The organism is Sphingomonas sp. M1A8_2b (genome assembly GCF_053345535.1).
Window position 1 is genome coordinate 749,731 of sequence record NZ_JBKFAH010000002.1, and the last position, 56,788, is coordinate 806,518.

Sequence of the window (56,788 nt, forward strand, 5' to 3'; positions counted from 1 at the left end):
ATTTCCCGAACGATCGGAGCACGATCACCCGGTCCTCGGGCACCAGATGCGGGACGATGCTGGTCCCCGGCACAGCATCGGCAAACGCTTCGTCGACGATCAGCGACGCCCCCCGGCGCGCGATCGACAGGAGGCGGTCCGCCGGGTCGAGAAGGCCATCGGGATTGTTGGGGTTGGCGAGGATGAGCGTCCCGGTCGCGACGACGTCGATCGCGTCGCGTGCGATCCCGGACGCGCCCTCCAAGGCCTCCGCATGCGTACCGTAACCGGGCGTGACGAACCGCAGGGGGCCGGGCAGGTCGAGCGTCCGCAGCAATCGCAACCCGAGTTCGCTGCCCGGGAGCGCGACGACGCGGTCCGGGCTGGTACCGAACGCGTCGGCCGCCACGGCTTCAAGCTCGATCAGCATGGCAGGCGAGGGCAGCGCGGTGATATCCACCGCGATCGGCGATCGCGGCGCCCACGGCCGCGGATTGATTCCGGTCGATAGATCCAGCCACGGCCGCGGCGCATCGGGGTACAGCTGCGCAGCGACATCGATCCTTCCCCCGTGAAAGCGCAGTGCCGACATATCATCTTTCACATGATCAAACGGGCTTTCGCTTGATCTTCCCGGCGTCATCGTCATTCCGCTCCCGAGCCGCAAGCGTGAAGGACCTGTAATATGTATTCGGTGGACGCGTCGTTCGGCAAAACCCTGTTCGTGCTGGGGGGTGCGCGATCGGGCAAGAGCCGTCACGCCCAGGCGATCGCCGAGCGTGCTGTCTCGAACGGGGGAGATCTGATCTACATCGCGACGGCACAGGCATTCGACGACGAGATGGCGGATCGCATCGCCCGCCACCGCTCGGATCGCGACGATCGCTGGCGAACTATCGATGCGCCGGTCGCGCTCGCCGATGCGCTGATAGCTACCGATGCGGCGGCCAACGTCATGCTGGTCGACTGCCTGACACTCTGGATGTCGAACCTTTTGCTCGGCGAGCAGGACATTGAGGTACGATCCGCCGAACTGCTCACCGTAGTAAGAGGCCTCAAAGGGCGCGCGATCTTCGTGTCGAACGAAGTGGGGTTGGGAATCGTCCCCGACAACGCGCTTGCCCGCCGATTTCGGGATGAGGCCGGGCGTTTGCATCAGCGTCTCGCGGCGCAGGTCGACTCGGTCGATATGGTCTTCGCGGGACTGATCCAGCGGTGGAAAAGCCCGCAGTCCACCAATCATTCCACCAATAATCCATAGTCGCAACGTCATCCGATTGAACGGATATCCTACTCTCGTTCTTCGAAATTGGCCGAATATCAGCGCCTTCTGCTGTGAAATAGAATCACGATAAGTCAGTATCTCTACGAATAAAGTGGAAGTGAATTCGCGATAATATACTATTTATCAATTATCAATTCAGTCGATCTCTCAGGCCATTATTAGCGTTATTTTTTTATTTCGTAACAAATATGTGAATAGTAAACTCCGGTTTATGTTATTCGACGTTATCGTCAGCCGATGCTTGGGCTCTGACGACCGAGAGTGGCTTGTGCTCCCGCCCCGATATCTGCGGGAATTCACTGATGAGTGTCATGTCCGGGCCGCTGTCCCTGTTGGTCCGCAAACTCGAAACGCACGCCGTGCTCGATGCCGAGGATCGCGCGGCGCTGTTGGCCCTTCCGCATACCTGCCGGACGTATGAAGCGTCGTCCTATCTGGTCCGTGAGGGCGATGCGCCCGAGCAATGCGCGGTGTTGCTGACCGGATTCGCCTATCGTCAGAAGCTGACCGGGTCGGGCATGCGGCAGATCGTGTCTATGCATATTCCGGGCGAGGCGCTCGATTTCCAACATTTGTTTCTCGATGTCGCCGACCATAACGTCCAAACACTGACCCGCGCCGATATCGCGACGATTCCCCGCAACGCGCTCCGCGAACTGGCGCGGTCGCGCGCGGGGATCGGCAATGCGATCTTCGTGAACACGCTGGTCGAAGCATCGATCTTTCGCGAATGGATCCTCAACATCGGCCGGCGCGATGCGCGGTCACGACTTGCCCACTTCCTATGTGAGTTCGCCATCCGACTCGATATGCAGGGGCTGACGGGTCCCGAAGGCTATGAACTGCCGATGAGCCAGGAGCAGCTGGGCGATGCGCTGGGTCTTACCGCAGTGCATGTCAACAGGACGATCAAGTCGCTCGAATCCGACGGACTGATCACGCGAAACCGACGTCGGATCAGCTTCCCGCGCTGGGATGCGCTGCGCGAACTGGCGGACTTCTCGACGCGCTATCTCCATCTCGCGCAGCAGCACGGCTAGCGATCGCGCGACTGGTCCACCGAGTCGATCAACCGACCGCCGGCCATGAAGACCGCGATCGGGCACGCGGCGAACAGCATCCAACCTCCGTAGCCCGGATATTGCTGAAGATAGTGCATGCCGCGTTCGACGGCGCCGAGCCCCAGGCCATAGATGACGAGGAACGCTTCGAACTTGGTCTTGACGATGAAGAGTCGAGCAAATCGTGTCCACATGCCCGGACAGCAGCAAGAGCCGTACCAAGCCCGGAATTGCGCCGTTTCAGCCCTTCTCCAAATGGTTAACTGTAAATTAACCCGACGGATTTGAGGTCAGCCCGTCATACGCGATCGACATGGAGGACCGTGTCACCCTCGGCGATCTGCAGGGCGTCGGCGCAATCCTTTGCCAGCATGATCCCGTCCTCGGCATCCCGGACATCGCCGAATGCCGCGCGGAACGATGCAAGCTCACCGGTCGCGACAAGTGCTTGCGTACCGGCGTCGCAGCCGATCGCGGCGACACGGCTTTCGCGCGCTTCGGCGATCGTGCGGACGCGGTCGGTGCGCGCGGTCATGGTCGGGCCGCCGTCGAAGATGTCGACATAGTTCTCGAATGCGAAGCCTTCGTTCTCGAGCATGCGCATCGCGGCGCGACCCGAGGGGTGGGGCAGGCCGATCGCGGCGCGCGCGGTCTCGGTAAGCATCGCGGTGTAGATCGGGTGCTTCGGCATCAGGTCGGCGATGAACTGGTGACCGTTGATCGCATTGAACTGATCCGCGTCCTGGAAATTCATCCCGAAGAACCGCCCGGCGAGGCCGTCCCAGAACGGCGAGCCGCCCGCTTCGTCGATCACACCGCGCAGTTCGGCGAGAATGCGGTCGGCGAAGCGCGCTCGGTGCATCTTGATGAAGAGATAGCGGCTGCGCGCGAGCAACAGGCCGAGACCACCGGCGCGTTCGCCGGGGTGAAGGAACAGCCCACCGACCTCGCTCGCGCCTTCGAGATCGGTGGCGAGCGTCAGCATGTCGGCGCGAAACGTCCGGTTCAGCTCGCGACTGTGCTGGGTCAGCTGGCCGATCCGGTAGCTGTAGAACGGGTAGCTCTGGCCGACCTGCGTGAAGATCTGGCAGGTGCCGCGCACTTCCTTCGTCTCGACATTCTCGAGCACCAGCACGAACAGCTCGTCCTGGACCGGGCCGTCGGTCCGCGCGAACGCCGCGTGGCTGCGCTCGAGCTTGGCGGTCAGTGCGCGACGGTCGGGCGGCAGATTGGTGAAGCCGCCGCCGGTGAGCTTGGCCATCTCGTAGAGATGCTGGAGATCGTCGTCGACCGCGGCCCGGATCCTGAAACTCACAAACGGCCCTCCGCGATACGCAAGATGGTGACGGCCGACAGCGCCGCGCGCTCGGTCAGGCTGTCGGGGATCATGAATTCGTCGACCGAGTGGATCGCGCCGCCGCGCACGCCCATCGTGTCGACCACCGGCACGCCCGCCGCGGCGATGTTGTTGCCGTCGCACACCCCGCCGGTCGCTTTCCAGGCGATGTCGAGCCCGAGGTCGCTGCCCGACGCCTTGACGAGGTCGAACAGCCGCGCGGCGCCCGTGTCGATCGGTTTGGGCGGGCGGTTGAAGCCACCGTGAACCTCGATCCGGACGTCATGCTCGGCGGCGACCATCGCGACCGCGGAGTCGATATGCGCCTGCGCCCGCGCGATCTCGTCGAGCGTGGCGGGACGGAAGTTGATGCGCAGGATGGCGAGGTCGGGAACGACATTGTTCGGCCCGCCACCTTCGATCCGCGCCGGGTTGACCGCCAGACGCGGGCCTTGGGCCTTAGACAGGCGCACCGCGATATCGGCCGCGGCAACGATCGCGTTGCGCCCGTCGTCGGGGTTGCGGCCTGCATGGGCGCTGCGGCCGTGGACGATGACCGAGAAATTGCCGGTCCCGCCGCGTGCGCCTGCCAGCGTGCCGTCGGCGAGCGCGGGTTCGTAGGTGAGCGCGGCGACCTTGCCCCGCGCGGCACCGGCGAGGAGCGCGGCGGAGGAAAACGAGCCGGTTTCCTCGTCCGAATTGATCACCACGTCATAACCGATCTGCCCGGCCAAAGGCGTGGCTTCGACCGCAGTCAACGCCGCGAGCATCACGGCCAGCCCGCCCTTCATATCCGCGACACCGGGGCCGTTGAGGCTGCCGTCATCCTGCCAGCGGAGCGACTGGAATGCGTGATCGACCGGATACACCGTGTCCATGTGCCCGGTGAACAGCATCCGTACCGGCGCGCCCGGCCGGACAACCAAATGCAAATGCTTGCCGTGCTCGATCAACGAGACGACGCCATCGGATGCAACGCTGTCGACCGGGGTCGGCTCGACCAGCGTGATCGCGCCCGGCAATCGCGCGAATGCGTCGCCCAGCAGCCCCGCCATCGTCGCCAGCCCCGCCAGGTTACGCGTGCCGCTGTTGACCGCGGCCCAGGTCTCGACCTGCGCCAGCATCGGTATCGCGCGCGCCGTTTCGACGGCGTCGCGCTCGATCGTTGAAAGTCCCCTCATCGCGCGACCCTAGCGGGGCCAGGCGCGCGAGGGAACAGCGTCAGAAGCTGTAGACCAGCGAGGCGCGACTGGTGGTGTCGGTCGAGACCGAGCCGAGCGGCGGCTCGCTTTCATACTGGACGTTGTACGACAGGGCGGCGGAGAGCGGTCCGATCAGCTTTGCGGTCAGCGCGGTCGTCCCGCTCAGCGTGCTGTTGTATTTCTGGACATAGGCGGACGCGACCTGGCTGACAGACAGTCCGCTGAGGATGCGGATGCTGAAATTCGCGGTCCCGCGGGCGGCGATGCTGCTCTGCTCGGTGTTGTCGGTGAATTCGGTGTAGCGATACGCTGGCCCGAGTTCGAGATCGAGCTTCGTCCCGGCGGTCTTGATCACGCTGTAGCCGGCACCGATCGAGGTCGAATAGCGGTTGAAATAGCCGAGGAACCGGTCGCCTTCGTATTGCGCGACGCCGTAGATATAGGCGCGTTCGTCGATCTTGTAGTTGGGCTCGTACGAAGCGAGGTAATGCTCGCGCGTCGTGATGTTGAGGTTTTCCTGGTAGTCGGCCTGGGCGTGGAATTTCTGGCGCCAGCGCAGGCCCTCGCGGTTGAGATCGATGACCGCGGTCGCGCCTGCGGTGTCCGAATTGCCGGTCGAACGATAGCCGCCGACCTCCGCCTTGCCGCTCCAGAGGTCGAGGAAGCTCGCCTGGCGGATCACCTGCGTGCGCTGTTCAGCACGATCGGCCTTCCACTTCTCCGCGATCGCCAACACTGCGTCGCCGCTGAGCGGATCGGCGGCGCGCGCATATTTGGCGATCGTCGCGACGTCCGCCTCGTTGCCGGCCTCAAGCGCGGCATCGAGCATCGCGCGAATCGTCTCGGGGATCATCACCGAAGTCGGATCGGGCGCGTTGGCGAGCAACAGCGGGGCGAGTATGATACAGTATAAGCGGCGCACGCGGGATTCCGTAACGGCAGCGCCGCACGATGGGAACTACTTGGCGACGCGATTATGCGCCGAGATGTGGCGCGAAGGCGGCGAGTACCTGTTCGTAGAGCGCCTTCTTGAACGGCACGATCAGCCGCGGCAGGTCGGCCGGGTCGCTCCAGCGCCACGCGCGGAATTCCTGATGCTCGGTCGCGATATCGATATCCGCGTCGCTGCCGAGGAACCGGTAGAGGAACCAGCGCTGCGTTTGACCGCGCCATTTGCCCTTCCACACCTTGCCGAGCAGTTCGGGGGGGAGGTCGTAGACGAACTCGCCGGGCGCTTCTGCGATCAGCTCGACCTTGTCCGGCATGACGCCGGTTTCCTCGCCGAGTTCACGCAGCGCGGCGGCTTCGGGGTTCTCGCCAGGGTCGATCCCGCCCTGCGGCATCTGCCACGCCTCGATCGGCGAGTCGCTGCGCTGGCCGACGAAGATCCGGCCGTCCGCGTTTATCAGCATGATCCCGGCGCACGGGCGATAGGGCAGGGTTGAAACATCGATCAACTTAAGTCTCCGGAACGCAGGGTTGCCGTGTCGGGCCGCTTGGGGCTCGGGGCGCGCGATCCTACCTATGGAGCATGATCCACGTCGTCCACCATCCCGACTATGTCACGCCGGCGCCGGCGCGTTCGACCTATCGCTGGAACAAGAACGGGCTGATCCGTGACCTGCTGCTCGCCAAGGGCGATGCGGTCGCTTGGCACGTGCCCGAGGCCACACCAACCGCGTGGCTGGAGGCGGTGCACGACGAGGATTATGTCGCCGAGGTGCTGGACGCGCGCGTGCCGAAGGAGAAGGAGCGGCGAATCGGCTTTCCAGTCACCCCGTCGGTCGCGTCGCGCGCGACGATCGTGCCGCATGGGACCTGGCTTGCAGCGTGTCTCGCGCTGGGACACGGGTTTGCGGCAAACACGGCGGGTGGCAGCCATCATGCGCTCGCGAACACCGGGGCGGGGTTCTGCGTGTTCAACGATCTGGCGGTGGCGGCGGCGCGGCTGATCGACGAGCGCCGCGTGGCGCGCGTGCTCATCGTCGATTGCGACGTGCACCAAGGCGACGGGACTGCGGCGTTGCTGGCCGGTCGACCGGAAATCGCGACCTATTCGATCCATGCGGAGAAGAACTTTCCGGTGCGCAAGGCCCGGTCGACGCTCGACGTGCCGCTGCCAGACCGGGTCGGCGACGAGACGTATCTCGCGGCGCTGGAGCAGACCTTGGTGCCGTTGCTCGACGAGGTTCGGCCCGACCTGATCCTGTACCAGGCGGGGGTCGACCCGTTCGACGGCGATCGACTTGGGCGATTGTCGGTGACGCTGGACGGCTTGGCGCGGCGCGAGCGGCTGGTCGCAGGGCTGGCGATAGCGCGCGGCGTGCCGCTCGCGAGCACCGTCGGCGGCGGCTATGGGGAAGACGCGCTGGCAATTGCCGAGCGACACGTCGCGGCGATCATGACGCTTGGCGAAACTTTTGCCGCCGCGGGTGACGCCGGACTGCGGGTTGGTGCATTGAACGCGCGATGACGACACCTTCCCTTCTCTGGCTGCGCCAGGACCTCCGCCTTCACGATCAACCCGCGTTGATCGCCGCTGCGCATGCGGGGCCGGTGATTCCGGTCTATGTCCTCGACGACGATGCGCCGGGCAAATGGAAGATGGGCGGCGCGCAACGCTGGTGGCTGCATCACACGCTCGACGCGTTCGGGAAGTCGCTGGCCGACAAGGGATCGAAACTGATCCTGCGGCGCGGCGATGCGATCGAATTGCTGACGGCGCTGATGGAGGAAACCGGCGCCGAGCACATCCACGCGATCCGCCATTACGAGCCGTGGTGGCGCAAGGCCGAGGCCGCGCTGGGCGATCGATTGTGCCTGCATGACGGCAACCATCTCGCGCGCGTCGAGGACGTGAAGACGGGGTCTGGCGGGCAGTTCAAGGTGTATTCCTCGTTCTGGAAGGCCCTGAACCAGATGATGCCGCCGGGCGAGCCTGAGCCTGTACCGCGGACGGTTCCGGCGCCGTCGTCATGGCCGGAAAGTGAAAAGCTCGCGGACTGGGACCTGCTGCCGACCAAGCCCGACTGGTCGACGGGGTTCGCGGACTGGACACCGGGCGAGGCGCAGGCGTTGAAGAACGCGAGGGCAATGGCGCCAATCGTGGAGGCCTATGACGTCGACCGCAACCTGCCGTCGATCGAGGGCACCTCGCGCCTGTCGCCGCATCTCCATTTCGGCGAGATCTCGCCGCGCGCGGTGTGGCATGCGGTCGATGGACACGGCGATGCGACGACGTTTCGCAAGGAACTCGCATGGCGCGATTTCACCGATGGCGTCGTGCTGGCGATGCCGGATTACGGCGACACGAACGGGCGGCCCAAGTTCGACAAGCTCCCATGGCGGTCTGGCAGGGAGGCCGATGCCGACCTAAAGGCGTGGCAGGAGGGCAGGACCGGCTATCCGATCGTCGATGCGGGCATGCGCCAGCTTTGGGCGACGGGGTGGATGCACAACCGTGTGCGGATGATCACGGCGAGCTTTCTCGTGAAGCATCTGCTGATCGACTGGCGCGAGGGGGAGCGGTGGTTCTGGGACTGCCTGGTCGATGCGGATTACGGGAATAATGCGGTGAACTGGCAGTGGGTCGCCGGCACCGGGGTGGATTCGAACATGTTCGGGCGGATCATGGCACCGTTGTCGCAGTCCGAGAAGTTCGATGCGGGGGACTATATTCGGGAGTGGGTGCCGGAACTGGCGAAGGTGTCGGGGGCGGCGATCCATGATCCAGACGAGTCCGGCTGCCGGCCGAAGGCGTATCCGGCGAAGATCGTCGGCCATCGCGAAGGACGCGAACGTGCGTTAGAGGCCGGGCGGCACGCGCGGTAGGGGCGCGTCTGCTTCCCTCCCTCGCAGGGCGGGCCGGGGGTGGGTTGGCCGGTTCGAGCCAATGACGGCTGATCAAGCGGAGCCCGCCCCACCCCCAACCCCTCCCTTTCAGGGGGGGGGGTGTTGTGGCGTTGGCTGAGACAATGGCCTTCCAGCGGTTTCCAGACCGCCGCCTCTTTCCTAGCCGCGGCCCCTGTTGCATGGAGCGCCGCGATGACTGCCGTTCCCGCTTTCGATGATGTGCCCGCCGCGCAGGTTTCCCCGGTTGCGCGTCTCGTCGCGCCGGTTTTCCACCGATTGCTCGACCGGATCGACGCGGGGCTTGAGAGCGGCGGGATCGACGCACGCCTCCCCGACGGCACGCGGCGGCTGATCGGCGGACGCGCGCCTGGGCCTTTGCCTGTCGTCACCGTCCATCGTTGGCGCGCTCTGGTGCGGTTGGCGACGGCGGGGTCGGTCGGCTGGTACGAGGGCTGGGCGGCAGGCGACTGGTCGAGCCCCGATCCGGTGCCGCTGTTCGACCTGTTCATGCGCAACCGCCGCTCGCTCGGGGGCGCGGCGCGATCGGGGGGCGTGGTGCGGCTGGCGGCGCGGGCGTGGCACCGGATGCGGCGGAACGACCCGACTGGCTCGCGGAAGAACATCGCGGCGCATTACGACCTCGGGAACGATTTCTACGAGACGTGGCTCGATCCGAGCCTGACCTATTCGAGCGCGATCTTCGCCGAGCCGTTCGACGATGCCGAATCGCATGAGGCGGCGCAGACGACCAAGCTGCGCGCGATCCTCGACCGGACCGGGGCGCGGGCGGGCGATACGATCCTGGAGATCGGGTGCGGTTGGGGTTCGTTCGCCGAGATGGCGGCGCGGGCGGGGGTCGGCGTGCATGCGCTGACCTTGTCGGTCGAGCAGAAGCGGCAGGTCGACGACCGGATCGCGGCGGCGGGGCTGGACGGCGTGCGCGTGGCGCTGACCGATTACCGCGACGTCACCGGGACCTATGACGCGGTCGCGAGCATCGAGATGGTCGAGGCGGTCGGCGAGGAATATTGGCCGGTGTATCTCGACGCGATCGCGCGCGCGCTGAAGCCGGGTGGGCGCGCGGCGTTGCAGTATATCTCGATCGACGATGCGATCTTCGACTCCTATTCGCGCAGCGTCGATTTCATCCAGCGTTATGTGTTCCCGGGTGGGATGCTGCTGTCCGAACCGCGGTTTCGCGCGCTGGCGGAGGCGCGGGGACTGATGTGGGAGGACCGGCGCGGGTTCGGGTTGCACTATGCCGAGACGTTACGGCGGTGGCGGGTGGCGTTCGATGCTGCGTTTGCCGAGGGGCGGTTGCCGGCGCGGTTCGATGCGCGGTTCGTGGCGTTGTGGCGCTACTATCTGATGTATTGCGAGGGCGGGTTTCTCGGCGGCGGGATCGATGTGGCGCAGGTTACTTTGGTGAAGCGGTAGTGTTTTCCTGCGAACGCAGGAACCCAGGGTAACGGGGGGTGGCGATGGTGATCCTGGGCTCCTGCGTTCGCAGGAGAACGGTTAGCCGACCCGCTCGAAATGGCCGGCTTCAAAACCTTCGATTGCCAGCGCGACGATGCGGTCGGCCACCACCGTCGGCTCCTTGACCGAGTTCGGATCCTCGCCCGGATAGGCCCGCGCGCGCATCTTGGTCCGCGTCGCGCCGGGATCGACGATCGCGGTGCGGATTGCGCTGATCTCGGCCATCTCGTCGCCATACGCGCCGAGGAGGGTTTCGAACGCCGCCTTCGACGCGCCGTAGAGCCCCCAGTACGCGCGAGGCTTGCGGCCGACGCTGGAGGTCACGCCGATCACGCGAGCCGACTTCGCCTTCTTCAGCATCGGATCGAACGCTGCGATCAGCGCCGCCTGCGCGCTGACGTTGAGTGTCAGTACCTGCGCCATTTCCTTCGGGTCGATCGCCGGGACCGACGACAGCGACCCCAGCATGCCGGCGTTGAGCACGAGGATGTCGAGCGCATCCCAGCGGTCGCCGATCGCTGTCGCCAGCCGCGCAATCGCCTCGCTCTCGGCCAGATCGAGCGGGGCTATCGTCGCCGAGCCCCCCGCACCGTGGATCGTCGCCTCGACCTCCTCGAGACCGCCGGGCGTACGCGCCGTCAGGACGACGTGCGCGCCCTTTGCCGCCAGCGCGATCGCAGTCGCAGCGCCGATGCCCCGGCTGGCACCGGTGACCAGCGCCAGCCGGCCTTCGAGAGGCTTGTCCGTCATATACGCTCCGGGATTGTCAGATGACGCGTTCGGCGAGCATCGCGAACTGATCGACTTCCGAACCTTCGTCATGATCGGTCAGCGTTGTCGGATAGTCGCCGGTGAAGCACGCATCGCAATATTTCGGGCGGACATCCGCGCGCTTCGCCTCGCCGAGCGCCTTGTAGAGGCCGTCGATCGAGATAAAGTTCAGGCTGTCCGCATGGATGAAGCCGGTCATCCCGCCGAGATCGAGCTTGGCCGCGAGGAGCTTCGCGCGCTCGGGCGTATCGACGCCGTAGAAGCAGGAATGCCGCGTCGGCGGGCTGGCGATCCGCATATGCACTTCGGCGGCACCCGCCTCGCGCATCATCTGGACGATCTTCAGCGAAGTCGTACCGCGGACGATCGAATCGTCGACCAGGATGACCCGCTTGTCCTTGATCAGCGCGCGGTTGGCGTTGTGCTTCAGCTTCACGCCGAGGTGGCGGACCTTGTCGCCCGGCGAGATGAACGTCCGGCCGACATAATGCGATCGGATGATGCCGAGCTCGAACGGGATGCCCGACTGCTGCGCATAGCCGATCGCCGCCGGCGTGCCCGAATCGGGGACCGGGATGACGAGATCGGCATCGACCGGCGATTCGATCGCGAGCTGCGCGCCGATCGCTTTGCGCACCGAATAGATCGAGTGATCGTCAACGATCGAATCGGGGCGCGAGAAATACACCCATTCGAAGATGCACGGCCGCGCCGCCATCGGTGCGAACGGGCGGATCGAGCGGATCTCCGAGCCCTGGACGATGACCAGTTCGCCCGGCTCGACTGCCCGGACGAACGTGGCGCCGACGACGTCGAGCGCGACCGTCTCGGACGCGAAGATCACCGCATCGTCGAGCTTGCCCATGACGAGCGGTCGGATGCCGAGCGGATCGCGGCAGGCGATCATCCCCTCCGGCGTCATCACGATCAGCGAATACGCGCCCTCGATCTGCTTCAGCGCATCGATGAACCGGTCGAGCAGCGTGCGATAGTTCGACGTCGCGACGAGATGAATAATCGTCTCGGTATCGCTGGTCGACTGGAAGATCGAACCGCGGCGGACGAGTTCGCGACGCAGCCGCATCGCATTGGAAATATTGCCGTTATGCGCGATCGCGAAGCCACCGGTCGACAGCTCGGCATAGAGCGGCTGGACGTTGCGCAGCGCGGTCTCGCCGGTCGTCGAATAGCGGACATGCCCGCAGGCGACGGTGCCCGGCAGCGCGCGGATCACGTCGTCGCGGTCGAAATTGCCCGCGACATGGCCCATCGCGCGGTGGGTGTGGAAATTGGCGCCGTCGAAGGTGGTTATCCCGGCGGCTTCCTGCCCGCGGTGCTGCAACGCGTGCAGCCCCAGGGCTACGAGCGCGGCTGCGCCATCGGTGGCGGAGACGCCGAACACCCCGCATTCTTCGCGGAGTTTGTCGTCATCGAAAGGATTGGTCGTCTGCATGCCGGATCTCACGTCGTGCGGAAGCTGCCCTATACGAGCGGTTGGCGGGCTTGTCGCCTGTTTGTAATAACATTGCGTGCTGCTGGTCGCATCGGGGCGGGTTTCGGGTATATCCGGGGCATGACATACAGCCGCGACACGGGCCTGACGCTCGATCCCAAATTCGATTCCGCCGGGCTTCTGACCGCGGTCGTCACCGATCGCGTGTCGGGCGACGTGCTGATGGTCGCGCACATGAATGCCGAGGCGCTGGCGGAGACGCAGGCAACCGGCGAGGCGCATTTCTGGTCGCGGAGCCGGGAAAAGCTGTGGAAGAAGGGCGAGACGTCGGGGAACGTGCTGCGCGTCGCCGAGCTGCGGATCGATTGCGATCAGGATGCGGTGTGGGTGATCGCCGACGCGGCAGGGCCGGCGTGCCATACTGGAGAGCGGACATGCTTCTTCCGGCGGATCGAGGGGGGCAGACTGGTGCTGGCCGAATGAAGCGGGTGCTGTTGCTCGCACTGGTGTTGTGCGGGTGCGGGCGGGAGCCGAAGACTGCGGTTGCGGATAGCGCAGGGGCTCGGCTGGAGGCTGCGGCCGAGACGGCGGGGATCGTGCCGGACCCGAACGCGCCGCTGCAAGGATACTGGGCGCGCGATACTGATCGGATCTGCGTCGTCGGTACCGAGAAGACCGCACGGATCGGGGTCAGCGTCGATTACGGCGAAGATCAGGGCTGTGCCGCATCCGGGACGGTCGAGCGCTCGGGGGATGCGCTGAAACTCGCCTTCGGTGCGTGCCAATTCGGCGCGAAGTTCGACGGCGACCGGATCGTCTTCCCACCCGAGATACCCGAGGCTTGCGAGTCGCTCTGCACCGGCCGGGCATCGCTGGCCGCTGTGACGGTGGATCGGATCAGCGAATCGCGCTCGGAGGCCTCGACGTTGCGCTCAACGGGTGGGCGATCATCTGCCGGGAAGTTGCTTTGCGCTAATTGACGTTGACGTAAACGAGAGTTATTTGTCCCGGGATGGCGACACGAGCATCCCTCTCTCCGGTCTCTCCCGAATCCTACGCGGTGATCGAACCGCGGCATGATCGCGAGAGCTTCACGATCTCCGATCTCTCCGCCGAGTTCGACGTCACCGCGCGCGCGCTCCGGTTCTACGAGGACGAGGGCCTGATCGCGCCTGAGCGTCGCGGCACGCAGCGCATCTATTCGCACCGCGACCGCGCGCGCCTCGCCTGGATCCTGCGCGGCAAGCGCGTCGGGTTTAGTCTCGGCGAAATCCGCGAGATGATCGATCTCTACGATCTCGGCGACGGCCGCCGTGCGCAGCGCCAGGTCGTGATCGAGCGCAGCCAGGCGCGGATCGCGCTGCTCACGGCGCAGAAGCGCGATATAGATCTCGCCATCGACGAACTCACCAGTTTCGTGGCCCTTCTCGAAGCCAGCCGCGCCCAAGACACCCCGCAAGGATAAACCATGCCCCAGTATACGCCCCCCGTTCGCGACACGCGTTTCGTCCTCGAGCATGTCGTCGGCCTGCCACGCTATTCCAATCTCCCCGGCTTCGATGCAGCCTCGCCCGACGTCGTCGACGCGGTGCTCGAAGAGGGCGGCAAGTTCGTCGCCGAGGTCTTGTTCCCGCTCAACCTGTCGGGCGATCAGCAGGGTTGCACGCGGCACGAGGACGGCTCGGTGACGACGCCGGACGGCTTCAAGGAAGCGTACAAGCAGTATGTCGAGAGCGGCTGGGCGACGCTCGGCAATCAGCCCGAATATGGCGGGCAGGGCATGCCGCACGTCGTCTCGACCGCGTTCCAGGAATACATGATCTCGTCGAACATGGCGTTCGCGATGTACCCCGGCCTGACGCACGGCGCGATCGCCGCGCTGATCGCCAAGGGTTCGGATGCGCAGAAGGCGATGTACGTGCCGAAGATGGTGTCGGGCGAATGGGGCGGGACGATGAACCTGACGGAGCCGCAGTGCGGCACCGATCTCGGCCTGATCCGCACCAAGGCCGAGCCGCAGGCGGATGGCTCGTACGCGATCACCGGCACGAAGATCTTCATCTCGAGCGGTGAGCATGACCTGACCGAGAACATCATCCACCTCGTGCTGGCCAAGACGCCGGGTGCGCCGGATAATGTGAAGGGCATTTCGCTGTTCGTCGTACCGAAGGTCCTCGTCAACGAGGACGGTTCGCTCGGCGCGCGCAACGGCGTCACCTGCGGGTCGATCGAGCACAAGATGGGCATCCACGCGAACTCGACCTGCGTGATGAACTATGATTCGGCGACCGGCTGGCTCGTCGGCGAGGAGACGAAGGGCCTCGCCGCGATGTTCATCATGATGAACGCCGCACGTCTCGGCGTGGGCTTGCAGGGTCTCGGCGTGGCCGAGGTCGCCTACCAGAATGCCGTCCAGTACGCGCAGGACCGTCGCCAGGGCCGCGCGCTGACCGGGGCGAAGGAGCCGCAGGAGAAGGCCGACACGCTGTTCGTCCATCCCGATATCCGCCGCATGCTGATGGAGGGCAAGTCGCTGACCGAGGGCCTACGCGCGCTGATCCTGTGGACCGCGCTCCAGGCCGATCTCGAGCATCACGCCGAAACCGAGGAAGAGCGCCAGATCGCAGGTGACATGATCAGCCTGCTGACCCCGGTCATCAAGGGCTATGGCACCGATAAGGGCTACGAGATCGCGACCAACGCGCAGCAGGTTTACGGCGGCCACGGCTACATCGCTGAGTGGGGCATGGAGCAGTATGTCCGCGATGCCCGGATCGCGATGATCTACGAGGGCACCAACGGCGTCCAGGCGATGGATCTGGTCGGGCGCAAGCTCGCGCAGAATGGCGGGCGCGGGATCCAGGCGTTCTTCAAGCTGGTGGCGGACGACGTCGCGGCGGCGAAGGGCGATCCGGCGACGTCGGCGTTCGCCGAGGCGCTGGAGAAGGCGAACGGCCAGCTTCAGGCGGCGACGATGTGGTTCATGGCGAACGGCATGAAGAACCCCGAGAACGTCGGCGCCGGCGCAGTCAGCTACATGCACCTGATGGGGATCGTCGCGGTCGGGGTGATGTGGCTGCGGATGGCGGTCGCCGCGACCAAGCTGAAGGCGGCGGGCGAGGGCGAGGCTGCGTTCCTCGACGCCAAGCTGGTGACCGCGCGCTTCTATGCCGAGCGGATTCTGCCAGATGCCGGCGCGCTGCGGCGGAAGATCGAGGGCGGCGCGGAGTCGCTGATGGCGCTGCCGCCCGAGATGTTCATGGCGGCGTAAGGCACCTTCGCCGATAAGCTGGAAGAGCCGGCGGAAGGCTCAAACGAATACGGCCTGCCACTCAGAAGGTGCGCAGGCCGTATTCATGTCGATCGCCGGGATGCCGCGAGGATCGGTCCTATCCGGACGGCCGCAGCATCGCGGCCGTCCGGCCGTGATTATTCGAGGTCGTTCTCGTCGACCACGACGGTGGTCGCCGATGGCTTGCGCTCGATCGCGGCGAGGCAGGCGTCGATGATGTCGTCGTTGAAACGGTTGAACAGCTCGATCCCGTCGTCTTCCGGTTCGTCGCCGCTGAGTTCCTTGAGCACCGCGTATTTCACCGCGAACTCATATTCGTCGCCGTCGAATTCGCCGGTGAATTCGATCTGCTTTTCGATGTCGTTGTCGACAACGCTCGACTGGTCGATCTCGAGACTGTTTGCCATGCTGGAACTCCTTGGATTTGCGCGTCTACTGCCCGCCCTCGCGCGACAGCGCAAGCCGTCGTCTGCCATCCCGCAAGACGATGATCGATGGCGATCGCCGGCGATCGATAGCGCAGCCCGATGCCGGGGCTTGGGACGCTCAGACCGACAGGCCGCGACCCCTGATCTCGCCCAGCAAGGCCTCGGCCACCGGATTGCCGATCTCGCCACCCGGCTGCCGATACGCATCCAGCAATTCCGCATCAGAAGCGCCGCGCAACAGCGCATCGGTCTCGGCGGTAAATGTCGCCGCTTCCTGCGCCGCCATGTCCGCCGCGTCATCGCTCGTTACCGCGGGCGCGACGCCGGGGTCGGGCGCATGCGCCATCGCCGAGTCTTGCTTGAACACGTCAAAGGCCTCGGCGGCCTCGTTGCGCTCCTCGATGGCGATCTCCAGGCGGGTGAAAAGGTCGAGCGGCGATGCGGTATTTTCCATGGGTCAGCTTATCCCCGCTTCGTAGGTCCGAGTAAATGGTCCGTGCTTCCATAATACCCGGCTGATGACCGCCTGTGAAACCGCTGCATCCAACACGGGTGCGTGTCCGTAGCTGGGCCAAAAGGGGAATGATCATGGCGCATGCATCCTGGCCTCCAGAAGCCGATCGGCAGCTCGTACGGCAGTATATGTCCGGCGCGGACGTCGCGGATATCGCCAATTCATTCGGCCGAACCGTCAGCGCGGTGCGCACGCGCGCCTGCACGCTCGGTCTGCAAAGGCGCAAGACGACCAGGAACTGAGATACCGATTTGGCGTGGCGGGGTAACCTATTCGAGGGCGATCCGCTTGGTGCGATTGGCGACGCGCGGGTCGATCGCCACAGCGGCCGCCTTGTTGTTCGCGGCCTCGCCCGCTCGTCCCGCCCTGTTGGCGGCAACGCCACGCGAATAGAGCGTCCACGCAGTGCGAGGATTCGCCTTCAGGGCGGCGTATAGTCCAGCAGCGCCGCGTCGAACTCTCCGCGACGAAGCCGGATCAACCCGCGACTATCTAGATACGCAGGGTTTCCCGGGGTCAATTTCAGCGCGGCATTGCAATCCGATAGCGCCTGACCAAGCTCGCGGTTGAGCTGACCACGCGCCCAGCAACGCCCGTTGAACGCGGCGGCGCGCGTGGCGTCCTGCGGATGGGCTCGAAGCCATTGGTCGTAACTCGCCAGCGCGGCGGCTGGCATCTCGATGCTGTCGTACAGGCCGCCAAGGATGAACTGACTGGCAAGATCTCGACCAAGACGATGTATCGTTGGCGAAATTTACGGAGTAGCAGGTACGGTGTTCGACCTGATGCTTCGGTATCGTCGTGATTGTGGCGGCGACCCGTTATTGGCGGGCGATCGCATTCCTGACCCAGATGGAGAGGGGCATTTCCGCCTTTGGGCGGGTGAGCAGGTTAGCGGGATTGAGCCCGAGGAAGACATCTACACCGTTGACGAGGTGTTCAACGGTTCTGAGGAAGAATTGCGTGCGCATGCCAAAATATACCCCGACAGGAGACCGGAAGTCGAAGCCGCGCTTGTATTGTTGCAACAGTATCGCCAGCGCTTCTGGCCGAGAAGCGGCGATTCCGGATGCGCGCACCGCGCATCTTTACCCGTTCCACGTGTCAACGTTTTCTGAGCGAAAGCATGCACAGGCTTGCGAGTGTTGTGAGTAGCGTTGCACACTTTAACGGCTAATCTCGCATGGCTTGGAACTAGGCTCGAATGGAATATGCCATGGTCGCCGAGGGGATTATTGCCGGTTCGGACGACGCCTTGATCGTTACCGCTCACCGCGCAACCGATCATCTCGCCCAGAACAGTCTCGACGCCGTACAATGGCCGGGATGGATCGAGATCGTGACTGACGAAGATTATGTGAAGCGGGGGCGGCGTCGTCAGATCGATCATCCCGATAGACCGAGAGCGTTCATAGCACTTGATCCGGTACTGCTCCACAATCATTGGCTGGTTACCGGAATGTTCAATCGGGTCCAGGGGACTTGCATGTTCTCACAGCATATGGCCGTTCCGGCCGTGCAAGGAATGACGGGCGAGCATTGAGATTATGCTCTTGTCAGCATGGCCGCAGATCCCGGCGTTGGGCGACTTGCCCGACCCTGGAGGCAACCGGCGTCCGAAGGATGCCGTGTACCGGATTAGCCAGATGTTGGCCGCAGACCCTGCGCAGCTGCATGATCCGAAGTCGCCGATCCGTAGTAAGGCCAGAACCTATATGCCCCAATCGATGTCGCAGCGATGGCTCGCGGGTGGCTTGGCCGTGGAGGCAATGACCTGGTTGCAGACGTTCGAATGGCGTGAAGGCGATAGCGGCTTGCCACCGGTCGGTGTAATGCTGCGTGCATCGGGCTACATGCCGGAAATCAAACCGCGAGATAACATCGCTGCTGAAGTAGACGATTACGAATTATCGTCGTGTAAAACTCACATCAGCATGAATTTACGCGAGCCGAACGTCCGCATTCGCGCCGTCGCGATTCCAAAGCCGCTAGGCCGCTGAGGACCTGGGTTCTGTCCTTATAGGTTGTCGATTGGGCGCACGTTGAACGTCGGCTTCTGATAACAGCTGCCGTCTAACGCGTCGTTCGGGCGCGACAGAAAACTCCCAATGCTCGCCGTGTTCCGCGCCGTCGATGCGGCCGCGTAGCGCCCCGGCCGTGTCACGTTAACGAGCGTCCGAAGCTCGGACCCGGGCAAGCCGGCCTGAATGACTGCATGTGGGTCCAAGCGAACCAGGCTGACGGGCGCTTCCGCCAGCTTGACCAGCTTTAACCAGCTTTCGTCGAAAGACAGACAGACAGCTCAGATCGCCTCCCCCCAGACCCCGATCCGCTGCGCATTTACCATTGTCTTCCGTAAGCAGCGAGCGATCACGCGTATTTTATACCTCGCGGCCTACGTTCGGGCTCCTCGTAGCCACGTCCGCACGAATGGCTTGTCAGCGGTGGAAGCGCCGTTCGATGTCTCGAAGTCGATCTTGCGTCGATGGAACTGCCAATAGAGCGTGATGCTCAGGATCGCGGCGTAGAAGCACCAGACAGAAGCGAAGGCATAGCCCTTGATCAAGTGGACAAGCGTCAGCCCTATGATGTTGACGATGCCGTACGTTCTGACGACACTGTGGCTCGACAGCAGCAGCGCGCCGCACGTCGCCATTATGTAGACAATCGACACCGCCATGTTGCTAGTCATTGCGTTACGATATGCGATCGAAGAATGTTCGACGAAGGCACGGATCGGAAACAGGATCAGGCCTGCGATATTCCAGACGCATACGAAAGTTCCAGCTACGGTCAGCGCTACGATCGCGATACGACGCCGGCTTTGCGGCTCCATCAACGCGACCGCAACCGGCATCAATGTCGGCAGGACGCCGAGCGCGTAAAGCATGAACAGGAGCACAGCACGGTCGAGCGTAACCTGACCAAGCTCGCCGTGAAATGCCAGCCAGACGAGCCCCTCGCAGAACTGATGCCCTGCGAACAATAGCGGCACGGAGGCGAATAGTAGTGCGCGCGGCTCGCGAACGTGACGCAACGTCGCCACACCGATCGTCGCCAGCACCCCGGAAGCGACGAAGCTTGCAGTAGCCGAAAAGCACATGGGCGGTCTTTCAAGCTATTGGCAATAGGACCGGGTGGCGCGTTTTCCGCCACATAGCCAGCAACGCTTGTCGTTCCCGCTGTCAGTTTGGCACGTCCTCGGCAAACCAGGTCACGTAGACAAAGGTTGGCGCGCGTCTATCGCTTGATTCAAGGCTGTCTTTTGGAGGCGGTGCTGGGCGAGCGGATTGGGGTTTCGGATTAGGAGTGGGCTCTGATCGGCCCCCTGCTGCCGTCGGAGCGAGGCGTGGCTGCCGACCCGCGGGCGACAACCCGCCCTATTTCGAACGCATGGTTTGGATGGCGCGGACAGGCGCGCAATGGCGGCATTTGCCGGATGAATACGGCAATGGGAACAGCGTGTTCCGGCGGTATCGTCGCTGGGCGTGATGGGCGTGCTCGAAGCCATGCTGGAGACCCTGGGCGCTGTCGTCGAGCGGGATGTCGGTGCCGACATGATCGACAGCACCGAAGTCCGGGCGCACCACTGCGGCGTCGGGCAAAAAAAGGGATCAGGAATTCGAGGGGCTCGGCCGTTCGCGAGGCGGCTTCACGACCAGGCTGTACGGCCGATGCGATGGTCAGAGGCGCCCGCTATGTTTCGTCCTGACACCGGGGCAGGCCCACGACGTGAAGGGGTTGGGCCCTTGTTCGGAATGCTGGCTGAACCGCCGGACCCGGAAAACCCACAATGACCCAAGCACATCGAGTGCGGAGTATGATCGGGACCCGAGCCGCGCGAATGGCATTACGGCCAGCGGCGCTATGTTCCGGACGAACGGGTCGGACACATGGCTGCACCAACCGGCAATGCGGAGCGACTATCCAAGCTTGCCAACGGGAGGCCGTCCACACATCGGTCCTCTCACCCGATGCACCCGATACGGCGGAATGCGACGAGGACCGATTCGAGAATTTCCCTTCATTACTTCGCCTCTGGCGAGAAGCAATTCCTTGGGGGCTGGGCAATGTCATGCGCAGCGATCGAAACAGACGGCCAGATACAAATGGTTACACGATCATACCTCGCGTGCATGTTTGGCGAGGGCTTGCACGGCTAACTGAGCGGATCACCACGAAGGTCCGATCACGATGCTCGCTTTCGAAATCGCCGCCGGTATGGCTGCTTTTGCGCACCATGCCGTATCCCACCGGTTCGCTATACCGTGGTTCGGGCGCGACACGGGCGCCATTACGCCCTCCGCCTGCGCTGGTCGAAACAGTTGCAATATCCTGTCCGAGCACGCGCCAGGCGTTTGCCCGCAGCGCAAATATTGAGACGGTGCTGATCATGATGATGGTGCCATCGCGCTCTGCGGCCCCGCTGATGCTCGTCTTGTCGCTCGCTGCCTGTGGTGGTTCGGAAAACGGCGGTCCTCCTCGCCAGGGGCCGGTCGAAGTCGGCGTCGTGACGTTGACCGCGCAGCCCGTGACCACCACGACCGAGCTGACCGGCCGTATTACCGCGACCGCAGTGGCCGATGTCCGGCCCCAGGTCGACGGGATCATCAAGGCCCGATTGTTTACCGAGGGTACTACGGTCCGTGCCGGGCAGCCTCTCTACCAGATCGATCCGCGCCTCTATCGCGCGACCCGCGACCAGACGGCCGCGCAGCTGGCCAGTGCGCAGGCATCGGCGGCCACCGCGCAAGCGAAGGTGGCGCGCTACAATCGGCTCCAGACCGCCGATGCGGTCGCGCGGCAGGATGTCGACGACGCGGTCGCCGCCGACCGCGAGGCCAAGGCCAGCATCGCGCAGTATCGCGCGAGCCTGCGGACCGCGAACGTCAATCTCGGCTTCACGCGGGTGTACGCGCCGATCTCGGGCCGGATCGGTCGGTCGGCCTTCACGGTGGGCGCGCTGGTGTCCGCCGCGCAGACCTCCGCGCTGGCGACGATCTCGCAACTCGATCCGATCTATGTCGATATCCAGCAATCGAGCACCGCGCTGCTCGACCTGCGCGAGAGCCTGGCCAGGGGCGATGTGCTGCCGGCCAGCACGACCGTCCGCCTCGTGCTCGAGAATGGGCGCGTCTATCCGCAGGTCGGAACGATCCAGTTCGGCGAGGTCAGCGTCGACACGACCACCGGCACGGTGACGTTGCGGGCCCGCTTTCCGAACCCGCAGGGTATCCTGCTGCCGGGCATGTTCGTCCGGCTGACCGTGCCCCAGACGATCGTCCGCAACGGTATCCTCGCGCCGCAGCTGGGGATCACCCGCGATGCGAAGGGTAATGCCACCGCGCTGGTCGTCGGCGCGGACAACAAGGTTGCGCTGCGCCAGGTCACCACCGGGCAGGCGATCGGGGCACAGTGGCTGATCACCGCGGGGCTCAGGACCGGCGACCGGCTGATCGTCCAGGGCACCGACAAGGCGCAGCCCGGCGCGAGCGTGAAGGCCGTGACCGTCACGACGGGCACCGCCGCCGCCGGCTCCACAAACCCCGGGACCACCAACTGAGATGGGTATCAGCCGCTTCTTCGTCGAACGCCCTATCTTCGCGTGGGTGATCGCGATCGTCATCATGCTCGGCGGGGTCGTCGGCTTGCGCTCGCTGCCGGTCGCGCAATATCCCGATGTCGCGCCACCGACGATATCGATCAATGCGACGTATCCCGGCGCGTCGGCCGAGACACTCGAAACCAGCGTGACGCAGGTGATCGAGCAGCAGCTTACCGGCATCGACGGCCTGCAATATTTCCAGTCCAGTTCGGACTCGTCGGGATCGGCGTCGATCACCGTCACGTTCGTCAAGGGGACCGATCCCGACATCGCGCAGGTCCAGGTTCAGAACAAGGTTCAGCAGGCCACCGCGCGGCTGCCGTCCGCAGTGACTGCGCAGGGCGTCACCGTAACCAAGTCGAACAGCGACTTCCTGCTGATCGTCGCGCTGTACGACAGGAGCGACAAGGCGACCGGCAGCGACGTCGCGGACTATCTGGTCAGCAATTTCCAGGATGATATCGCGCGTGTCAGCGGCGTCGGCCAGAGCCAGGTGTTCGGCGCGGAATATGCGATGCGGATCTGGCTGGACCCGACCAAGCTCGCTGCCGTCCAGCTGATGCCGTCGGACGTCCAGTCGGCGATCACGGCGCAGAATGTCGATGTCTCGGCGGGACAGGTCGGTGCGCTGCCCGCGGTGAAAGGGCAGATGCTGAACGCCACCGTCCGCGCCAAGTCACGGCTGTCGACCCCCGATCAGTTTCGCCAGATCGTGGTCAAGACGAACACCGACGGCTCGGTGGTGCGGCTGGCCGATGTCGCGCGCGTCGAGCTGGGGCAGGAGAGCTACACGGCCTCCGCCAAGCTCAACGGGCATCCCGCGTCGGGCATGGCGATCCAGTTGGCGACGGGCGCCGATGCCCTGCAAACCGCAGCGGCGGTCAAGGCGCGCGTGGCCGAACTCTCGACCCGTCTACCCGCTGGCTACACGATCGCCTATCCGCGCGACACCACCGCGTTCGTCAAGCTGTCGATCGAGGAGGTCATCGAGACGCTGGCGATCGCGATCGTCCTTGTCGTGGTCGTCATGTTCGCCTTTCTCCAGAGCTGGCGCGCGACGCTGATCCCGGCGATCGCGGTGCCGGTGGTGCTGCTCGGCACGTTCGGCGTGCTCGCGGTGTTCGGCTATTCGATCAACACGCTGACGCTGTTCGCGATGGTGCTGGCGATCGGCCTGCTGGTCGACGACGCGATCGTCGTGGTGGAGAATGTCGAGCGGGTGATGGCGGACGAGGGCCTGTCGCCCAAGGACGCGACGAACCGCTCGATGGGCGAGATCGGGTCCGCGCTGGTCGGGATCGCGCTGGTCCTGTCCGCGGTGTTCCTGCCGATGGCGTTCTTCGGCGGCTCGACCGGGGTCATCTATCGGCAATTCTCGATCACGATCGTCTCGGCGATGCTGCTGTCGGTGCTGGTCGCGCTGGTCCTGAGCCCTGCGCTGACCGCGACGCTGCTGAAGCCCACGCACGTCGATCCGCTGGAGCGCCACGGCGCATTCGGAAAGTTCAACCGCTGGTTCGATCGCTCCACGCGGCGGTACGTGAACGGTACGCGGTCGGTGATCGGCCGGCGCTGGCTGCATCTGGCGATCGTCGGCGGCATCACCGTCGTCCTCGGTTTGCTGTTCGTCCGCTTGCCCACGAGCTTTCTGCCGAGCGAGGATCAGGGGCAGATCATGGTGATGTATACGCTGCCGGCGGGCGCGACCAACGAGCGGACCGAGGCGGTCGGCAATCGGATCCAGAACTGGTTCTCGACCTCCGAAAAGGCGACGATCGCCGACGCCTTCACGATCAACGGTTTCGGCTTCAGCGGTTCGGGGCAGAATGCCGGCATGGCGTTCGCCAGCCTGGCGCCGTTCGACGAACGCAAACAGGCGAGCCAGAGCGCGACGGCGATCAACGGGCGCGCGATGCAGGCGTTCGGATCGATCCGTGATGCGACCATCATACCGCTCACGCCGCCGGCGATATCCGGCCTCGGCCAGTCGAACGGCTTCACGTTCGAACTGACCAACACCAGCGGGTTGAGCCGTGACGCATTCGTGGGTCTGCGCGACAAGCTGATTGCTGCGGCGAACAAGGATGCCAAATTGGCCCGCGTCCGTGCCTCGACCTTGCCTGATACCCCGCAGCTGCGCGTGTCGCTCGACGACGCCAAGCTCGCGGTGCTGGGGCTGACCGAAGCGGATGTGACCAATGCGCTGTCGAGTGCGTGGGGCGGCATCTACGTCAACGACTTCGTCGATCGCGGCCGGGTGAAGCGCGTCTACATGCAGGCGGATGCACCGTTCCGGATGCTGCCGGGCGACCTCGACGGCTGGTTCGTGCGCAACGCGAGCGGAACGATGGTGCCGTTCTCGGCGATCGCGACTTTGTCCTGGGAGAAGGGGCCGAACAGCGTCTCGCGCTTCAACGGGCGGTCTTCCTACGAAATCCAGGGCGAGCCCGCGGACGGCGCAAGTTCGGGCGATGCGATGGCGGAGATGGTCAAGCTGCAGCAGCAGGTGGCACCGGGTACCGGCTATGCCTGGGCGGGGCTGTCGTTTCAGGAGAACCAGGCGAGCGGGCAGGGGAAGACGCTCTACGGCGTGTCGATCCTGATCGTCTTCCTCTGCCTCGCCGCGCTGTACGAAAGCTGGTCGGTGCCGATCGCGGTGCTGCTCGTGCTCCCGCTCGGGATCGTCGGTGCGGTGCTGGCAGTGACGATACGCGGGCTCGACAACGACATCTATTTCCAGGTCGGGTTGATCACCACGATCGGCCTCGCCGCCAAGAACGCGATCCTGATCGTGGAATTCGCCGAAGAGGCGCGGCGTGGGGGCAAGGACGTCGTCGATGCCGCGCTGGAGGCGGCGCGGACCCGGTTGCGGCCGATCCTGATGACCAGCCTCGCCTTCGTGTTCGGCGTGTTCCCGCTCGCGGTCGCCACCGGGGCAGGGGCCAACAGCCGGATCGCGATCGGCACGGCGGTGATCGGCGGCATGCTGACCGCCACCGCGCTCGCGATCTTCTATGTGCCGATGTTCTTCGTCGTCATCGCGCGGCTGTTCCACGGGCGAAAGGAAGCGGCATGATCTCGTTGCGTAGCGCGATGCTGTTGCTGGGGGCGAGTGCGCTCACCGGCTGTAACCTCGCCCCCCATTATGTCCGCTCGGTCGCGGAGTCGGTGCCGCCGCAATGGCCATCGGGAGCTTCCTACGCCTCGACCCACGCCGCGACCGACGCCTCGACCTCGGCCGGGATGCCGTGGCGTTCGCTGGTCGTCGATGCCAAGCTCCGTACAGTGATCGAGCGAGCGCTCGCGCATAACCAGGATCTCGCCGCGGCGGTCGCCAATGTCGCGTCGGCGCGCGCGCAATATCACGTGCAGCGCTCCGAGCAGCTTCCGACACTGTCGGCCGATGCGGGCGCGACGATCACGCGCGCCGTCACCGGCGGCGGCACCGCATCGTCGGGGTCCACGACCCTCTTCACCGGCGATGTCGGCGTGAGCGGGTTCGTGATCGACCTGTTCGGGCGGCAGAAGAACCTCTCGAAAGCCGCATTCGAAACCTATCTGAGCACTGCCAGCGGCGCGCGCTCGACGCGGTTCACCGTCGTATCGGAAACCGCGACCGCGTATCTGACGCTCGCCTCCGATCGCGATCTGCTTCAGGTGTCGCAGGATCAGGTGCGCAGCAGCGAGCGGACGGTGCGGCTGAACGAAGACCTGCACGACACCGGGCTGGTGAGCGGTGCCGACGTCGCCGACGCACGCACGTTGCTGGCGCAGGCGCAGGCCGACGCGGCGCAGACCACGACGCAGGTCGCGCAGGATCGCAACGCGCTCGAGCTGCTCGTCGGCGGGCCGGTCGAGGACGCGCTGTTGCCGACCAGTCTCGGCGCGCTCGATGCCGGGATCGCCACCGTTCCCGCCGGCCTGTCGTCGAGCGTGCTGCTCGATCGGCCCGACGTGGTCGAGGCCGAGCACCAGCTGAAATCGGCGAACGCCAATGTCGGTGCGGCACGCGCAGCGTTCTTCCCGACCATTTCGCTGACCAGCATGCTGGGGCTGGCCAGCACCGCGTTGACCAGCCTGTTCTCGGGATCGACGTGGTCGGCGACGCCATCGGCCAGCATACCGATCCTCGGCGGCACCAATCGCGGCAACCTCGATTATGCGAGGGCGCAAGTCGACTATTACCTCGCCACCTATCGCAAGGCTGCGCAAACGGCCTATCGCGATGTTGCCGACGGTCTTGCCCGACGTGGTACGATCCTGCGCCAGCGACAGGCCCAGGCGGATCTCGTCGCCGCCGCGCAGAAGAGCTATTCGATCAGCGAGGCGCGGTACCGGGAAGGCACCGACAGCTTCCTCACCGCGCTCGTCGCGCAGCGAACGCTGTATTCGGCCCGCCAGACCGCGATCGCCGCCGACCTGACCGACCTGACCAACCGCGTGACGCTGTACGAGGCGATCGGTTCGGACGATACGCTGTGACGAACCGAAACCCTCCGGCCAAAACGGCCGACGAAGAGTTTCGCTATTGGTCGAACCGGTCGTGGGACGAGACGGCGCAATCTCTCGCCGCACATTCCGACGTAGCGCGGGACGCGCATTGGCGGCTTGCCGTGCTGTGCATCCGCCGGACGCTCACCTATGCTCCTGCCGCGTCCGCGACCTGCGGCCCGAACGTCTGGGACGATGATGACTGAGATTGCGACTGGGACTGCCGTCGACCGCCCTCATCTCCTGATCGCCGACGACGACGCCGACATCCGCGATCTCGTGACCGCGCAACTGATGCGGGAGGGCTATGCGCTCAGCGCCGCGGGCGACGTGTCCGGTATCCGCGCGACGCTCGCGGCAGGCATCATCGATCTGATCGTGCTGGATCTCGGTTTGCCTGACGGCGACGGACTGACCCTGTGTCGCGAACTGCGAAGCGAGGGCTATGCCGGCGCGATCATCATGGTCACCGCCCGCGACAGCGCGATCGACCGGGTGCTGGGGCTGGAACTGGGCGCCGACGACTATCTCACCAAGCCGTTCGAACCGCGCGAGCTGACCGCCCGGATCCGCAACCTGCTCAGGCGTAGCGCGCGCGAAACGGGTGCGGGCGCACCGGTCCGCTTCGCCGCGTTCGGGCGATGGCGGCTCGACCTGATCAAGCGCCGGCTGCTGGCGCCCGGCGACAGCGTGGTGATGCTGTCCACCGCGGAATTCGACATGCTGTCCCGCCTCGTCCAGTCGGTCGGCCGTCCGCTGTCGCGCGAGACGCTGCTGCCGGCACGGGCAGCCACCGCGGCGTTTGACCGGACGATCGACAACCAGATCAGCCGGTTGCGGCAGAAACTCAGCCCCGATGGGGAGGATCTGATCCTCACCGTTCGCGGCCAGGGCTATATGCTGGCTGCAACCGTGACCTTCGCATGACGCGGTGGCCCGCGCGCGGCGTGCGGTTCTTCGGCACGCTGACCGGGCGTATGGCGTTGACGCTCGCGACGGGGGTGTTGATCGCCTTGGTCGGGTCGATCCTGATCGCGGAGCGGGGTCGCCAAGCGGAATTTGATCGCGGCCGCGAAGAGCGCGTGGTGGCCAGCGCGCTCGATGTGATCAAGCGACTGAACCATGCCCCGGACGGCATGATCGCGAACCTGCGCGATGGCCGGCTGATCGGTGCGCAACTGCTGCAAGGCGCGTCGATCCCGATCGCGACCCCCGACGAAGAGATGACCCGGAAGCTGGCCATGCGGGCAACGCCGGCGTCACGACCCACGATCGCCCGCGTATCCGGCATGGCCTGTCTGGGCGGCGACCCGTTCTGGACGCGGCCCCGGGCGGCGGGGTTCGATGCACCCCTGGCACCGGATTGCTGGCTCCTGGCGGTGCGCGTGCAGGGGCGTCCGGTCGCGATTGCGCTCGCTTTGCCTCACCTGCCCGCGCCACCCAGCTGGACGACGGACTGGCGGTTCCTGCTGCTGGTCTTCACTGCGGCGTTCATCCTCTCGTTGATCGTCGCACGCGTCGCGACGGCGCCGCTACGGCGCTTGTCCGCCGCGGCCGAGGCGTTCGCCCGGTCGATCGACGCGGAGCCGGTGACGGAACGGGGGCCGAGCGACGTTCGCGCGGCGCTCGCCACTTTCAATCTGATGCAGGAACGGGTGAGGGCGGGCCTGCGCGAGCGGACCCGCATCCTCGCGGCGATCAGCCACGATCTCCAGACCCCGCTGACCCGCCTGCGGCTCCGTCTCGAACAGGTCGAGGACGAGGCCTTGCGCGAACGCCTGGTGGCGGATCTGTCGGCGACGCTGTCGATGGTGAAGCGCGGCCTGGATCTCGCGCGGAGCGGGGAAAGCGGCGAGGATTGGTCCTCCGTCGATATCGACTCGCTGCTGTCGAGCCTGGCCGACGATGCCGCCGAATTCGGCCATGCCGTCTGCTTTACGCAGGGCTGCGGCAGCCTCGTACGAGCGCGTCCCGATTCGCTTAACCGCTGCCTGTCGAACCTGATCGACAACGCGATCAAATATGGTGGCAATGCCGAGATCGCCGCCCGTCGCGCGGGAAAGGTCGTGATCATAACCGTCCGCGATCACGGTCCCGGAATGACGGAGACGATGCTGGCGCATGCCTTCGACCCGTTCGTCCGCGCGGACACGTCGCGATCGAGCGCGGACGGCACCGGGATCGGCCTCACCATCGCGCGCGCGCAAGCGGCCGCGACCGGAGCGATATTGTCGCTCGATAATCATCCGGACGGGGGCCTCGAAGCGACGTTGACTGTCACTAGGTCGTGATGACCTTCAACGAACGGTTACCACGTCCTCACGGTCGTGCAGTGCGGACGAGGCTAAGTCGTCAGTCCGAGCCTCTATCCGAACAGGTCGATACCGGCGATCGCCATATGGCTTTTCGGCGCCGCCAAGCCGACGAACGTCATCCGTACATAGCCCGCGTCGGTCTTGGCGGCGAACAGGATGCGTTGCGGCGATAGCGCGTTGGCGATGTTCGAGAATTCGTCAGACGCGGCTTTGGTCCAGGCTTTACCGTCAACGCTGGTTTCCACGACGAACCGCCTCGGTGGTGCGCTGTCCGTGTTCACGGCGCGCGAGGGGGTCAGGATGAAGCCTGCCAGTCGTTGCCGCCTGGCGAGCTTGATCGTCACCGTCGCCGTTCCCGAGGCGGCGGCGACCGGAACCTGCCAGACGCTGCCCGGATCATTGTCGATCAAGGTCTCGGCGCCAGACCCCGTCGCGGCGACGATCGAGAGGTCGGAGGACGGCAACACGTCTCGCGCACGGGCTTCGGGTAGTTTAACGGCAACCGGGGCGACCTGTCGGAACAGCGCGACTTCGCTGATCGCCGGGCATGCCTGGGCCGCGACGATCCGCACGCGCAGCCGTCGTGCGACCACGGGCGCCGGCAAGCGGACGACGCGCTGTGCCGCAATGCATTCGCCGCGCGCGACTTCCAACCATCCCGCGCCGGAATCGATGTCGATCGCAAACCGGTCCACGCGCACGCCGAGCGGCAGGAACTCGCGGATGCGCACGAGATCGAAGCTGGTGCCGGGCGGCAGGTTTAGCACGAGGCTGGGCGTGTGGATGGCATCAGGCGTCGACCAATAGCTCTTGGGATCGCCGTCGAGCACGTTCCGCGCGGCAAAGCCCGGCCCGCGGACGTGATCCGCCGAGGCTACAGCACCGTTGGCGCAATCCTTCGCGAACGTGGCGCGCTGCGCGTCACCGAACGATCGCAGCACCGCGACGTCCGGATCGGCGAGGCGACCACGCCGGTCGGGCGGCAGGTTCAGGATCAGGTTGGTCCCGCGCGCGATCGACTCGTCGAACAGCCGCAGCATCCGCTGGGGATCCTTGACCTTCGAATCCTCGTCGGCGTGGTAGAACCAGCCCGGTCGGATCGAGGTGTTTGTCTCGGCGGGCCACCACAACGGGCCGCCGCGTAAACCTGCATTGCCCTCGGCCTGGGTCGGCTTGTGATTGGCCATGGTCGGCCAGCACGGATCGCCGGCGACCCCGTCCTCGTTGCCGACCCAGCGCGCATCGGAGCCGAGTGGCTCGAACGTGCACGCCATCGGCTGATGCTTGTGGACCAGCGCGAAGATCGACGGCCAGTCGTAATAAGTCTCCGAATCGATCTTCCGCGTCTCGCGCGCGCCGCCATAATAGCCGTCGCCGCCATTGGCGCCATCGAACCAGAACTCGAACAGCGTGCCATAGCGCGTACAGAGCTCGACGATCTGCTTGCGGTAGTAATCGAGATAGGCCGGACGCCCATAGTCCGCGTGATTGCGATCCCAAGGCGACAGGTAGATCGCGAAGTCGAGCCCGGCCCGCCGCGCCGCCTGTTCGAATTCGCGGACGATGTCGCCTTTGCCGTCGCGGAACGGGCTGTTGCGCACGCAATGCTCGGTCAGCATCGTCGGCCACAGGCAGAAGCCGTCATGATGCTTGGCGGTCAGGACGATCCCGCGCAGGCCGCCCGACTTGGCCGCGCCGACGATCTGGTCCGCCGAGAAGTCGGTCGGCGCGAACAGCTTGGGATCCTCGTCGCCATAGCCCCATTCACGATCGGTGAAGGTGTTGATCGAGAAGTGGACGAACGCATATTGCTCGCGCGCATGCCAGGCGAGCTGGCGCGGGGAGGGGGTTGCCCCCCAGGGGGCGGGGGCTGCTGCGGATGCGGGTTTGCCGGCCCAAGCGCTCGACGTGCCCATCGAGGCGAGCCCCGTTGCCAGCATGGTGCGGCGAGTGATGATCGACATGGCGGCTCCTGGAAAGTCTTGAGTCATGCGGCGTCGGAGCGCCTGCGTAGCGCGATGCGGTAGGGTCGGCCCGGCGTGGTCGCGAACGTGATCGAGCGCGGGTCCCGTTCGAGCCGGATGGCCTTGCCCTGGTGCGATACCGTCACCGGTTCGAAGCCAGGCGGCATCCGGATCGTCAGGCGCTCATCCCCGGCGATCAAGGTCGCGTCGACGTGCAGGCCGCTCCAGCTGATCGCAACCTCGTTACGCCCCCGCGCGCGAAGCCCGGCGACCCGGCCCGAAATCCATTGCGGCGGGAGGGCGGGCAGCAGCGCGATCTCGGCCTCGCGGCTTTGCAGCAGCATCTCGGCGATCGCGGCGGTGATGCCCAGATTGCCGTCGATCTGGAATACCGGGCGCGGTTGGGCGGGGTGGGTGTCGAGCAGATTGGCCGCGACGCTGTTGGCGATGAAGGCGGAGAGCGACCGCCCGGCCTGCGCGCCGTCCCCGAGTCTGGCCCACACCGCGGTCGCCCAGGCGCGGCTCCACCCGGTACTGGCCCCGCCATGCGCCTCCCGGCGGGCCATCGACGCCCGCGCGGCCTGCGCGAGCCGCGGCGTCCGGACCGGGTCGATCGCATCGCCAGGATACAGCGGATAGAGATGCGAGATGTGGCGATGCCCCGGATCCTGCTCGGCAAAGTCGGTCGACCATTCCTGAAGCTGGCCGTAGCGGCCGATACGGTAGGGTTCGAGCTGGTCGAGCAATTCCGTCAGGCGCGCGCTCAGCCCGTCGACATCGCCGATCACCGCCATCGCCGCGATGCAGTTGGCGAACAGCTCGCGGATCAGCGCGAGGTCCATCGTGCAGCCTGCCGAGATCGCCGCCGACTTGCCGTTCGCCGTCAGGAACAGGTTCTCGGGCGAGATCGACGGGGCGGTGGTCAAATGGCCGCTGCGGGGATCGCGGACGAGCCACGCCGCGCAGAACTCCGCGCAACTGCGCATCAGCGGGAAGCCGCGGGCCTTCAGGAACGCGCGGTCGCCGCCGAAGCGGTAATGCTCCCAGACGTGCTGGACCAGCCACGGCCCCGCCATCGGCCAGTTCGCCCAATTGGGATCGCCGACGCCCGCACCGACCGGGTTGCTCATCGCCCACAGGTCGCTGTTGTGATGCACGCACCAGCCGGGCAGGCCGTACAGCGATCGCGCGGTCTGCGTGCCGGTGACGGCCAGCCGCTCGATATGGTCGATCAGCGGCAGGTGGCAGTCCGCGAGATTGCAGCTCTCCGCCGGCCAATAGTTCATCTGGAGATTGATGTTGGTGGTGTAGTTGCCACTCCAGGGCGGGCGCAGTTCGGTATTCCACACGCCCTGAAGGTTCGCGGGCATCGTGTGCGCGCGCGAACTGGCGATCATCAGATAGCGGCCGAGCTGGAACAGACGTTCCGCGCGTGGCGTATCGCGGTCGTCGGCCGCCCCGTGCAGTTCGAGCGAGGCACGGCGATAGAGCGACTGGTGATCGGCAATGTGGCGATCGAGCAGCGTCGCATAACCATGCCGCGCGCTCGCTGCGAGGATGCGCTCGGCCGATGCGCGGACGGTCTCGACGGGCGTGTCCGGCATCAGGTCGAAGCGGCGGAACCCGGTGGCGGCGGTGATCCGGATTAGCACCGTGGTGGCGCCGCGGATGCGCAGCGCGCCGTCCGCTGCGGTGACCTCGCCGCCCTCGGTCTCGACCGACAGGATCGTCGCGAACGCCATGCCGTGGCCGGGCGTATCCGAATAGCGCACGGGGTCGGGGACGTCGCGGTAATTGGGTTCGCTCAGCGCCGGCGCCTTGCCGACCAGCGTGATCCGGTTGCAGCCGGCGTTTGCGGTGGCGCGCAGCTTGCTCGTCAGCTTGAGGCCGCAATCGATCATCCCCCGACGATCCGCGGTGAGACGCAGGACGATCACCGAGTCGGGATGCGAGGCGAACAGGTCGCGGCTGAACGTGACGTCGCCACAGCGATAGGCGACGGAGGCGACCGCGCGATCGAGATCGAGCACGCGGCGATACGCCTCCGGGGCCCCGACGTGATCCATTTCGAGGTCGAGATCGGCCATCGGCGCATAGCTGGCGCTGAACGGTCCTTGGAGCGCCGTGCTGATCCTATCGGCGGTCACCGGGTCGTCCGCGAAGACAGCGCGACGGACCGCCGCCAGCGCCTCCCGGCCGTCGTGATCGGGTTTGGCAGCTGGCTGTCCGCTCCACAGCGTGTCGTGGTTGAGCGACAGCACGTCGCGCGCGACTCCGCCGCCCATCATCGCCCCCAGCTGCCCGTTGCCGACCGGATGACCGAGCAACCATTCGGTGGCGGGTTGTTCAGCCGTGATCCGGTGGCGTGCGTCCGTCCCCGGCTCGGCAGTCGCATCGCCCACCCCGGCGAGCAGGCCGGCAAGTACCGACCCGGTACCCCCGGCCAGGACGGCGCGACGCGATACGCCGTCGGACGCGGGGGACTTGGTACCCAGCTCAGAAATCGACCGTCGCCCCGACGCTGATCGACCGGCCGAGCGAGTCATACACCGAAGGCGAGGTGTTGACGCGTTCGGCGGCCTCGAGTGGCGGGCTCGGGCGGACCGGCGCCGAGCGGTTGAGCACGTTGTTCACCACCACCCGCAGCGTCAGCGCGCGCGATATCGTCACGCTGCCGCTGAGATCGAACACGTCGTAAGCAGGCAGATACTTGTATTCGTCCGGCACGGTCGGATCGTCCTCGCCGAAGATCGGATTGCCGTCGAGCCGCGAGTTCTTGAGCCCCGAATTATGGCGCCAGTTGACCGAGATCAGCCCCTGCGTCTGCGCGGACTCGGGCGAACTCAGCGTGAACCGGAAATTATGCTGATAGCGGCGATAGCCCTGACCCGCATACGGGCCGAACAGCCCGACCACGTTGAAGTCGGTATCGGGCAGGCCGAGATCGCCGCCCTTCGCGGTCTGCAGCGTTGACGTGTAGCTGGTCGAGAAGCGCGCCCAATTGCCCAGCCGCGTGTCGTAGTTCGCGGAGAAATTGAAGCCGCGCGCATTGGTCCGGCCGAGGTTGCTGTACCCCTGGTTGATATAGCCCGTCGCGGAGCCGGCATTGCTGAACAGCGTGCCGTCGGCATTACGCTTCAGCTGGCTGCAGAAGAACTCATAGCCGGTGTTGGCGCAGGTCTGCAGGAAATCGATCGCCCGGTAATAGCCGATGCCGTTCTCGATCTCGATGCTGTAATAATCCGCGGTGGCGGAAAAACCGCGCAGCATCCGCGGCGTCAAGACGAGGCCATAGGTGTAAGTGTGCGCGACTTCGGGCGTCACCAGCCCCTCCGATCCGTTGCGCACGGTGCACAGGAAATCGGGACATTGCGCGATCGAGCCGTATTGCGCGGTGGTCACGCCGGTACTCGCGCAGATTTCCCGGCTGGCCACGGGATTGGCGCCCGCGCAGGGATCGCCCAGCGTGTTCGCATCGAGCGTGCCGTAGCTCGTGTTGGCGTTGGACGAGAGCTCGTAGATGCTCGGCGCACGCGTCGCCTTGTTGTAGCTCGCGCGGAACAGGATGTCCTCGACCGGACGCCAGCTGCCGTCGATCTTGTAGGTCGACTGCGCCTTGGCGATACCCGAATATTTCGACCCGCGGATCGCCGCGCCGACGCTCAGGTCGCGGATGAACGGCTTGTCGCTGACCAGCGGCACGTTGATCTCGCCGTACAGGTCGGCGGCTTCGTTCGACAAGGTTGTTGGCGTCGAGCCGAAGGCGGCCTGGTACGCGGCGTCGGGGCGCGAGCGATAGGTGTTCCTGCGATATTCGCCGCCGACCGCGATGTTGATGCCCTTGGTCGAGAACGGGCTCTTCAGGCCGTAATCGCCGAGATCGCCGGTGACGTTGGCATTGCCGACCCACTGCTCATAGCGTTCGCGGAACACGCCGCCGCCCTCCGCATAGGACAGGTAATTCACCGCGGAGGCACTCGGCCCGTTGGTCGAGAAGATGTCGAGTGGGACGCAGTTCGGGTCGGATCCGTTGACCTTCGAGACGCAGGTCGGCGTGCCGTTGACGTCGACGACCTGCAACGCGTTGGCGACCTTGGTCGGGTCGATCCGGCCGGTCTGCTGCTGCCGGTACAGCGTGGTCGAATAGACCCCGCCGACATCGTAATGCCAGGCGCTGCCGAGATCGCCGCGAACGCCCGCCACCGCGCGATAGATCTCGTTCGACGACCGCGTCGTCTGCGGTTCGGTGAAGCGATAGCGCACGTCGGTGCGGACGTTCGTGCTGGTGCCGGCCGCCGATCCGCACAGCGCGCCTGCCTGTTGCGCGGACAGCAGGGGGTTGTTGCAGTTGATGTCGTACGGGGTCGATCCGGGCTGGATGGTCGCGGGATCCGACTGGCTCTGCGATTCGGACCGCAGGTACAGCCCGTTCGCGTAGAGCTGGATCGCCTTCGAGACTTCGTAGTTCAGGAACGTCGCGCCGTTGTAGCGTTTGTTCTGGCGCTGGAAATAGAAGCTGTCGTTGTAGTTATAGCCGTTCGTGCCCGTATACGGGACGAATTCGCGGCCGCCATCGGCGGCGTTGGTCAGGATGTTGCCGTTCTGGGCGGGGCCCGAAAGCGCCTGGAAATAGCCCGCCGAGGTGGCGGACGACGGCGAGGCGCAGACCACCGTCTGGCCCGACAAGGTGATCGGGCAGACCGAGAACGAGCGCGACGAGGCAAGCACGGGTTCGGTCTGGCTATACGCGCCGAACACCGAGATATTCCCCCGGCCGCCGGCGAAATTCTTGCCCATGCTGATATTGGCGTCGAACCGGCCGCCATCGTTGGTTATGCCGCTGGGGACCGCAAACCCCGAATTGCGCGCTGCCTGCGCGGCGATGTTGTCGCGGTTGTCGGCGTTGTAGAAGCCGTAGTTTACGTTCGCGTTGACGCCTTCGAAGTCCTTGCGAAGGATGAAGTTCACCACCCCGCCGATCGCATCCGAGCCATAGACCGCGGACGCCCCGCCGGTCAGCAGGTCGACGCGCTCGATCAACCCGACCGGCACGACGGAGGCGTCGATGCCTTCGGTGACTCCAATCCGCTGGCCGTCGATCAGCGTGAGCGTGCGGTTGGTGCCCAGCCCGTGGAAATCGAATTGCTGCCGTCCGTTGCCGTTCGACAAATTGGTATCGCTGTTCTTGATCGCGGGCACGCGGTTCAGCACTTCCTGGACGCTGAACGCCGCCTGCAGCTTGATGTCGGCCTGGGTGACGCTAGTCACCGGTGCGGTCTCGACGAGGTTCTTGGATCGGATGCGCGATCCGGTCACGACGATGTCGCCGCCGGGTGGAGGCGTGGGGGCCGTGTCGACCTCGGTATCGGTCGGCGCGAGATTCTGGGCGGTCCCCGCCACCGTCATCCCGACCCGGGTGAGTGCGGCGGGGCGGGTGATCACATACACCCCCTGGCCGGTCCGCGATATCGTGAGGCCGCTGCCCTGGAGCAAGCGGCCGATTGCCGCGTCCGCCGTCATCGCACCGTTGACGGAGGGGGCAACGCGACCACCGAGCGCAGCTTCGTCGAACACCATCTGCACATGCATCTGACGACCGAGCAACCGAAGCGCGGTACCCAGCGGCTGTGCCTTGATATCGATGCGGACCACCCGCTGGGCTTGCCGCGCCTGCGCTTGCACCGACGTGACCGTCATCATCGTCGCGATAGTCACGCAGCTTGCACCGAGAATCATGCTCTTCGTCACAGTCATCAACCGCCCCTAGTCATGTTATACTTTTATGACGCATGGCGTGCGCGGATGCTCAGCAAATTACCGTAATTATCGTAGATTGATGTTATTTTGGCATCCAACCGGTATCATCGACGTCGGCTTAGCCGGATTTCCTTATCGTCGACGGTGGCATCGACGGGGAAGGTCGCCGCGATGGCCCGCGCGAACGCATCGACATCGCCGACGTTGAAGACCCCGCTGATCCGGACATCCGCAACGCTGGGATCGACTGTGACCCGTCGCCGTTCGGCATAGCGGTTCATCCGTTCCGCGGCGGTGCCGAGCGTCTCCGAAGTGAAGCTGATCTGTTCCGCACCCCAGCCTTCGCCGTCGCCGCTCATAGGGCCTATCACCGGACCGATCGACCCGATCGTCCCCGCTACCGGCAGACCGATTTCATAGCCGGGCGTCAGCGCACGCTCCGCGGTGACGCTACGACCATCGCGCCGGACGATCTCGCTCGTCTGGCCCTGCGGCGTATCGCGCAGCACCGCGACCCGCCCTTCGAACAGCGCGACCCGCACCTCGCGGCTGAGCCGTTCGACCGAGAATTCGGTTCCGGTCGCGACGACCATATTGCGGCCGCTCCGGACGGCGAACGGGCGCAGCGGATCCTTCGCGACCCTGAAGCGCGTGCGGCCCCGTTCGAGGACAACGTTGCGGCGTTGTGCGGTGAACGCAACCGTGACCAGGCTGTCGGCATCCAGCGACAGGCGCGAGCCATCGGCCAGCGCGATGACGCGCCGTTCGCCGATCGCGGTGTGATATTCATCGCGCCCGTCCTGCCGCCACGGCAGCGACCCAAGCGCCAGCGTCAGCACCAATGCCGCGGCGATCGCCCAGAGGACGGGCTGGGACACGAACGTCGTGCGCAGCCAGCGGCGTTGTCCGGCGCGGTGGACCGCACCGAGCGCCTCGCGTCGCAGCGCCAGCATCTCGGGTGCGTCGGCGTCCGCCTCGACCGCGTCCCACGCCGCGAGCGCAGCGCCCAGTCGCTCGCCACGGGTCGCGTCGTCGGCCAGCCAGTCGTGCAGTCTTTCGCGGTCCTGCGGCGACATGCTGCCGTCGCTCAAGCGCAGGAACCATTCGACGACCATGTCCTCGTCCGAGCGGGGCGCGGTCATTGCGAGTCTCCCATGTCCGCCAGCAACGCCCGCATTGCGCTCGCGATATGCTTTTCGACCGCGCTGACCGAGATGCCGAACGCATCGGCGATCGCCTTTCGCTGCATGCCCTCCAACCGATAGAGGATGAAGATCTGGCGGGTGCGGTCGGGCAGTCCGCCCAGCGTCCGCGCGACGCACCCGACGCTCTGCCGCGCGGACAGCAAGCGCTCGGCGTCGATCGGATCGATGGCAAGGTCGGGATCGCCCGCGCGCGATTGCAGATAACGCCAGCGCGTGGCCTCGCGCCGGTAATTGTCGCGCAGGAGATTGGCGGCGGCCTGGAAGATGTAGCCTTCGGGATTGTTCGTCGCCGGCCCGGTCATGGTCGCCATGCGGATGAAAAGATCCTGGATCAGATCCTCCGCCTGCACGGGGTCGCTCAGACGTCGGACGAAGAACGCCATCAGCGCCGGACGCATGCGCTCCATCAGCGCCGACAGGCCGTGCTCCGGCATGACACCTGCAGGTCGCGTACACTTCATCATGGTAGATAGACGTCCGGGTGCACGATGTGCACAGCCGAAACCTTAAAACTCTTTTATTCGCCCTAGCGTCACGGCTCATTATTAAAGCTGGAGATGTTGGAGACAGCGATGCGGAGAAGGAGATTGTGGGCACCGATTGCAGCGAGTGGCGACGCGGCGGCAGTCCTTCAGGTGCCCGGGGGACGATCCCGATGCGGCTGCGGCGTCTATAGCGGCGCTTATTGTATCTGACGCGCTCGAAGCGAGATTTCCATTCCGGATACGCAATTCCGCGGGCGATCAACGGCTTTGGTGATCCGCGTCCGTGGCGGGGCCGGCAGCGACCTGCTGCACATAGTCACGAGCTTTCCTAACCTCGCTGGTTGCGCGTTCGCCGCGGCGAAGCACGGGGGCCACGACTTGGTGGATGCGCTATCCCTTTCTTGGCGATCGAACAACAGCATGTGCCAAACCATCGACGTCCGTCCCCCCATGCGCGTTTTCCGCTTGATTGGGGGACGCCGCCGCCGCTGCCAAACCGCAGCGCAGAGCGCTGATAATTACGGAGCGCTCATGGGCTTAGCTGGCATTCACTTGGCGCAAGTCAAAAGCAGTGGCATCACCGCGTAGATTTTCAGCATGCGGTAGAAACCCATGCTGAATGAACATCTGAAGTTGGATGGCAAAGGGGCCTGCGGACGTCTTCTTGTGGGTCGCAACAACCATGCCTGGATCGCTCCAGCGATCAATCGCGAGCGTCCAGCACTACGCGCAGTCGTTCTGCATCCACCAATGATACTGGGTTGTAGACGATCATTCCGAGTTCGGGGCGCCCTTCTACGGCAAATGAAGAAAACTCCATGGCAAGCAGCCCGGCATCTGGGTGATGAATGCGTTTTACCCCCTCGGTGTGCGCGACCACGTCGTTGTCGCGCCACAGTGCCTCGAACTCGGGGCTGACGCTGGACAGTTCGGCGACCAAATCGGCCGTCGCCGCGCTGCTGTTGGCACCCGCCCGCGCGACGTCCGCGCGAAAGGCACCGACGACGTAGCGGGCGATGCCGTCCCAATCCTCGTTCCGGGCGCGGACACGGTCGCTGCCGAACATCAAACGAAGGATGTTTCGACCTTCGCGCGGGAGCTTGGCATAGTCGGTCAGCAACATCGCCGCGGCGCGGTTCCAGCCGACGACGTCCCACATCGCGGTCTTGATGATTGCCGGGCTCAGCACCATGCCATCGAGCACACGTTGAAGCCGGGGACTGATTCCGTCGACCGGTTGGTAGTGCGCCTCGGGAAGACGGCCGAGGCCGAGCATGTAGATGTGCTCGCGTTCCGGCTCGGTGAGCATCAGGCCCTTGGCGATGCGGTCGAGCACGTCGGCTGATGGCGCGCCACCACGCCCCTGCTCCAGCCACGTGTACCATGTCGGGCTGATGTTGGCGCGGCTTGCCACTTCTTCGCGACGTAGTCCTGGGGTACGCCGCCGCCCGCCGCCGAACCCGAATGCCACTGGGTCGAGCCGGGTTCGACGATCGCGAAGGTAGGTTCCGAGTGGGTTTGTCGCCTCACCGGTCATGGTCGATCCTGTTACATGCTATACCACGATAAGATCACTACTTTAACACGGTCTGGCAGGTCGCGATACGTCGCCTTGGCAACAAGGAGATTCTCCGTGCGCGTGTTTCTAACCGGCGCGACCGGCTTTATCGGCTCGCACGTTATTCCCGAACTCCTCGCTCGAGGTCATAAGGTACTTGGCCTCACCCGCTCCGACGCGGGAGCCCATCGCCTCGAAGCGGCCGGCGTCGAAGTCCATCGCGGCGACCTGGATAAGCCCGAAACGCTTGCGAGTGGCGCTGCGGCGGCCGACGCGGTGATCCACTGCGCGTTCGACCATAATTTCGATACCTTCTTCGCGAACACCAAAAAGGACGAACGCAACATCGCCGCCATGGGGGAGGCGCTCGCAGGGACGCATAAGCCGATCCTAATCACCTCGGGCGTCGGCATCGGCACGCCGCTCAACGGCGGCCCCGCGACCGAGGACGTTCTTAACCCGCGCCACGCCAATCCGCGCATCGCGACCGAACTCGCGGGCGCGGCGCTGATCGCCAAGCGCGTTGACGTACGCACTATTCGGCTGCCACAGGTGCATGACACCACCAAGGCCGGGTTGATCACGCCGCTGATCGCGGAGGCGCGCCGTGCAGGAGCGATGGCGTATGTACGCGAGGGCACTACACGCTGGGCTGCTGCACACGTCAGGGACGTCGCGAAGCTTTACGTTCTGGCATTGGAGAAGGGCGAGCCAGGTGCCCGTTACAATGCGTCCGTTGAGGAAGGAGTGACGGCACGCGAGATCGCTGAAGCGATCGGAAAGGGATCGGGATTGCCGGTCCGTTCGGTCACAGACGACGAAGTCGAGCACTATTTTGGCTGGATGGCGCCGTTCGCCGCGCTCGACATGATCGCTTCGAGTGGCTGGACTCGGGCGCGTCTTGGATGGGAGCCGACGGGGTCTGATCTGCTCACGGACCTCGCGGCGATGGACTTTTCGCCGTTCGCTGACGCTTGATCAACCACCGTCGCTCGCTCGCTGCCCAGAGCGCCGAGCGACGTTGGATGCCGTTTCCGGCTTGATAGGATTGCACATGCCGATCTGAGTGGTGACGTCTGTGAGCTACTGAAATTAATGGATGTCCGTTCTTGGGTCGTGTGCGAATGGCCGTGAATGTTGCGTTCAGGGTCGTCGCGTGCTGGGGGAAATGGCAGCTTTCCCTTGCCCCGCCCCGAAGGGGCAACGTCGAGAAGCGCGTAATCTCCGCGACCGCCAGACTTTTTCGCCGCCGGGTAATGTACCTTACTGCCATTGACTAACCGATTCTGCTAGTCGTCGACCATGCTCAAGACACGGATAAAAAGGAAAGCCGCTGAGGCGGAGCGAGCGGTAAGATCGCTTGCCGAGATCACGGCGTCGATCATCGCGCTTCGGGATGACGATCTGCTCGATTTGGCCGACATATTCGAGGGTAACGCACCGACAATTTTAGGCACGATCGCGTCGACCGAGGTGCAACGGCGCGACCTAACCTCATGATGGTGCCAGTTGGCCTGCCCGAAGGCCTTTTCGACTGGCGGCAGGCATCGCGCGTCCGCGTGTTGAACGATCGGTTGCTGCCAGGAACCGGACGCTACGTGCTGTGCTGGCTTCAGCAGGCGCTGCGCGCGTACGACAACCCGGTCATCGACGCGGCCATCCGCCTCGGCAATGCGCGGCGGCTTCCCGTCCTCGTCTATCACGGCGTACGCGAGAACTATCCGTATGCGTCCGACCGTCTCCACCACTTCATACTCGGCGCGAGCCTCGATATCGCTGAGGGATGCCGCGAGCGCGGGCTGACGTGCGTCCGGCACATCGATCGCGAGGGACAGCGCGAGAAGGGCTTGGTCTACAGACTAGCGGCCGACGCCGCAGCGATCATGCTGGAGGACCAGCCCACCTTCGTCGCGCGGTGGCAGTCGGAGCGGGTGGCCGCTCGGGTGAACGTGCCGGTCTTCGCAGTCAACGCCGCCTGCCTGGTGCCACCGGCGGTGATCGGCAACGACGTCCGTGGTCGAACCGCGTTCTTGCGCCTTCACGAGCCAGCACGCGTTGACTGGGCGGCTTGGGACGAGGAGGTTGCGGACGCAGAACCCTATGCCGCGGCGTTGCCGTTCACACCGGACCGGTCCGAAAAGGCCGACCTTGCTACCCTGATCGCCAACCTCGACATCGATCATTCGCTGCCGGTCAGTGCTCTTCATCCCGCCGGGCGCGTTGCAGCGGAGGCGCGGCTGGTCCGCTTAGTCGAGGACGTGCTGCCGGGCTATGCGTCGGCACGCAACGATGCCACCCGCACGGACGGCGCGAGTGGCCTGTCGCCCTACTTGCATTTTGGCGTCCTTGGTCCGCGCGAGATCATGGCCGCTGTCCAGGGCGCCCAAGCCGGCAGCCAGCACAAGCGCAAGTTTGCCGACGAACTGCTCGGATGGCGGGAGTGGTTCCATTATCAGGCCCGAGGGCTTGCCGCACCGGAACGATACGACCGCGTTGCAGGCTGGGCGGTCGACACGCTCGAGCGGCACGCTAGCGACCCCCGCCCCGAGCAAGAGACGCTTGCCGCCATGCTGACGGGTTCGACGCGAGACGAGACGTGGAATGCCTGCCAGCGTCAGTTCCTCGCCAAAGGCTGGATGCACAACAACCTGCGGATGTACTGGGGCAAGCGGATCATTGCGATGACTCCGAGCCCGCAGGCGGCATGGGCGACCGCTTGCTATCTGAACGACCGGCTTAGCCTCGATGGCCGCGATCCGAGTACCTATGGAAACATCGCAGCGATGTTCGCGGGGTCGCCCGCTGATCGCGAGCGCCCCGTCTATGGGCGTGTTGCGACACGCGGCGACGGCTCTACCCGTCATAGGGAGGGCGGCGCTGAATGGCTCGCTTCGGCAGTGTCAAAACGGTCGCCGCGCGTGTCCATCCCTGCAGAGGTTCCGGTGGATCCATATCTTACCGGCGAGCCTACTGCCTAAACCGTATAGCTGCCCCTCCTGGCCGTAGAATTGCTGAACGGACGGCAGCTTTCGGGAAGTATGCACGTAGTTCTGAGCATCGCCTTTTGGGTCATGATCGTAACATTTGCGCGGCATGTGGCTCGATGGGCCTCCGGCCGACTAACTCGGCGGGACGAATCGGGTACCAACGCGCGCAAAGCTTGATCGACATTGTTATCGCGAACGGTAATCAACATGTGGGCTTGCCCCTAGCTGTGTCTGTAATCTCGGATTGGCTCGTTTCCTGCGAGCGGGCCGGCTGCCAAAAGAAGGCCGCCCGTAAGCGGCAGATGCTGCACGCAGAAAATGCTGCTTCCGGGCAAACGCGGAACGGCGGCTTTTTACAATAGCCGTCGCTGGGCGCCTTCCTTCGGAACGCCGGCTTTGATTTCCGCCATTCAATACGACTTCAAGATGCCTGCACACCAATGAATGAATGGCAGAAATTGGGAAGGCTAGAAGGCGCCACGAATGTCGGCTTATGGGTCGCCTCGAACAAGCTTGGAGCCAGCGATTAGCGTAACTGAATAGTGGTTAAAAAAGGACCTTTGTCTGGCTGCTGACGCGGTAACATCGCCATAACCGAGGATCACAGGCTGAACGCTGCTCACAGCAATTCGATACGCATTCTCGATCACTTTGGATTGCTGGAAGGCTATTATGATGGCGTAGGTCGAATTGGGCGACCCAAAAAATGATTATCTTGGAGATCGTTCCATTTGCAACAGTCTTCGAATGGATGCTGCCCCCCCATAGCCTAGGGGAGGGCAGTCCATGGTCTCACATCTGGCCCAAACCGTTTGGTGTCACGGTAAGAAGGCAACCATAGGAAGGAGACAAGCAAGCTCATCAGCCTCTTGTATGACGTGAATCGGTGGCTCTGTGGGCGCTGGATCGCTGGATCGCTGGGGCGGTGGTTCGGAAACCACTTCGCAAATATGGCATCGCCGATCGCGTTCAGTTCAAGAATGTCGTCCGTCGTGACCGTCGCGACGGTGTTGGTCGTCCCCATAGTCGTATTGCTCCCCCGCAGATGAGTCGTGCGGTGGAACGTCAATAGGGTGGAACCCTATTGTGTTGTTCAGAGGTGCTAAAAGTGCGTGTCAACAAGCACACCCCGGCTCACTTACTAGATGCAAGCACCCCAAGGCGGATTAAGATAAAGCCGGTAAAATCTGCGAATTGAAACATAAGCATCATCAAGCGAACATGCGCAGTCGCTACATGGCCGTGAGGCATTATATTTCCGCTTCGGGTATTCAAATCAATTATTGCGGATAGATTGTGAACGGGACTGTGAAACTTGGGAATATCTGGAGCAGAGAAGACTACCTTTATCTTGATAGTTCGATTCCGAGCGACTCGTTCGGCTTTGATGTCAAGTGAACCGGACTAAGAGTCGGCTTTCGATACCAAGACGCCGCCATCGTTCGGCGTTTCAATAGAAGCGAATCCTACTACGTTACGTAGCCGTCGAGGATGAATTACCACGTCCAGCGGGCGCATTGTCGTGGATCTATTTTTGATCCCTATCGTCCAGTGCGTTTCACCTCCCGAACGATCTAATGCGTCGGGTATGCGCACGGCGTCAAAGCGATAGCGAAGCCTTGTCCAAACGGTCTTGATTGAGGTGGGAACGGCTAAAAGAGCAACGACCCCGGTGGCAGCCTGAGCCCAATCTGCCCAATCAATCTCGTTCGCCATGTGCCTGCTACCCCCGCGAGCCGTATGCAGGAAGTTGACCTACAACTTGAAGTGCAAAGCTCGCCGAAACCGCATTCGGTATGAAACGGAGGTCTCGGCGCCATCCAACGCCTGATGCTACAGCAAAAGCTCCAGCACTTACTACAGCGCGGAACGCTAAGTGCATGCAAAACAACGGTTTTCCGATGATGGTCGGGGAGACAGGATTCGAACCTGCGACCCCCTGGTCCCAAACCAGGTGCGCTACCAGCCTGCGCCACTCCCCGACGGCGCTGCGGTTAGGCGTAGTTGCCGGGTTGTGCAAGCGCGATATGCAGATGGTGGACGATCCCGCGGACGTCGGCCGGTCCGCCGTCGGCAACGCCGGCGCGAGCCTGACTGTGCCGATCGTGCGACGATGCGAGGTTTCTGTTGGGCGACGGCTGTGGCAGAGCCTGTCCATGGGCGGGACATCGACAGCAACGGCGCGATTGCGCGGGACAGCAATGGGATTGGCAGCGGTGCTTGCGGTTTGCGGGCTCGCGAACCCGGCGGCGGCGCAGGACTTGCCCCCGCAATATCCGACGACCCAGGACTCAGCGTTCCAGGCGTATATGGGTACGTTGCGGCAACAGGCGCTGGCCGCCGGCGTCAGCGGGCGGACCGTCGACGCGGTGTTTCCCGGACTGACGCTCAACCAGCGGGTCATCGACCTCGATCGCAAGCAACCCGGCAGCAGTACGAGCGGGCCCAGCCCGGTGCTGTCGTTCGCGCCGTATCGGATGCAGCATGTCGATGCAGCGCGGATCGCGCGTGGTCGACAGGCGTATCAGGCACAGCGCTATCGGTTGGAACGGATCGAGCGGAGCACCGGCGTGCCGGAATCGATCATGGTCGCCATCTGGGGACACGAAACCAATTACGGCAGCTATACCGGGGACTTCGATATCCTCCGATCGCTCGCGAGCCTCGCTTATGAGGGGCGTCGGCGGTCCTTGTTCGCGGGCGAGTTCATCGCAGGCCTCAAGATGATCGATCGTGGTGTGTCGCGCGACCAGTTGAAGGGCAGCTGGGCGGGCGCGATGGGCAATCCGCAGTTCCTGCCGTCGATCTATCTGCGCGTTGCGCGCGACGGCGACGGCGACGGCCGCGCGGATATCTGGAACAGCCCCGCGGATACGCTGGCATCGATCGGCAATTACTTCGTCGACGCAGGATGGCGTGCTGGTCAGCCTTGGGGATTCGCGGTGAACGTGCCTGCCGGGTTCGATCGGTCCTCGGTCCGCAACCGACTGGTCTCGCCGCGCTGCCCACGCGTGTTCGAACGCCATAGCGGCTGGCGGACGATCGCCGAATGGCGCGCGCTGGGCGTATCGCCGCAGGCGCGATCCTGGCCCGCCGACAGCGTCATGGCAACGTTGCTCGAACCCGACGGCCCCGGCGTCACCGCGTATCTGCTTACGAGCAACTACCGCGTAATTCTCGACTATAACTGCTCGAATTTCTACGCGCTGTCGGTCGGCCTGCTCGCCGACGCGGTCGAGCGCTAGGCGGAATTTGCGTGCAACGGCACGTGACGCCATCGCCGAGCGCGGCTATGACCTGCGTTACATCCTGCCTACGGATCGAGTTCCCTTTTGCTCACGGAATACCCCATGAAGAAGCTGATCGTCGCACCGCTCGTCGCCATCGCGCTGGCACACCCCTCGGTAGCCGCCGCGCCGCAGTTCCAGACCGCCGCGCCGATCGCGTATATGGAGGACCTGTCGTCGGGCGCGGTGCTGTTCTCGCGGGACGCGGATCGCCGCATGCCGCCGGCCTCGCTCGCCAAGATGATGACGGTCTATGTCGCGTTCGACATGGTCAAGAAGGGTGAGTTGAAGCTCGACCAGATGATGACGGTGCGGCCCGAGACCTGGGCGAAATGGCATGGTCCGGCAGCGGGTTCGACGATGTTCCTGTCATCGGGTGAGAATGTCAGCGTCGCCAATCTGCTGTACGGCATCGTCACACTGTCGGGCAACGACGCGTGCATCGTGCTCGCCGAGGGCATCTCCGGTTCCGAGCAGGCGTTCACCGAGCGGATGAACCGCAAGGCCGCCGAGCTCGGCCTCAAGGACAGCCATTTCGGCACCGCGAACGGGTGGCCCGACAACGGCGTCACCTATGTGACCGCGCATGATCTCGCCAAGCTCGCCGCGGCAACGATCACCAACTACCCCGATCTCTATAAGCAATTCTATTCGAAGCGTGACTTCACCTGGGGCAAGACGATGGGCGGCAGCGCCATCACCCAGGCGAACCGCGATCCGATCCTCGGCCGCGTCGCCGGGGCCGATGGCCTTAAGACCGGGCATACCGAGGAGGCCGGTTATGGCTTCACCGGCTCAGCCGTGCAGAATGGCCGTCGCCTGGTGATGGTCGTCGCCGGTCTGACCAGTTCGGGCCAGCGCGCCGAAGAGTCGGTGCGCTTCATGGAATGGGGCTTTCGCGCGTGGCAGTCCAAGCCGATCGTCGCGAAGGGCAAGAAGGTCGAGACCGCCTCGGTCCAGCTCGGCGATTCGTCTTCGGTCGGGCTCGTCGCCCCCAAGGCACTGACCGTGACGCTGCCCGCCGGCACCTCGCCGACCTTGACCGCCAAAGTGGTCTATGACGGTCCGATCAAGGCTCCGATCAAGGCTGGCCAGCATATCGCCGATCTGGTCGTCACGACCTCCGACGGACTTCAGCAGACGATGCCGCTGGTCGCCGAGAAGGACGTCGCCGAGGCCGGCTTCTTCGGTCGCGCATGGGCAGGGCTGACCGGCTTCTTCGGCTGATGAACACAGCGCGGATGGCGTTGCCGGCATGACGTCGATCATCGGCAACGCCGCCGCTCAAGCTGCCTTTCTGGCGGCGATGCGTGGCGGATCGTTGCATCATGCATGGTTGATCGCCGGACCCCAGGGTGTCGGCAAGGCGAGTTTCGCGCGCGCTGCGGCGATGCAGATGCTGGCCGACGGAGCCGATCCGAATGCAATCTCGGCCGGGTTCGACGTGCCCGAGGGAAACCGGACACGGTCGTTGATGGAAGCTGGGTCCCATCCTGATTTCCGGGTGCTTGCGCGGCTGCCGAAAGATCCGGAGAAACCCGATCAGGATCTCGCGCGGAGCATCACGATCGCACAGGTTCGCACGCTGCAACCGCTGTTCGCGACCACCCCGTCGATGAGCCCGCGCCGGGTCGTGGTGATCGATGCGATCGACGATCTGGAGCGGGGCGGGGCGAACGCGCTGCTCAAAAACCTCGAGGAACCGCCGGCGGGTACGATCTTTCTGCTCGTCAGCCATGCCCCCGGGCGACTGCTGCCGACGATCCGCTCGCGCTGTCGGTTGCTGCGGTTCGAGGCACTCAGCGATGGCGAGGTCGCGACGGCGATCCGGACGTTGCAACCCGACGCAGACGAGGGTGAGGTCGCCGCGCTTGTGCGCGCAAGCGACGGCGCGCCTGGTCGTGCGCTCCGGTATGCCGGGCTCGACATCGCCGCGATCGACGATGCGATCGCGGCGATCGCGCAGGACGGCGACCGGGACAATGGACGACGGTTGAAGCTCGCAAAGTCGCTGGGGCTCAAGGCGGCGCAACCGCGCTACGAGGCATTCCTGGACCGCGCGCCAGCGTTCATTGCCGATGCCGCACGAACCCGGTCGGGGCCGGCGCTGCGATCCGCGCTCGACGCGCACGCCGCGGCACGCGAACTGGCGGGCGCAGCGATCGGCTTGTCGCTCGACGCGCAGGCGACCGTGTTCGAAATGGCCGGGATCGTCGCGACATTGCGCCACTGATCGGACTGCGCAGGCTTCACCTGCTCCGGGCGATGCTCTAGGAGCGCGGCATGGCCGACCCTTTCTATATCACCACCGCGATCCACTATCCCAATGGCCGACCGCATATCGGCCATGCCTACGAGATGGTCGCCGCCGACGCGATCGCGCGCTTCCAGCGTCAGGCTGGGCGCGATGTCCTGTTCCAGACCGGGACCGACGAGCACGGCCTCAAGATGGTCCAGGCCGCACGCGACCGGGATATGCCGGTGCGCGAACTTGCCAATGAAATGTCGTCGTATTTCCACGCGATGGCGGACCGTCTTGGCATCTCCTATGACCGGTTCATCCGCACCGTCGACGAGGACCACTACGCCGCCAGCGCCGCGATCTGGCAGGCGATGGCGGATGCGGGCGATCTGTATCTCGATCGCTACGAGGGCTGGTATTCGGTCCGCGACGAGGCGTTCTACGACGAATCCGAACTGACCGGGGAGGGCAACGATCGCCGCTCGCCGCAAGGTACGCCGGTCGAATGGACCGCGGAGGAGACGTGGTTCTTCCGCCTGTCGAAATATCAGCAGCCGTTGCTCGATCTCTACGCCGCCAACCCCGATTTCATCCGTCCCGAAAGCCGCCGCAACGAAGTGATGCGGTTCGTCGAGGGTGGCCTGAACGACCTTTCGGTATCGCGGACCAGCTTCGATTGGGGCGTACCGGTGCCGGGCAGCCCGGGTCATGTGATGTACGTGTGGGTCGACGCGCTCACCAACTACCTGACCGGGATCGGCTATCCCGACATGACCGGCGACAAGGCTAAATACTGGCCGGCGGATATCCATCTGATCGGCAAGGATATCGTCCGGTTCCACGCGGTCTATTGGCCCGCGTTCCTTCTCTCGGCGGGCATCCCGCTGCCCAAGAGCGTGTTCGGCCACGGCTTCCTTCTTACCCGCGGTGAGAAGATGTCGAAGTCGGTCGGCAACGTCGTCGATCCGATGGCGCTGGCGGACGCGTTCGGGGTCGATGCGCTGCGCTATTTTTTCCTGCGCGACGTGAGCTTCGGGCAGGACGGCAGCTATTCGCCGGAGTCGATCGTGACGCGCGTCAACGCCGAGCTGGCGAACAGCTTCGGCAACCTGGCGCAGCGGACCTTGTCGTTTATTGCCAAGAATTTGGAGGGCGTCTTTCCCACGACGGGTACGGTTCAGGATGCGGACGGCATGCTGATCGAGGAGGTCGTCGTGGCATGCGCCGGGTTCAAGTCCGGCTTCACCGATCTCGCGCTGTCGCAGGCGATCGAGGCGTGGATGCGCGGCGTGTTCGCGTGTAACCAGTATATCGATGCTCAAGCTCCCTGGGCGCTGCGAAAGACCGATCCGGAGCGGATGCACGCGGTGTTGCGCACGTTGGTCCGCGCGATCCGGATGCTGGCGATCGCGATCCTGCCCGTCGTGCCGGACTCGGCGGGCAAGGTACTCGACCAGATTGGCGCAATGGAGCGCGATCACGCCGCGATCGACGACGATGGCTGGTACGACCGCGTCGCCGCGTCGGCCTTCCGGATCGCGCCGCCAAGCCCGGTCTTTCCCCGTCTCGAAATCCCTGCGGAGGCCTGATGCTCGCCGACAGCCATTGCCACCTCAATTATAAGGGCCTCGTCGAGGACCAGCAGGCGGTCCTCGCGCGGGCACGGGCGAGGGGGGTGACGGCGATGCTCAACATCTCGACGCGTGAGAGCGAATGGGACGAGATCGTCGCCACCGCCGAGCGCGAGCCCGATGTCTGGGCGACGATCGGCATCCATCCCAACGAGGCGGACACCTATCCCGACGTCGATGCGGCCAAGCTGATCGCGCGGGCACGGCACCCCCGGGTGGTCGGGCTCGGCGAGAGCGGCCTCGACTATTTCCGCGACACCTCGGATCGCGCCCGCCAGCAGGCAAGCTTCCGCGCGCATATCGCCGCGTCGCGCGAGACCGGACTGCCGATCGTCGTTCACACCCGCGATGCCGAGGACGATACCGCCGCGATCATGGCCGAAGAAATGGGGAAGGGGGCCTATCCCGGCGTCATCCACTGCTTCACGGCGAGTGGAGCTTTCGCCGACAAGGCGTTGGATATGGGCCTTTATATCTCGATTTCGGGCATCGTGACGTTCAAGAACGCCCGTGATCTGCAAGAAACGGCCGCACGCCTGCCGATCGAGCGGTTGCTCATTGAGACCGACGCACCGTTCCTCGCGCCGGTGCCACACCGTGGCAAGACCGGCGAACCCGGGTTCGTCGCCGACACCGCGCAGTTCCTCGCCGATCTGCGTGGAGAAAATGTCGAGGAATTATCGCGTCGTACCGCGGAGAACTTCCACACGCTGTTCGCCAAGACGCGGGTGGCCGGAGCGGAAGCATGAAGATCACGATCCTCGGCTCCGGTACATCCTCCGGCGTGCCGAGGATCGGCAACGACTGGGGCGAGTGCGACCCGACGGTCCCGCGCAACCGCCGCACGCGCGCCTCGGCGCTGGTCGAGCATGACGGTACGCGGATACTGATCGACACCAGTCCCGACATGCGCGCGCAGTTGCTGGCGGCCGATATCGACCAGGTCGATGCGGTGATCTGGACGCACGATCATGCCGATCACTGCCACGGCATCGACGATCTGCGGCAACTGTTCCACGTTACCGGCACGCCGGTCCGCGGCTATGCGCGGCCGACCACGCTGGCGGCACTCGATGCGCGGTTCACCTATGCCTTTCACGGCCGAGCCGGGTATCCGCCGACGATCGCCGCCAAAGCATTGCCGGATCGGCTGCAGATCGGCGGCATCGATATCCGCGTGACCGATCAACCGCATGGCAACATTCATGCCGCCGGGCTGCGTTTCGACGCGGATGGTCTTTCGATCGGATATGCGACCGATTTCAATATCATGACCGACGATATGGCGAGCCTATATCAGGACCTCGATATCTGGGTCGTCGATGCCTTGCGCCGCCGGCCGCATCCCACGCACATGGAGCTGCCCGCGGTGCTTGCCTGGGTAGAGACGCTGAAGCCGAAGCGGACGGCGCTGATCCATATGGACCACAGCATGGATTATGCGACCTTGCGCGCCGAACTGCCCGCGGGTGTCGAGCCCGGCTATGACGGGCTGGTGCTCACCGCATGACCGACGATCGTGCAGCCCAGTTCGCGCTGTACGCCATCATGCTGATCTTGCCGTTGTCGGCGCTCGCCGCGCGTAGGCTGCCGGTTGAGCCGATGCTGAAGATGGTGCTGGCCTGGATCGCGATCTTTACCGTCGGGGTGCTGATCGCGAGCCAACGGGACCGGTTTTCAGGACTTTTGTCGACCATCAGCGACCAGCAGGTCAGCGGGAGCGAAACGCGTATCAGGATGGCGGACGACGGTCACTTCTGGGCCGACGTCGACATAGATGGCGTAAAACGGCGGATGCTGATCGATAGCGGTGCCACGACGACGGCGCTGTCGGCTGCCACGGCGCGCGCCGCCGGACTGGACAGCGACGAGAGTCCGTTTCCGGTCGTCATCTCGACCGCCAACGGCGACGTGACCGCGCGGACCGCGACGGTGAAACGCGTGACGCTCGGGGCGATCACGGCGACCGACCTGGGGGTTGTGACATCGCCAGCGTTCGGCGACACCGATGTGATCGGGATGAACTTTCTATCGCGGTTGGATTCCTGGCGGGTCGAGAATGCGACGCTGATCCTGACACCGAAACAAAGCTAGACTTTACATAATGTTTATTATCGATCTTGCATTAGTGCATGGTCGATCGTCAACGAACAGGTATTTTCCATGATCGAACGCCTCACTTCCATCATGGCGCGGTTGCGTGATCCGCTGGAGGGCTGCGAATGGGATCGCGAGCAAACCTGGTCGACGATTGCGCCGTACACGATCGAGGAAGCCTATGAGGTTGCCGACGCGATCGCACGCGACGATCCCGCCGATCTCAAGGACGAACTCGGCGACCTGTTGCTGCAGGTCGTGTTCCACAGCCGCATCGCCGAGGAATCGGGTGCATTCACGTTGGCCGACGTCGTCGCCACGATCAGCGACAAGATGGAGCGGCGGCATCCACATATCTTCGGCGACGCCGCGAGCTCGCCGGGATGGGAGACCATCAAGGCTGGCGAACGGGCGGAAAAGCCGGACCCCAGCGCCTTGGCCGGCGTCGCGATCGGCCTGCCCGCCTTGTCACGCGCCGAGAAACTGCAAAAGCGTGCGGCGCGGGTCGGTTTCGACTGGCCGGATGCGGTGGGTCCACTTGCCAAGGTCTACGAGGAAATCGAGGAGGTTCGCGAGGCTGGTGCAGATACGGTGGCAGAGGAGATCGGCGATCTGTTGTTCGCCGTCACCAACTGGGCACGGCATCTCGGGGTCGATCCCGAGGCCGCGTTACGCGCGGGCAACGCGAAGTTCGAGGGCCGGTTCCGTGCGATCGAGGCCGATGGCGGCGACGCGTTCGCCGCCATGACGCTCGATCAGAAGGAAGCGCTATGGCAGGCGGTCAAGCATCGCGGCGGATGAACCGGTCATAGTCGGTGTCGGACAAGCGAACCTCATAGGTCGTCGCCAACTCGTCATCCGCACTGCCGAGCACCTCGCCGTGCGCGTGCAACCACGCCGCGCCTGCGCCATCGGTCGCATCCAGCGTGATGCTGTAGCGACGATGCGCACCGGTCAGCTTGGCGGCGACCTGGTGGACCAGTTCGTCCACCCCTTCCCCGCTCAGCGCCGAGATCGCGACGACGTCGTCACGGTGCGCAGCCTGCGCGGCGATCTCCTCGTGCGTATCGCCATCGAGGAGATCGAGCTTGTTCCAGACCTCGAACCGCGGCGTGTTCTCGTCGACGCCGATCTCGGCCAGCACGGTTTCGACGTCCGTCCGCTGCGCCTCGGTATCGGGATGCGCGATATCGCGGATGTGGACGAGCAGATCGGCGGACACGACCTCCTCCAGCGTCGCCTTGAACGCGGCGACCAGTTGCGTCGGCAGGTCCGAGACGAACCCGACCGTATCGGACAGGATCGCTTTGTCAATGCCGGGTAACTGGATCTGCCGCAACGTCGGGTCGAGCGTCGCGAACAGCAGATCCTCGGCCATCACGTCGGCCCCCGTGAGCCGGTTGAACAGCGTGGACTTGCCCGCATTGGTATAGCCGACCAGCGCGATCACCGGCCACGGCGCACGTTGGCGCCGCTCACGGTGAAGCCCCCGCGTACGACTGACTTGCTCGAGCTCGCGCTTGAGCCTTGCCATCCGATCGCGGATCAGGCGGCGATCCGCCTCGATCTGGGTCTCGCCCGGACCGCCCAGAAAGCCGAAGCCACCACGTTGGCGTTCGAGATGGGTCCAGCTGCGGACCAGCCGACCCGCCTGATAATCGAGATGTGCCAGCTCGACCTGCAAGCGTCCCTCGGCGGTCGCAGCCCGCTCGCCGAAGATTTCGAGGATCAGGCCGGTGCGATCGATGACCTTGGTTTCGAGCGCCTTTTCGAGATTGCGCTGCTGAACCGGGCTGAGGCTCGCGTCGAACACGACGAGCCCCGCCTCTTCCATCCGCACCTGGGTCGCGAGCAGCTCGACCTGACCACTGCCGATCAACGTTGCCGGCTTGGGCTGGCGGACGCGGTAGGCGATCCGCTCCACCACCTCGACGCCGATCGCCGCGGCGAGGCCTGCGGTCTCCTCAAGTCGAGCATCGACGTCGCGCGAAGCGTCGCCTTGGTCGGGTAATACCACGATCGCCCGAGTGCCGCGGGTGAACTCGTCCCGATCGCGTTCGAAACCGCTACTCAATCGTCATGGTCCACGTCATCTGCATCATCATCGGTGTCGGTGGGCTCTTCGGCAAGATTCAGCGGGCGCGCCGGCTGGATCGTCGAGACCGCGTGCTTGTAGACGAGCTGTGCCATGCCCTCGCGCTGGAGCAGCATGCAGAACAGGTCGAAGCCGGCGATCTGGCCCTGCAGCATGACGCCGTTGATCAGGAACATCGTCACGCTATCTTCGGATTTGCGCACCGCGTTGAGAAAAATATCCTGCAACAACGGGTGCTTCTTCTGGTTCTCTCCGACCGCGTCGACGATCGCCGACACGTCCATCGGTCCGGCGGGCATGATCGTCGAGATCGCGTGCTTGTAGATCAGCTGCGATTGGCCATCGCGACGGAGCAACACGGAAAAATTATCGAACCATGTGACGATGCCCTGGAGCTTCACGCCCTTGACGAGGAACATCGTGACCGGCGTCTTGGAGCGCCGTAGTGCGTTCAGGAAGAGGTCCTGAAGCGAGCCTGGTTTTTCGGCCAATGGGATAACCCTTTGTTTTTGGCGGGACTTTGCCCGCGAGGCGCTGTTTCCCAGCGTCGGAGATGCACCCGGTTACCGGGCGCCATACGTGATCTATGATCTATGCGGCCGTAGTTCCAGAGGGCGGCGAAATTACGGCGCTCTATTCGTCGCGTGTTTCGGTGATCCCGAGCAGTTTGAGTTTCCGGTGCAGGGCCGACCGCTCCATGCCGATGAAGCTGGCCGTGCGCGAGATGTTGCCCGAAAACCGCCGGATCTGGACGCGCAGATATTCGCGCTCGAACGTCTCGCGCGCCTCGCGCAGCGGCGATCCCATGATCGCGGTGCCGCCCGCAGCCCCCATGTCACCCTGATCGCCGAGCACCTCGGCGGGCAGGAGATCGATATCGATCCGGCCAATCCGGTCGCCAGGCGCGAGGATGATCGTCCGCTCGACGACGTTGCGCAACTGGCGGACGTTGCCGGGCCAGTCATAGGACTGCAGCGCGACCATCGCATCGGGTGCGATCTCCGGGGTCGGCACGCGGCGTTCTGACGCATAGTGCGCGATGAAATGCTGGACCAGCGCCGGGATATCCTCGCGGCGATCCGACAGCGGCGGGATCGTGACCGGCACGACATTGAGCCGGTAATAGAGGTCTTCGCGAAACCGCCCCTCGGAGATTTCGAACACCAGATCGCGCGCCGTTGCAGACACGACCCGCACGTCCACTTTCACTACGCGCGTGCCGCCAACCCGGGTGAAACTCTGGTCGGTGAGCGCGCGCAGGATACGCGCCTGGGTTGCGATCGGCATGTCCGCAATCTCGTCGAGGAACAGCGTTCCGCCATGCGCCTGCTCGAACAGACCGGGCCGAACCAGATCGCCGGCTTCCTCGACACCGAACAACTCCTCGTCCATTCGCTCCGGCGTCATCCGCGCGGCGCTGACGATGATGAACGGAGCGTCCGATCGTAGACTCCAGCCGTGCAGCAGCCGCGCAGCGACTTCCTTGCCGACGCCTGCCGCACCCATGATCAGTACACGGCTCCCCGTCGACGCGACGCGCTTCAAGGTCGCCCGGACGCCGTTGATCGAACCCGAGTTGCCGGTCAGATCGGTCTCGCGGCCGACCGTCGCGCGCAACGACGCCACTTCGCGGCGCAGGCGTTCGGTCTCGGTCGCACGCGCAACCATGATAAGCAGGCGTTCCGCTTCGAACGGTTTTTCGATGAAATCGGAGGCGCCGCGGCGGATGGCGGCGACAGCGGTGTCGAGATTGCCGTGACCCGAGATCACCAGCACCGGAATCGATGGATCGCGACGCTTGATCTCGTCGAGCAGTTCGAGCCCGTCGAGCCGCGAACCCTGGAGCCATACGTCGAGCAGGACGAGCGACGGCCGACGCGCGGCAATCGCCTCAAGCGCGGAATCGCTGTCGCCAGCATCCCGCGTGTCATAGCCTTCGTCCTCGAGCACGCCGGCCACGAGTTCGCGGATGTCACGTTCGTCGTCCACGACGAGAATATCGAGCGCCATCAAATCATATCCGGTTGCGGGTCATCGTGGCGAGCTGGCCCTCCCCTGCCAGCTCGGGTGCCGATGCCCCTTGGTCGAGCGCGGCCAGCGCCTTGGCGTCGAAGATCATGGTGACGATTGTACCGCCACCGGGTCGATCGGAAAAGCCGATCGTACCACAATGCTCCTCAATGATCTTCTTCACGATGGCAAGCCCGAGGCCGGTGCCGCGCGCGCGCGTGGTGACGTACGGCTCCATGATCCGGTCGCGATCGGGAGGAAGGCCGATGCCGGTATCCGCCACCGCGATGGTGACGCTGCGGCCGGGATCCTGGCTCAGCGTCATCGTCACCGAGCCGCCCGATTCGCCTCGCGATTCAATCGCTTCCACCGCGTTCTTGACGATATTGGTCAGCGCCTGCCCGATC

53 protein-coding genes and 1 tRNA gene (2 of these 54 running past the window's edge) are annotated in these 56,788 nt (G+C 64.7%); 31 read left to right on the forward strand and 23 right to left on the reverse strand.

Going from position 1 to position 56,788, the window contains the following annotated elements; all coding sequences use genetic code 11:
* On the reverse strand, positions 1–571 hold the 5' portion of the coding sequence (locus ACLBWL_RS11540; protein WP_447793125.1) for a threonine-phosphate decarboxylase. The gene continues 404 nt to the left of window position 1, outside the view; the window shows 571 of its 975 coding nt (coding positions 1–571); the start codon lies at positions 569–571; its stop codon lies off the left edge, out of view.
* A 102-nt stretch (positions 572–673) separates the two neighbouring features.
* Between ACLBWL_RS11540 and cobU the strand changes: the two genes are divergently transcribed.
* On the forward strand, positions 674–1,240 hold the full coding sequence (gene cobU / locus ACLBWL_RS11545; RefSeq protein ID WP_447793127.1) for a bifunctional adenosylcobinamide kinase/adenosylcobinamide-phosphate guanylyltransferase: 567 nt from the start codon (positions 674–676) through the stop codon (positions 1,238–1,240).
* A gap of 326 nt (positions 1,241–1,566) precedes the next feature.
* Complete coding sequence (locus ACLBWL_RS11550) at positions 1,567–2,304, forward strand: Crp/Fnr family transcriptional regulator (RefSeq protein ID WP_447793129.1); 738 nt, start codon at positions 1,567–1,569, stop codon at positions 2,302–2,304.
* Here the strand turns inward: ACLBWL_RS11550 and ACLBWL_RS11555 are convergent.
* From ACLBWL_RS11555 to ACLBWL_RS11575, 5 genes are all read right to left on the reverse strand, one after another.
* Positions 2,301–2,519: a hypothetical protein gene (locus ACLBWL_RS11555; RefSeq protein WP_447793131.1), complete on the reverse strand. Its 219-nt coding sequence runs from the start codon at positions 2,517–2,519 to the stop codon at positions 2,301–2,303. The genes ACLBWL_RS11550 and ACLBWL_RS11555 overlap by 4 nt on opposite strands.
* A gap of 104 nt (positions 2,520–2,623) precedes the next feature.
* Positions 2,624–3,640, reverse strand: coding sequence for an arginine N-succinyltransferase (locus ACLBWL_RS11560; RefSeq protein ID WP_447793133.1), 1,017 nt, complete (start codon positions 3,638–3,640; stop codon positions 2,624–2,626).
* Positions 3,637–4,842 carry a hydrolase gene (locus ACLBWL_RS11565; RefSeq protein ID WP_447793135.1) on the reverse strand — a complete coding sequence of 402 codons (1,206 nt, stop codon included), beginning with the start codon at positions 4,840–4,842 and terminating at the stop codon, positions 3,637–3,639. The genes ACLBWL_RS11560 and ACLBWL_RS11565 overlap by 4 nt, the downstream gene beginning before the upstream one ends.
* A gap of 40 nt (positions 4,843–4,882) precedes the next feature.
* Positions 4,883–5,785, reverse strand: coding sequence for a DUF481 domain-containing protein (locus ACLBWL_RS11570; RefSeq protein ID WP_447793137.1), 903 nt, complete (start codon positions 5,783–5,785; stop codon positions 4,883–4,885).
* Between the two features lie 52 nt (positions 5,786–5,837).
* On the reverse strand, positions 5,838–6,320 hold the full coding sequence (locus ACLBWL_RS11575; protein ID WP_447793139.1) for an RNA pyrophosphohydrolase: 483 nt from the start codon (positions 6,318–6,320) through the stop codon (positions 5,838–5,840).
* Positions 6,321–6,394: 74 nt separating this feature from the next.
* Between ACLBWL_RS11575 and ACLBWL_RS11580 the strand changes: the two genes are divergently transcribed.
* The 3 genes from ACLBWL_RS11580 to ACLBWL_RS11590 all read left to right on the forward strand — a co-directional run bounded on the left by ACLBWL_RS11580 (position 6,395) and on the right by ACLBWL_RS11590 (position 10,152).
* Positions 6,395–7,336 (forward strand): histone deacetylase family protein, encoded by a 942-nt coding sequence (locus ACLBWL_RS11580; RefSeq protein ID WP_447793141.1) that lies wholly within the window; start codon positions 6,395–6,397, stop codon positions 7,334–7,336.
* Entirely contained in the window at positions 7,333–8,694 is a 1,362-nt protein-coding gene (locus tag ACLBWL_RS11585; RefSeq protein ID WP_447793143.1) for a cryptochrome/photolyase family protein, read from the forward strand. Before ACLBWL_RS11580 ends, ACLBWL_RS11585 begins: the two co-directional genes overlap by 4 nt.
* Before the next feature lie 213 nt (positions 8,695–8,907).
* The gene (locus ACLBWL_RS11590; protein ID WP_447793145.1) at positions 8,908–10,152 is read left to right on the forward strand and encodes a class I SAM-dependent methyltransferase; all 1,245 of its coding nucleotides are present in this window, start codon (positions 8,908–8,910) and stop codon (positions 10,150–10,152) included.
* 81 nt (positions 10,153–10,233) lie between these two features.
* On the opposite strand, the gene ACLBWL_RS11595 is transcribed toward ACLBWL_RS11590, so the two are convergent.
* Together ACLBWL_RS11595 and purF are read right to left on the reverse strand one after the other, a co-directional pair.
* Positions 10,234–10,944 (reverse strand): SDR family NAD(P)-dependent oxidoreductase, encoded by a 711-nt coding sequence (locus ACLBWL_RS11595; RefSeq protein ID WP_447793147.1) that lies wholly within the window; start codon positions 10,942–10,944, stop codon positions 10,234–10,236.
* Between the two features lie 16 nt (positions 10,945–10,960).
* Complete coding sequence (purF, locus tag ACLBWL_RS11600; RefSeq protein ID WP_447793149.1) at positions 10,961–12,418, reverse strand: amidophosphoribosyltransferase; 1,458 nt, start codon at positions 12,416–12,418, stop codon at positions 10,961–10,963.
* A 120-nt stretch (positions 12,419–12,538) separates the two neighbouring features.
* On the opposite strand from purF, the gene hisI reads away from it, so the two are divergent.
* Genes hisI through ACLBWL_RS11620 form a run of 4 tightly spaced genes read left to right on the forward strand, consistent with a single transcriptional unit; the run spans position 12,539 to position 15,689 of the window.
* On the forward strand, positions 12,539–12,901 hold the full coding sequence (hisI, locus tag ACLBWL_RS11605) for a phosphoribosyl-AMP cyclohydrolase (protein ID WP_447793151.1): 363 nt from the start codon (positions 12,539–12,541) through the stop codon (positions 12,899–12,901).
* Positions 12,898–13,398 (forward strand): hypothetical protein, encoded by a 501-nt coding sequence (locus tag ACLBWL_RS11610; protein ID WP_447793153.1) that lies wholly within the window; start codon positions 12,898–12,900, stop codon positions 13,396–13,398. The genes hisI and ACLBWL_RS11610 overlap by 4 nt, the downstream gene beginning before the upstream one ends.
* Positions 13,399–13,430: 32 nt before the next feature.
* Positions 13,431–13,883: a MerR family transcriptional regulator gene (locus ACLBWL_RS11615; protein WP_254685612.1), complete on the forward strand. Its 453-nt coding sequence runs from the start codon at positions 13,431–13,433 to the stop codon at positions 13,881–13,883.
* 3 nt (positions 13,884–13,886) lie between these two features.
* Complete coding sequence (locus ACLBWL_RS11620; RefSeq protein ID WP_447793155.1) at positions 13,887–15,689, forward strand: acyl-CoA dehydrogenase C-terminal domain-containing protein; 1,803 nt, start codon at positions 13,887–13,889, stop codon at positions 15,687–15,689.
* Between the two features lie 158 nt (positions 15,690–15,847).
* Here ACLBWL_RS11620 and ACLBWL_RS11625 read toward each other — a convergent pair whose 3' ends face one another.
* Both ACLBWL_RS11625 and ACLBWL_RS11630 read right to left on the reverse strand, forming a co-directional pair.
* The gene (locus tag ACLBWL_RS11625) at positions 15,848–16,117 is read right to left on the reverse strand and encodes a DUF1488 family protein (RefSeq protein ID WP_131585077.1); all 270 of its coding nucleotides are present in this window, start codon (positions 16,115–16,117) and stop codon (positions 15,848–15,850) included.
* Positions 16,118–16,256: 139 nt separating this feature from the next.
* Positions 16,257–16,592, reverse strand: a complete 336-nt coding sequence (locus ACLBWL_RS11630) for a hypothetical protein (RefSeq protein WP_447793158.1) — start codon at positions 16,590–16,592, stop codon at positions 16,257–16,259.
* Between the two features lie 134 nt (positions 16,593–16,726).
* Here ACLBWL_RS11630 and ACLBWL_RS11635 point away from each other — a divergent pair, with 134 nt between their 5' ends.
* Complete coding sequence (locus ACLBWL_RS11635) at positions 16,727–16,894, forward strand: hypothetical protein (RefSeq protein WP_447793160.1); 168 nt, start codon at positions 16,727–16,729, stop codon at positions 16,892–16,894.
* 179 nt (positions 16,895–17,073) lie between these two features.
* On the opposite strand, the gene ACLBWL_RS11640 is transcribed toward ACLBWL_RS11635, so the two are convergent.
* Positions 17,074–17,328 (reverse strand): hypothetical protein, encoded by a 255-nt coding sequence (locus tag ACLBWL_RS11640; RefSeq protein ID WP_447793162.1) that lies wholly within the window; start codon positions 17,326–17,328, stop codon positions 17,074–17,076.
* A 97-nt stretch (positions 17,329–17,425) separates the two neighbouring features.
* Between ACLBWL_RS11640 and ACLBWL_RS11645 the strand changes: the two genes are divergently transcribed.
* From ACLBWL_RS11645 to ACLBWL_RS11655, 3 genes are all read left to right on the forward strand, one after another.
* The gene (locus ACLBWL_RS11645) at positions 17,426–17,770 is read left to right on the forward strand and encodes a hypothetical protein (RefSeq protein WP_447793163.1); all 345 of its coding nucleotides are present in this window, start codon (positions 17,426–17,428) and stop codon (positions 17,768–17,770) included.
* An 86-nt stretch (positions 17,771–17,856) separates the two neighbouring features.
* Positions 17,857–18,195 (forward strand): hypothetical protein, encoded by a 339-nt coding sequence (locus ACLBWL_RS11650; protein WP_447793165.1) that lies wholly within the window; start codon positions 17,857–17,859, stop codon positions 18,193–18,195.
* A gap of 10 nt (positions 18,196–18,205) precedes the next feature.
* Positions 18,206–18,652: a hypothetical protein gene (locus ACLBWL_RS11655; protein ID WP_447793167.1), complete on the forward strand. Its 447-nt coding sequence runs from the start codon at positions 18,206–18,208 to the stop codon at positions 18,650–18,652.
* Between the two features lie 395 nt (positions 18,653–19,047).
* On the opposite strand, the gene ACLBWL_RS11660 is transcribed toward ACLBWL_RS11655, so the two are convergent.
* A complete protein-coding gene (locus tag ACLBWL_RS11660; RefSeq protein ID WP_447793168.1) occupies positions 19,048–19,755 on the reverse strand; it encodes a DUF6629 family protein in 708 nt (235 codons plus the stop codon).
* A 206-nt stretch (positions 19,756–19,961) separates the two neighbouring features.
* Here ACLBWL_RS11660 and ACLBWL_RS11665 point away from each other — a divergent pair, with 206 nt between their 5' ends.
* The 7 genes from ACLBWL_RS11665 to ACLBWL_RS11695 all read left to right on the forward strand — a co-directional run bounded on the left by ACLBWL_RS11665 (position 19,962) and on the right by ACLBWL_RS11695 (position 29,039).
* A complete protein-coding gene (locus ACLBWL_RS11665) occupies positions 19,962–20,144 on the forward strand; it encodes a transposase (protein ID WP_447793170.1) in 183 nt (60 codons plus the stop codon).
* A gap of 901 nt (positions 20,145–21,045) precedes the next feature.
* Complete coding sequence (locus ACLBWL_RS11670) at positions 21,046–22,215, forward strand: efflux RND transporter periplasmic adaptor subunit (RefSeq protein WP_447793499.1); 1,170 nt, start codon at positions 21,046–21,048, stop codon at positions 22,213–22,215.
* 1 nt (position 22,216) lies between these two features.
* Complete coding sequence (locus ACLBWL_RS11675; RefSeq protein WP_447793172.1) at positions 22,217–25,333, forward strand: efflux RND transporter permease subunit; 3,117 nt, start codon at positions 22,217–22,219, stop codon at positions 25,331–25,333.
* Positions 25,330–26,739 (forward strand): efflux transporter outer membrane subunit, encoded by a 1,410-nt coding sequence (locus ACLBWL_RS11680; RefSeq protein ID WP_447793174.1) that lies wholly within the window; start codon positions 25,330–25,332, stop codon positions 26,737–26,739. The genes ACLBWL_RS11675 and ACLBWL_RS11680 overlap by 4 nt, the downstream gene beginning before the upstream one ends.
* Positions 26,736–26,954 carry a hypothetical protein gene (locus ACLBWL_RS11685; RefSeq protein WP_447793175.1) on the forward strand — a complete coding sequence of 73 codons (219 nt, stop codon included), beginning with the start codon at positions 26,736–26,738 and terminating at the stop codon, positions 26,952–26,954. The genes ACLBWL_RS11680 and ACLBWL_RS11685 overlap by 4 nt, the downstream gene beginning before the upstream one ends.
* Complete coding sequence (locus tag ACLBWL_RS11690) at positions 26,944–27,675, forward strand: response regulator (RefSeq protein ID WP_447793177.1); 732 nt, start codon at positions 26,944–26,946, stop codon at positions 27,673–27,675. Before ACLBWL_RS11685 ends, ACLBWL_RS11690 begins: the two co-directional genes overlap by 11 nt.
* Complete coding sequence (locus ACLBWL_RS11695) at positions 27,672–29,039, forward strand: ATP-binding protein (RefSeq protein ID WP_447793179.1); 1,368 nt, start codon at positions 27,672–27,674, stop codon at positions 29,037–29,039. The genes ACLBWL_RS11690 and ACLBWL_RS11695 overlap by 4 nt, the downstream gene beginning before the upstream one ends.
* A gap of 74 nt (positions 29,040–29,113) precedes the next feature.
* On the opposite strand, the gene ACLBWL_RS11700 is transcribed toward ACLBWL_RS11695, so the two are convergent.
* The 6 genes from ACLBWL_RS11700 to ACLBWL_RS11725 all read right to left on the reverse strand — a co-directional run bounded on the left by ACLBWL_RS11700 (position 29,114) and on the right by ACLBWL_RS11725 (position 40,011).
* Positions 29,114–31,027 carry an alpha-L-fucosidase gene (locus ACLBWL_RS11700; RefSeq protein WP_447793181.1) on the reverse strand — a complete coding sequence of 638 codons (1,914 nt, stop codon included), beginning with the start codon at positions 31,025–31,027 and terminating at the stop codon, positions 29,114–29,116.
* A gap of 23 nt (positions 31,028–31,050) precedes the next feature.
* A complete protein-coding gene (locus ACLBWL_RS11705; protein ID WP_447793183.1) occupies positions 31,051–33,573 on the reverse strand; it encodes a glycosyl hydrolase family 95 catalytic domain-containing protein in 2,523 nt (840 codons plus the stop codon).
* Positions 33,524–36,781 carry a TonB-dependent receptor domain-containing protein gene (locus tag ACLBWL_RS11710; RefSeq protein WP_447793185.1) on the reverse strand — a complete coding sequence of 1,086 codons (3,258 nt, stop codon included), beginning with the start codon at positions 36,779–36,781 and terminating at the stop codon, positions 33,524–33,526. The genes ACLBWL_RS11705 and ACLBWL_RS11710 overlap by 50 nt, the downstream gene beginning before the upstream one ends.
* 107 nt (positions 36,782–36,888) lie before the next feature.
* Positions 36,889–37,926: a FecR family protein gene (locus tag ACLBWL_RS11715; protein ID WP_447793187.1), complete on the reverse strand. Its 1,038-nt coding sequence runs from the start codon at positions 37,924–37,926 to the stop codon at positions 36,889–36,891.
* Positions 37,923–38,453: an RNA polymerase sigma factor gene (locus tag ACLBWL_RS11720; protein ID WP_447793189.1), complete on the reverse strand. Its 531-nt coding sequence runs from the start codon at positions 38,451–38,453 to the stop codon at positions 37,923–37,925. The genes ACLBWL_RS11715 and ACLBWL_RS11720 overlap by 4 nt, the downstream gene beginning before the upstream one ends.
* 724 nt (positions 38,454–39,177) lie before the next feature.
* The gene (locus ACLBWL_RS11725) at positions 39,178–40,011 is read right to left on the reverse strand and encodes a helix-turn-helix transcriptional regulator (RefSeq protein ID WP_447793191.1); all 834 of its coding nucleotides are present in this window, start codon (positions 40,009–40,011) and stop codon (positions 39,178–39,180) included.
* Between the two features lie 96 nt (positions 40,012–40,107).
* Here ACLBWL_RS11725 and ACLBWL_RS11730 point away from each other — a divergent pair, with 96 nt between their 5' ends.
* From ACLBWL_RS11730 to ACLBWL_RS11740, 3 genes are all read left to right on the forward strand, one after another.
* Complete coding sequence (locus ACLBWL_RS11730) at positions 40,108–41,010, forward strand: SDR family oxidoreductase (RefSeq protein WP_447793193.1); 903 nt, start codon at positions 40,108–40,110, stop codon at positions 41,008–41,010.
* A 324-nt stretch (positions 41,011–41,334) separates the two neighbouring features.
* Positions 41,335–41,532: a hypothetical protein gene (locus ACLBWL_RS11735; protein WP_447793195.1), complete on the forward strand. Its 198-nt coding sequence runs from the start codon at positions 41,335–41,337 to the stop codon at positions 41,530–41,532.
* On the forward strand, positions 41,529–43,010 hold the full coding sequence (locus ACLBWL_RS11740; protein WP_447793197.1) for a deoxyribodipyrimidine photo-lyase: 1,482 nt from the start codon (positions 41,529–41,531) through the stop codon (positions 43,008–43,010). Before ACLBWL_RS11735 ends, ACLBWL_RS11740 begins: the two co-directional genes overlap by 4 nt.
* Positions 43,011–44,924: 1,914 nt before the next feature.
* Here ACLBWL_RS11740 and ACLBWL_RS11745 read toward each other — a convergent pair.
* Positions 44,925–45,001, reverse strand: a tRNA-Pro gene (locus ACLBWL_RS11745).
* Between the two features lie 219 nt (positions 45,002–45,220).
* On the opposite strand from ACLBWL_RS11745, the gene ACLBWL_RS11750 reads away from it, so the two are divergent.
* The 8 genes from ACLBWL_RS11750 to mazG all read left to right on the forward strand — a co-directional run bounded on the left by ACLBWL_RS11750 (position 45,221) and on the right by mazG (position 53,077).
* Entirely contained in the window at positions 45,221–46,264 is a 1,044-nt protein-coding gene (locus ACLBWL_RS11750; protein WP_447793199.1) for a lytic murein transglycosylase, read from the forward strand.
* A 105-nt stretch (positions 46,265–46,369) separates the two neighbouring features.
* The gene (locus ACLBWL_RS11755) at positions 46,370–47,533 is read left to right on the forward strand and encodes a D-alanyl-D-alanine carboxypeptidase family protein (protein WP_447793201.1); all 1,164 of its coding nucleotides are present in this window, start codon (positions 46,370–46,372) and stop codon (positions 47,531–47,533) included.
* 28 nt (positions 47,534–47,561) lie between these two features.
* On the forward strand, positions 47,562–48,539 hold the full coding sequence (locus tag ACLBWL_RS11760; protein ID WP_447793203.1) for an AAA family ATPase: 978 nt from the start codon (positions 47,562–47,564) through the stop codon (positions 48,537–48,539).
* 50 nt (positions 48,540–48,589) lie between these two features.
* A complete protein-coding gene (metG, locus tag ACLBWL_RS11765) occupies positions 48,590–50,137 on the forward strand; it encodes a methionine--tRNA ligase (protein WP_447793205.1) in 1,548 nt (515 codons plus the stop codon).
* Positions 50,137–50,928, forward strand: a complete 792-nt coding sequence (locus ACLBWL_RS11770) for a TatD family hydrolase (RefSeq protein ID WP_447793206.1) — start codon at positions 50,137–50,139, stop codon at positions 50,926–50,928. The genes metG and ACLBWL_RS11770 overlap by 1 nt, the downstream gene beginning before the upstream one ends.
* Entirely contained in the window at positions 50,925–51,689 is a 765-nt protein-coding gene (locus ACLBWL_RS11775; RefSeq protein WP_447793208.1) for an MBL fold metallo-hydrolase, read from the forward strand. Before ACLBWL_RS11770 ends, ACLBWL_RS11775 begins: the two co-directional genes overlap by 4 nt.
* Positions 51,686–52,273, forward strand: a complete 588-nt coding sequence (locus ACLBWL_RS11780; protein ID WP_447793210.1) for a retropepsin-like aspartic protease family protein — start codon at positions 51,686–51,688, stop codon at positions 52,271–52,273. The genes ACLBWL_RS11775 and ACLBWL_RS11780 overlap by 4 nt, the downstream gene beginning before the upstream one ends.
* 69 nt (positions 52,274–52,342) lie before the next feature.
* Positions 52,343–53,077: a nucleoside triphosphate pyrophosphohydrolase gene (gene mazG / locus ACLBWL_RS11785; RefSeq protein ID WP_447793212.1), complete on the forward strand. Its 735-nt coding sequence runs from the start codon at positions 52,343–52,345 to the stop codon at positions 53,075–53,077.
* Here the strand turns inward: mazG and hflX are convergent.
* From hflX to ACLBWL_RS11805, 4 genes are all read right to left on the reverse strand, one after another.
* The gene (gene hflX, locus ACLBWL_RS11790) at positions 53,058–54,350 is read right to left on the reverse strand and encodes a GTPase HflX (protein WP_447793214.1); all 1,293 of its coding nucleotides are present in this window, start codon (positions 54,348–54,350) and stop codon (positions 53,058–53,060) included. The genes mazG and hflX overlap by 20 nt on opposite strands.
* Positions 54,347–54,916 carry an RNA chaperone Hfq gene (gene hfq, locus ACLBWL_RS11795; RefSeq protein WP_447793501.1) on the reverse strand — a complete coding sequence of 190 codons (570 nt, stop codon included), beginning with the start codon at positions 54,914–54,916 and terminating at the stop codon, positions 54,347–54,349. Before hfq ends, hflX begins: the two co-directional genes overlap by 4 nt.
* Before the next feature lie 88 nt (positions 54,917–55,004).
* On the reverse strand, positions 55,005–56,381 hold the full coding sequence (ntrX, locus tag ACLBWL_RS11800; RefSeq protein ID WP_447793215.1) for a nitrogen assimilation response regulator NtrX: 1,377 nt from the start codon (positions 56,379–56,381) through the stop codon (positions 55,005–55,007).
* A 4-nt stretch (positions 56,382–56,385) separates the two neighbouring features.
* Positions 56,386–56,788: the final stretch of a sensor histidine kinase gene (locus tag ACLBWL_RS11805; RefSeq protein WP_447793217.1), read on the reverse strand. 1,844 nt of this gene lie beyond the right edge of the window; the window shows 403 of its 2,247 coding nt (coding positions 1,845–2,247); its start codon lies beyond the right edge, outside the window; its stop codon occupies positions 56,386–56,388.

Excerpts from the sequence above, each read along its gene's own strand:
- ACLBWL_RS11550 (WP_447793129.1), top strand. The coding sequence starts at position 1,567 with ATGAGTGTCATGTCCGGGCCGCTGTCCCTGTTGGTCCGCAAACTCGAA.
- ACLBWL_RS11775 (WP_447793208.1), top strand. The coding sequence starts at position 50,925 with ATGAAGATCACGATCCTCGGCTCCGGTACATCCTCCGGCGTGCCGAGG.
- ACLBWL_RS11595 (WP_447793147.1), bottom strand. The coding sequence starts at position 10,944 with ATGACGGACAAGCCTCTCGAAGGCCGGCTGGCGCTGGTCACCGGTGCC.
- ACLBWL_RS11675 (WP_447793172.1), top strand. The coding sequence starts at position 22,217 with ATGGGTATCAGCCGCTTCTTCGTCGAACGCCCTATCTTCGCGTGGGTG.
- ACLBWL_RS11760 (WP_447793203.1), top strand. The coding sequence starts at position 47,562 with ATGACGTCGATCATCGGCAACGCCGCCGCTCAAGCTGCCTTTCTGGCG.
- ACLBWL_RS11635 (WP_447793160.1), top strand. The coding sequence starts at position 16,727 with ATGGCGCATGCATCCTGGCCTCCAGAAGCCGATCGGCAGCTCGTACGG.
- ACLBWL_RS11670 (WP_447793499.1), top strand. The coding sequence starts at position 21,046 with ATGATGATGGTGCCATCGCGCTCTGCGGCCCCGCTGATGCTCGTCTTG.
- ACLBWL_RS11580 (WP_447793141.1), top strand. The coding sequence starts at position 6,395 with ATGATCCACGTCGTCCACCATCCCGACTATGTCACGCCGGCGCCGGCG.
- ACLBWL_RS11565 (WP_447793135.1), bottom strand. The coding sequence starts at position 4,842 with ATGAGGGGACTTTCAACGATCGAGCGCGACGCCGTCGAAACGGCGCGC.
- ACLBWL_RS11770 (WP_447793206.1), top strand. The coding sequence starts at position 50,137 with ATGCTCGCCGACAGCCATTGCCACCTCAATTATAAGGGCCTCGTCGAG.
- ACLBWL_RS11555 (WP_447793131.1), bottom strand. The coding sequence starts at position 2,519 with ATGTGGACACGATTTGCTCGACTCTTCATCGTCAAGACCAAGTTCGAA.
- ACLBWL_RS11660 (WP_447793168.1), bottom strand. The coding sequence starts at position 19,755 with ATGTGCTTTTCGGCTACTGCAAGCTTCGTCGCTTCCGGGGTGCTGGCG.
- ACLBWL_RS11640 (WP_447793162.1), bottom strand. The coding sequence starts at position 17,328 with ATGCCAGCCGCCGCGCTGGCGAGTTACGACCAATGGCTTCGAGCCCAT.
- ACLBWL_RS11680 (WP_447793174.1), top strand. The coding sequence starts at position 25,330 with ATGATCTCGTTGCGTAGCGCGATGCTGTTGCTGGGGGCGAGTGCGCTC.
- ACLBWL_RS11720 (WP_447793189.1), bottom strand. The coding sequence starts at position 38,453 with ATGATGAAGTGTACGCGACCTGCAGGTGTCATGCCGGAGCACGGCCTG.
- ACLBWL_RS11695 (WP_447793179.1), top strand. The coding sequence starts at position 27,672 with ATGACGCGGTGGCCCGCGCGCGGCGTGCGGTTCTTCGGCACGCTGACC.
- ACLBWL_RS11690 (WP_447793177.1), top strand. The coding sequence starts at position 26,944 with ATGATGACTGAGATTGCGACTGGGACTGCCGTCGACCGCCCTCATCTC.
- ACLBWL_RS11625 (WP_131585077.1), bottom strand. The coding sequence starts at position 16,117 with ATGGCAAACAGTCTCGAGATCGACCAGTCGAGCGTTGTCGACAACGAC.
- ACLBWL_RS11715 (WP_447793187.1), bottom strand. The coding sequence starts at position 37,926 with ATGACCGCGCCCCGCTCGGACGAGGACATGGTCGTCGAATGGTTCCTG.
- ACLBWL_RS11615 (WP_254685612.1), top strand. The coding sequence starts at position 13,431 with ATGGCGACACGAGCATCCCTCTCTCCGGTCTCTCCCGAATCCTACGCG.
- ACLBWL_RS11750 (WP_447793199.1), top strand. The coding sequence starts at position 45,221 with ATGGGATTGGCAGCGGTGCTTGCGGTTTGCGGGCTCGCGAACCCGGCG.
- ACLBWL_RS11780 (WP_447793210.1), top strand. The coding sequence starts at position 51,686 with ATGACCGACGATCGTGCAGCCCAGTTCGCGCTGTACGCCATCATGCTG.
- ACLBWL_RS11630 (WP_447793158.1), bottom strand. The coding sequence starts at position 16,592 with ATGGAAAATACCGCATCGCCGCTCGACCTTTTCACCCGCCTGGAGATC.
- ACLBWL_RS11610 (WP_447793153.1), top strand. The coding sequence starts at position 12,898 with ATGAAGCGGGTGCTGTTGCTCGCACTGGTGTTGTGCGGGTGCGGGCGG.
- ACLBWL_RS11725 (WP_447793191.1), bottom strand. The coding sequence starts at position 40,011 with ATGACCGGTGAGGCGACAAACCCACTCGGAACCTACCTTCGCGATCGT.
- ACLBWL_RS11705 (WP_447793183.1), bottom strand. The coding sequence starts at position 33,573 with ATGACTCGCTCGGCCGGTCGATCAGCGTCGGGGCGACGGTCGATTTCT.
- ACLBWL_RS11620 (WP_447793155.1), top strand. The coding sequence starts at position 13,887 with ATGCCCCAGTATACGCCCCCCGTTCGCGACACGCGTTTCGTCCTCGAG.
- ACLBWL_RS11650 (WP_447793165.1), top strand. The coding sequence starts at position 17,857 with ATGGAATATGCCATGGTCGCCGAGGGGATTATTGCCGGTTCGGACGAC.
- mazG (WP_447793212.1), top strand. The coding sequence starts at position 52,343 with ATGATCGAACGCCTCACTTCCATCATGGCGCGGTTGCGTGATCCGCTG.
- purF (WP_447793149.1), bottom strand. The coding sequence starts at position 12,418 with ATGCAGACGACCAATCCTTTCGATGACGACAAACTCCGCGAAGAATGC.
- ACLBWL_RS11585 (WP_447793143.1), top strand. The coding sequence starts at position 7,333 with ATGACGACACCTTCCCTTCTCTGGCTGCGCCAGGACCTCCGCCTTCAC.
- ACLBWL_RS11740 (WP_447793197.1), top strand. The coding sequence starts at position 41,529 with ATGATGGTGCCAGTTGGCCTGCCCGAAGGCCTTTTCGACTGGCGGCAG.
- ACLBWL_RS11710 (WP_447793185.1), bottom strand. The coding sequence starts at position 36,781 with ATGACTGTGACGAAGAGCATGATTCTCGGTGCAAGCTGCGTGACTATC.
- ntrX (WP_447793215.1), bottom strand. The coding sequence starts at position 56,381 with ATGGCGCTCGATATTCTCGTCGTGGACGACGAACGTGACATCCGCGAA.
- ACLBWL_RS11755 (WP_447793201.1), top strand. The coding sequence starts at position 46,370 with ATGAAGAAGCTGATCGTCGCACCGCTCGTCGCCATCGCGCTGGCACAC.
- ACLBWL_RS11590 (WP_447793145.1), top strand. The coding sequence starts at position 8,908 with ATGACTGCCGTTCCCGCTTTCGATGATGTGCCCGCCGCGCAGGTTTCC.
- metG (WP_447793205.1), top strand. The coding sequence starts at position 48,590 with ATGGCCGACCCTTTCTATATCACCACCGCGATCCACTATCCCAATGGC.
- ACLBWL_RS11700 (WP_447793181.1), bottom strand. The coding sequence starts at position 31,027 with ATGTCGATCATCACTCGCCGCACCATGCTGGCAACGGGGCTCGCCTCG.
- ACLBWL_RS11735 (WP_447793195.1), top strand. The coding sequence starts at position 41,335 with ATGCTCAAGACACGGATAAAAAGGAAAGCCGCTGAGGCGGAGCGAGCG.
- hisI (WP_447793151.1), top strand. The coding sequence starts at position 12,539 with ATGACATACAGCCGCGACACGGGCCTGACGCTCGATCCCAAATTCGAT.